39 protein-coding genes are annotated in these 54,390 nt (G+C 65.9%); 17 read left to right on the forward strand and 22 right to left on the reverse strand.

Features of this window, described 5'->3' with window-relative positions; genetic code table 11:
- Window positions 1-78 precede the first annotated feature (78 nt).
- Window positions 79-1,239 (reverse strand): glycolate oxidase subunit GlcE, encoded by a 1,161-nt coding sequence (gene glcE / locus Q7V20_RS08685; protein WP_304789316.1) that lies wholly within the window; start codon window positions 1,237-1,239, stop codon window positions 79-81.
- A gap of 56 nt (window positions 1,240-1,295) precedes the next feature.
- Here glcE and Q7V20_RS08690 point away from each other — a divergent pair, with 56 nt between their 5' ends.
- Window positions 1,296-2,141 (forward strand): carbon-nitrogen hydrolase family protein, encoded by an 846-nt coding sequence (locus tag Q7V20_RS08690; protein ID WP_304789319.1) that lies wholly within the window; start codon window positions 1,296-1,298, stop codon window positions 2,139-2,141.
- Window positions 2,142-2,151: 10 nt separating this feature from the next.
- On the opposite strand, the gene Q7V20_RS08695 is transcribed toward Q7V20_RS08690, so the two are convergent.
- Together Q7V20_RS08695 and Q7V20_RS08700 are read right to left on the reverse strand one after the other, a co-directional pair.
- On the reverse strand, window positions 2,152-4,272 hold the full coding sequence (locus tag Q7V20_RS08695) for a TonB-dependent receptor (protein ID WP_304789322.1): 2,121 nt from the start codon (window positions 4,270-4,272) through the stop codon (window positions 2,152-2,154).
- A gap of 47 nt (window positions 4,273-4,319) precedes the next feature.
- A complete protein-coding gene (locus Q7V20_RS08700; protein ID WP_304789325.1) occupies window positions 4,320-4,691 on the reverse strand; it encodes a hypothetical protein in 372 nt (123 codons plus the stop codon).
- A gap of 57 nt (window positions 4,692-4,748) precedes the next feature.
- Here Q7V20_RS08700 and Q7V20_RS08705 point away from each other — a divergent pair, with 57 nt between their 5' ends.
- The gene (locus Q7V20_RS08705) at window positions 4,749-5,240 is read left to right on the forward strand and encodes a hypothetical protein (protein WP_304789327.1); all 492 of its coding nucleotides are present in this window, start codon (window positions 4,749-4,751) and stop codon (window positions 5,238-5,240) included.
- A gap of 98 nt (window positions 5,241-5,338) precedes the next feature.
- Here Q7V20_RS08705 and Q7V20_RS08710 read toward each other — a convergent pair whose 3' ends face one another.
- From Q7V20_RS08710 to Q7V20_RS08730, 5 genes are all read right to left on the reverse strand, one after another.
- On the reverse strand, window positions 5,339-7,654 hold the full coding sequence (locus Q7V20_RS08710) for a hypothetical protein (RefSeq protein WP_304789330.1): 2,316 nt from the start codon (window positions 7,652-7,654) through the stop codon (window positions 5,339-5,341).
- Between the two features lie 98 nt (window positions 7,655-7,752).
- Window positions 7,753-8,508 (reverse strand): Crp/Fnr family transcriptional regulator, encoded by a 756-nt coding sequence (locus tag Q7V20_RS08715; RefSeq protein ID WP_304789333.1) that lies wholly within the window; start codon window positions 8,506-8,508, stop codon window positions 7,753-7,755.
- Entirely contained in the window at window positions 8,505-9,857 is a 1,353-nt protein-coding gene (gene ccsB / locus Q7V20_RS08720) for a c-type cytochrome biogenesis protein CcsB (protein WP_304789336.1), read from the reverse strand. The genes Q7V20_RS08715 and ccsB overlap by 4 nt, the downstream gene beginning before the upstream one ends.
- A 21-nt stretch (window positions 9,858-9,878) precedes the next feature.
- On the reverse strand, window positions 9,879-12,041 hold the full coding sequence (locus tag Q7V20_RS08725; RefSeq protein WP_304789339.1) for a cytochrome c biogenesis protein ResB: 2,163 nt from the start codon (window positions 12,039-12,041) through the stop codon (window positions 9,879-9,881).
- A gap of 112 nt (window positions 12,042-12,153) precedes the next feature.
- Window positions 12,154-12,783, reverse strand: a complete 630-nt coding sequence (locus Q7V20_RS08730) for a c-type cytochrome (protein WP_304789342.1) — start codon at window positions 12,781-12,783, stop codon at window positions 12,154-12,156.
- Between the two features lie 49 nt (window positions 12,784-12,832).
- Here Q7V20_RS08730 and yihA point away from each other — a divergent pair, with 49 nt between their 5' ends.
- Entirely contained in the window at window positions 12,833-13,591 is a 759-nt protein-coding gene (yihA, locus tag Q7V20_RS08735; RefSeq protein ID WP_304789345.1) for a ribosome biogenesis GTP-binding protein YihA/YsxC, read from the forward strand.
- Between the two features lie 670 nt (window positions 13,592-14,261).
- On the opposite strand, the gene Q7V20_RS08740 is transcribed toward yihA, so the two are convergent.
- The 4 genes from Q7V20_RS08740 to fba form a co-directional block, all read right to left on the reverse strand.
- Window positions 14,262-15,179, reverse strand: coding sequence for a phosphoribosylaminoimidazolesuccinocarboxamide synthase (locus Q7V20_RS08740; RefSeq protein WP_304789348.1), 918 nt, complete (start codon window positions 15,177-15,179; stop codon window positions 14,262-14,264).
- A 54-nt stretch (window positions 15,180-15,233) separates the two neighbouring features.
- Entirely contained in the window at window positions 15,234-16,028 is a 795-nt protein-coding gene (locus Q7V20_RS08745; RefSeq protein WP_304789351.1) for a YdiY family protein, read from the reverse strand.
- Between the two features lies 1 nt (window position 16,029).
- Window positions 16,030-16,704: a glutathione S-transferase family protein gene (locus tag Q7V20_RS08750; RefSeq protein WP_304789354.1), complete on the reverse strand. Its 675-nt coding sequence runs from the start codon at window positions 16,702-16,704 to the stop codon at window positions 16,030-16,032.
- A 100-nt stretch (window positions 16,705-16,804) separates the two neighbouring features.
- Window positions 16,805-17,869 carry a class II fructose-bisphosphate aldolase gene (gene fba, locus Q7V20_RS08755; RefSeq protein WP_304789357.1) on the reverse strand — a complete coding sequence of 355 codons (1,065 nt, stop codon included), beginning with the start codon at window positions 17,867-17,869 and terminating at the stop codon, window positions 16,805-16,807.
- A 318-nt stretch (window positions 17,870-18,187) separates the two neighbouring features.
- Between fba and Q7V20_RS08760 the strand changes: the two genes are divergently transcribed.
- Window positions 18,188-20,038 (forward strand): ATP-binding protein, encoded by a 1,851-nt coding sequence (locus tag Q7V20_RS08760; protein WP_304789360.1) that lies wholly within the window; start codon window positions 18,188-18,190, stop codon window positions 20,036-20,038.
- Here the strand turns inward: Q7V20_RS08760 and Q7V20_RS08765 are convergent.
- Window positions 19,990-20,763: a hypothetical protein gene (locus Q7V20_RS08765; protein WP_304789363.1), complete on the reverse strand. Its 774-nt coding sequence runs from the start codon at window positions 20,761-20,763 to the stop codon at window positions 19,990-19,992. The genes Q7V20_RS08760 and Q7V20_RS08765 overlap by 49 nt on opposite strands.
- Before the next feature lie 230 nt (window positions 20,764-20,993).
- Here Q7V20_RS08765 and Q7V20_RS08770 point away from each other — a divergent pair, with 230 nt between their 5' ends.
- From Q7V20_RS08770 to Q7V20_RS08800, 7 genes are read left to right on the forward strand one after another with little or no spacing between them, the layout of a single operon-like run.
- Window positions 20,994-22,391 (forward strand): efflux RND transporter periplasmic adaptor subunit, encoded by a 1,398-nt coding sequence (locus tag Q7V20_RS08770; RefSeq protein ID WP_304789366.1) that lies wholly within the window; start codon window positions 20,994-20,996, stop codon window positions 22,389-22,391.
- 8 nt (window positions 22,392-22,399) lie between these two features.
- Window positions 22,400-24,580, forward strand: a complete 2,181-nt coding sequence (locus tag Q7V20_RS08775) for a biotin/lipoyl-binding protein (RefSeq protein WP_304789369.1) — start codon at window positions 22,400-22,402, stop codon at window positions 24,578-24,580.
- A gap of 1 nt (window position 24,581) precedes the next feature.
- Window positions 24,582-26,561 carry a DEAD/DEAH box helicase gene (locus Q7V20_RS08780; protein ID WP_304789372.1) on the forward strand — a complete coding sequence of 660 codons (1,980 nt, stop codon included), beginning with the start codon at window positions 24,582-24,584 and terminating at the stop codon, window positions 26,559-26,561.
- Window positions 26,562-26,578: 17 nt separating this feature from the next.
- Window positions 26,579-27,616 (forward strand): efflux RND transporter periplasmic adaptor subunit, encoded by a 1,038-nt coding sequence (locus Q7V20_RS08785; protein ID WP_304789375.1) that lies wholly within the window; start codon window positions 26,579-26,581, stop codon window positions 27,614-27,616.
- Window positions 27,617-27,643: 27 nt separating this feature from the next.
- Window positions 27,644-34,372 carry an Ig-like domain-containing protein gene (locus Q7V20_RS08790; protein WP_304789376.1) on the forward strand — a complete coding sequence of 2,243 codons (6,729 nt, stop codon included), beginning with the start codon at window positions 27,644-27,646 and terminating at the stop codon, window positions 34,370-34,372.
- The gene (locus tag Q7V20_RS08795) at window positions 34,369-36,879 is read left to right on the forward strand and encodes an ATP-binding protein (RefSeq protein ID WP_304789379.1); all 2,511 of its coding nucleotides are present in this window, start codon (window positions 34,369-34,371) and stop codon (window positions 36,877-36,879) included. The genes Q7V20_RS08790 and Q7V20_RS08795 overlap by 4 nt, the downstream gene beginning before the upstream one ends.
- On the forward strand, window positions 36,876-38,660 hold the full coding sequence (locus tag Q7V20_RS08800) for an EAL domain-containing protein (protein WP_304789382.1): 1,785 nt from the start codon (window positions 36,876-36,878) through the stop codon (window positions 38,658-38,660). Before Q7V20_RS08795 ends, Q7V20_RS08800 begins: the two co-directional genes overlap by 4 nt.
- Before the next feature lie 2 nt (window positions 38,661-38,662).
- On the opposite strand, the gene Q7V20_RS08805 is transcribed toward Q7V20_RS08800, so the two are convergent.
- From Q7V20_RS08805 to Q7V20_RS08830, 6 genes are all read right to left on the reverse strand, one after another.
- Window positions 38,663-39,736 carry a 3-oxoacyl-[acyl-carrier-protein] synthase III C-terminal domain-containing protein gene (locus tag Q7V20_RS08805; RefSeq protein WP_304789385.1) on the reverse strand — a complete coding sequence of 358 codons (1,074 nt, stop codon included), beginning with the start codon at window positions 39,734-39,736 and terminating at the stop codon, window positions 38,663-38,665.
- Entirely contained in the window at window positions 39,733-41,301 is a 1,569-nt protein-coding gene (locus tag Q7V20_RS08810) for a long-chain-fatty-acid--CoA ligase (protein ID WP_304789388.1), read from the reverse strand. The genes Q7V20_RS08805 and Q7V20_RS08810 overlap by 4 nt, the downstream gene beginning before the upstream one ends.
- Complete coding sequence (locus Q7V20_RS08815) at window positions 41,298-42,071, reverse strand: SDR family NAD(P)-dependent oxidoreductase (protein ID WP_304789391.1); 774 nt, start codon at window positions 42,069-42,071, stop codon at window positions 41,298-41,300. Before Q7V20_RS08815 ends, Q7V20_RS08810 begins: the two co-directional genes overlap by 4 nt.
- Window positions 42,072-42,074: 3 nt before the next feature.
- Entirely contained in the window at window positions 42,075-43,061 is a 987-nt protein-coding gene (locus tag Q7V20_RS08820) for a 3-oxoacyl-ACP synthase III family protein (RefSeq protein ID WP_304789394.1), read from the reverse strand.
- Window positions 43,062-43,083: 22 nt separating this feature from the next.
- The gene (locus Q7V20_RS08825; RefSeq protein WP_304789397.1) at window positions 43,084-44,130 is read right to left on the reverse strand and encodes a zinc-binding dehydrogenase; all 1,047 of its coding nucleotides are present in this window, start codon (window positions 44,128-44,130) and stop codon (window positions 43,084-43,086) included.
- 135 nt (window positions 44,131-44,265) lie between these two features.
- Window positions 44,266-44,496 (reverse strand): acyl carrier protein, encoded by a 231-nt coding sequence (locus Q7V20_RS08830; RefSeq protein WP_230182796.1) that lies wholly within the window; start codon window positions 44,494-44,496, stop codon window positions 44,266-44,268.
- A gap of 81 nt (window positions 44,497-44,577) precedes the next feature.
- Here Q7V20_RS08830 and Q7V20_RS08835 point away from each other — a divergent pair, with 81 nt between their 5' ends.
- Window positions 44,578-45,867 (forward strand): acyltransferase, encoded by a 1,290-nt coding sequence (locus Q7V20_RS08835; RefSeq protein WP_304789402.1) that lies wholly within the window; start codon window positions 44,578-44,580, stop codon window positions 45,865-45,867.
- Window positions 45,868-45,874: 7 nt separating this feature from the next.
- Here the strand turns inward: Q7V20_RS08835 and pyk are convergent, their stop codons facing one another.
- Window positions 45,875-47,305, reverse strand: a complete 1,431-nt coding sequence (gene pyk, locus Q7V20_RS08840) for a pyruvate kinase (protein ID WP_304789404.1) — start codon at window positions 47,303-47,305, stop codon at window positions 45,875-45,877.
- 218 nt (window positions 47,306-47,523) lie between these two features.
- Between pyk and Q7V20_RS08845 the strand changes: the two genes are divergently transcribed.
- From Q7V20_RS08845 to Q7V20_RS08865, 5 genes are all read left to right on the forward strand, one after another.
- On the forward strand, window positions 47,524-48,357 hold the full coding sequence (locus tag Q7V20_RS08845) for an alpha/beta hydrolase (protein WP_304789407.1): 834 nt from the start codon (window positions 47,524-47,526) through the stop codon (window positions 48,355-48,357).
- Window positions 48,354-49,430, forward strand: a complete 1,077-nt coding sequence (locus Q7V20_RS08850; RefSeq protein ID WP_304789410.1) for an AraC family transcriptional regulator — start codon at window positions 48,354-48,356, stop codon at window positions 49,428-49,430. Before Q7V20_RS08845 ends, Q7V20_RS08850 begins: the two co-directional genes overlap by 4 nt.
- 152 nt (window positions 49,431-49,582) lie before the next feature.
- Complete coding sequence (locus tag Q7V20_RS08855; RefSeq protein ID WP_304789413.1) at window positions 49,583-50,464, forward strand: metal-dependent hydrolase; 882 nt, start codon at window positions 49,583-49,585, stop codon at window positions 50,462-50,464.
- Window positions 50,465-50,474: 10 nt separating this feature from the next.
- Window positions 50,475-51,344, forward strand: coding sequence for a metal-dependent hydrolase (locus Q7V20_RS08860; RefSeq protein ID WP_304789415.1), 870 nt, complete (start codon window positions 50,475-50,477; stop codon window positions 51,342-51,344).
- Between the two features lie 61 nt (window positions 51,345-51,405).
- Window positions 51,406-52,326, forward strand: coding sequence for a metal-dependent hydrolase (locus tag Q7V20_RS08865; protein WP_304789418.1), 921 nt, complete (start codon window positions 51,406-51,408; stop codon window positions 52,324-52,326).
- 8 nt (window positions 52,327-52,334) lie between these two features.
- Here Q7V20_RS08865 and Q7V20_RS08870 read toward each other — a convergent pair whose 3' ends face one another.
- Both Q7V20_RS08870 and Q7V20_RS08875 read right to left on the reverse strand, forming a co-directional pair.
- Window positions 52,335-53,147 (reverse strand): hypothetical protein, encoded by an 813-nt coding sequence (locus tag Q7V20_RS08870; protein WP_304789421.1) that lies wholly within the window; start codon window positions 53,145-53,147, stop codon window positions 52,335-52,337.
- Window positions 53,148-53,153: 6 nt separating this feature from the next.
- On the reverse strand, window positions 53,154-54,377 hold the full coding sequence (locus Q7V20_RS08875) for a phosphoglycerate kinase (protein WP_304789424.1): 1,224 nt from the start codon (window positions 54,375-54,377) through the stop codon (window positions 53,154-53,156).
- Window positions 54,378-54,390: the final 13 nt, after the last annotated feature.

The following is a 54,390-nucleotide window of genomic DNA, read 5'->3' on the forward strand; positions in this document are numbered from 1 at the left end:
GTGGCGTTGCAGAAACCACAGTGCACGCATTGGCGCAGCACCGCCTGGGCCTGCTGGCCTTCTGCGGTGGATTCGAACTCAGGAGACAGCTGGGTTTGCATGAAGGCGACCGGTGTTGAACACCCCGTGGGGATCGAATGACTGCTGCACGCGCTGGTGCAATTGGCGCAGCACGGGTGACAGGGCGGCCTCGTGAACCAAAGGCTGAACTTGTTGACTGACAAAAGGCTGGGCATGCCCACCGGCGCGCGCGGCGGCCTCGAACACCACCGTGGCCGGTGCCGACGTGCACACCCAGCGTTGGGCGCCGAACCATTCGGTCAGTTGCTCGCCAGGCAAACCCAAGGGCGCGGCGGTGGGCGGCACCGACACGCGCCACAAGGTCACGCCGTTCCGCCCAGATTGGATAACCGCCTCGCGGGCCCGCTGGAAGAACTCGTCGCTGTGGTCGCGCAGGCCTTGCCAGAAAGGCTCGGCCGAAGGCTGCGCGATCAACTCACCCTGGCGCTCCTGACACAGGCGCAGCACTGCGGATTCAACCGCCGCCCGGGCCCCGCGCAAGCGCAGCACCAGCAAGTCATCCCACCAGGCCGAGGCATCCAGTGGCAAAGGCTGCGCCGCCCACCGGTTGACCTGGGCCAGCGCTTCGGTCTCCGCCATGTCCATGCGGATCGTGGCGGTGGCCACCGGCTGGGGCATCACCTTCAAAGTCACGTCCAGGATCAAGCCCAGGGTGCCCATGGAGCCCGTCATCAATCGCGACAAATCAAAGCCGGCCACGTTCTTCATCACCGAGCCGCCAAAGCGCAGCACCTCGCCACGGCCATTGAGCACGCCAGCGCCCAAGACGTGGTCGCGCACCGCGCCCCGGCTGACCCGCCCCGGGCCGCTGAAGCCACTGGCCACGACGCCGCCAATGGTCGGGCCCATGCCTTGCGCACCGGGCTGGAAAGCCCAGCGCGGCGGCTCGAAGGCCAGGTGCTGGCCACGCTCCGCCAACACCGCCTCGATGTCGGACAGCGGCGTGCCCGCCCGCGCCTTGATCACCAGCTCGCTGGGTTCGTACTGCTCGATGCCTTGCCAGGCGCGCGTGTCCAGCACCTCGCCTCGGGAAGCATTGCCCAGGAAGTCTTTGCTGCCATGACCGCGCACGCGCAGCACCGCCCCTCGTTGGGCAGCGTCATTCACCTGGTCCACCAGGGTCGTCAGTTCAATTGGGGCATGGACAGCATCGAGCATGATGGCCACAAGGATAACCGTGACAATGGCCCTGCCCCGCCACTACCATCGTGATCATGAAAGTTGCAGCCCTTCAAATGGTGTCCACCCCGCGAGTGGACGAGAACCTGGCCCAGGCGCAAACCCTGATCGCGCAGGCCGCGCAGGTCGGCGCCGAACTGGTGGCCCTGCCCGAATACTTCTGCCTGATGGGCCAGCACGATGCCGACAAGCTGGCCATCGCCGAGCCCCTGGCCGATGCCTTGGCGCCCGATCGCACGCTCAGCCCCATGCAGGCCACGCTGGCGGCGGCGGCCAAGGCGAATGGGGTGTGGGTGATCGGCGGCACCCTGCCCTTGCAAAGCCACGATGCGCAACATGCATTCAACAGCGTGCTGGTGTTCAACCCGCAAGGCCAGCGCGTGGCCCGTTACGACAAGATCCACTTGTTCTGCTTTGACAATGGCCAGCGCCGCTATGACGAGTCGGCCACCTTGCTGCCAGGCACGGAACCCGTGGCTTTCGAGGTGACCGACCGGGCGGGCGGCACTTGGCGCATCGGCCTGTCGGTCTGCTACGACCTGCGTTTTCCCGAGCTGTTCCGCGCCCTGGGCCAAGACCAGCCCTGCGACTTGCTGGTGCTGCCCGCGGCCTTCACACACACCACGGGACTGGCCCATTGGGAGTTGCTGCTGCGCGCCCGCGCGGTCGAGAATCTGTGCCACGTGCTGGCCCCCGCGCAAGGTGGCGAGCACGAGAACGGCCGCCGCACCTTTGGGCACTCGATGCTGATCGGGCCCTGGGGAGAGGTGCTGGCCGTGCAGGCTGAAGGCGCAGGCGTGGTGCTGGGCACGCTGGACCGTGCCCACCAGGCCAAGGTGCGCCAGCAGTTGCCAGCGCTCACGCACCGGGTGCTGGGCTGATCTCGCTCGCTTAAAAAACTTTGCTGACCTGCACGCTCAACAAAGCGCTGCGGCCGGGAGATGGTTCGTGGTAACGGGCATTGCTTTCATTGACGATGACCGAGCCCACGTAGTGCTGATCGGTGAGGTTGTCGATGCGCGCCAGCGTGTTCAAGCGCCAACCGCCAAAGGCCTGAGTCCAACCGGCGCGCAAAGCCCACACGGTGTAGCCGTCGGCGGATTCGGTGTTGCTGTCATTGGCCCAGATGCGGCCGCTGTGGCGAACCTCCAGCGCCGTCTGCCATCCATCGGCAGGGCGCCATTGCAATTCGGCAAAGGCCGTTTGCTGCGGCACCCCTGGCAGGTCCCTGCCCGCCACGATGCTGCTTGAACTGTCGCGGTATTGCGCGCGCAGCCAGGCCAGAGACGAATACATTGACCAGCGCTGGGCAAGTTGCCATTGCAAGGCCGCCTCGGCGCCTTGGCGCTCGGTGCGCCCCACATTCTTGAACGTAGAACGACCGCCTGAATTGCTGTCAACCCCGATCTCATTGTTGGTGTCTGTCTTGAACACGGCGACGTTCAGTGAACCTTGCGCTGCCCATTGCTGCTTCAAACCCAGTTCAAAGTGTTGCGCCTGGCTGGCCTGCAAACCAGTGTTCCAGCCCGTCACCGGAGGCTTGCTGTAAGCGACTTCATTGAGCGTCGGGGTTTCGAAACTGCGCCCAGCCGACAAGTAGACATGCGTGCCCGACAACGGCTTCCACATCACCGATGCCACGGGATTGGTGGATTCGAAGCTCATCTCGCCGCTGTCATTGGGATTGCTGGGCAAGGCAATGTAGTGGTCTTGCGAACGGAACTTCACCTCGCTGTGGCGCACGCCAGCGCTGATCGACCAGGGCTCGGCCAGATCCCATTGCGCTTGCAAATATTGGTCGTGATTGCGGGCCAGGTTGTCTTCGTCGCGGCGCAGCGCGCCTTCACCCCCCTTGACCGAGGTCGGCCCCGGGGTACCTGTGAAGTTTTGGTAGCCCCGCCGGTGCTCATCCATCTGGTCAAACGCCAAGCCGCCCGTGATGGAAAGAGGACGCGCATTCAATTGTGTCCGCCATGTCAGCCGGGCATCCACACCGCTGAATGACCGATCCAAGTCGATGACGCCGCCCGGGCTGGCCGTCGCACCTGGATTGGTGGGGGAGCCCTGGGCCGTGTCCGGGATGGCCTGGAACTGCTTCACTTGCCGCTGGCCTGTGTAGCCCATCACCCGCACCTCGCCAAAGCTCAGCGCCTTGTCGTAGACCACGCCCAACTGGCTGTTGGCGATGTCCTTGCGGGTGTTGTAGGTCAAGGCGTTCGCGCCGGCTTGGGTGCGATTCTGGTCAAGTTGGGCCTTGGTCAAGCCCAAGGGATCCTGCACTTGCGGCATGTTCAGGTAACTGCCCACCACCGTCACCGTCGAGCGATCCTGCAGCGACCACTTCAGCTTGGCATGGACCTGGTCGCGCTGGGCTCCGCTGTGGTCGCGAAATCCATCGGTTTCGAAATGGCTGGCGTTGATCACGTAGTTGAGCTGCCCCGTCTCGCCGCCCAGCTTGACCGACTCGCGGTGGAAGCCATCGCGGCTGACGGCGTAGCCCACCGTCACCTCGGGCGTGGGCGGGCCGTCTTCGGTGAACACCTGGATCACACCGCCCGCGGCGTTGCCATAGAGCGCCGACATGGGGCCCCGCAAGACCTCGATGCGCTGAGCCGAGCCCAGGTCGATCGACGAAGCCTGGCCTTGCCCGTCGGGCATGGTCAGCGGGATGCCATCGGCATACAGGCGCACACCGCGCACGCCGAAGGTGGAGCGCGCACCAAAGCCTCGGCTGGAGATCTGCAAATCCTGTGCGTAGTTCTGGCGGTTCAGCACTGACAAGCCGGGCACGCGGTTCAAGGCCTCCGACAGGTTGACCAGCGGGCCGGCGCTGCGCAGCGTCTGGCCGGTGACGGCGTCCACCGAAGCGCCAATGTCAAAGGCGGGCTGGGCCGTGCGCGTGGCGGTGACCACCACGTCAGGCAAGGTTTGCGCAGCCGCATTTTGTGCCAGGGTCATCAGCGCCAACCCCAGGGCCAGGGTCATCAAGGTGGGGTAAAGCGTGGGTGTCATCGGGCCATTCTCCCGCGCTTGAGGGGAGCGTGACCTGTGATGGGGTTTTACAGGGTGTCGCCAAAGTCGGTGGGCACCACCTCATCGACCTTGGCGCCCAGGGGCTCGCTGCCAAACAGTTGCAGCGAATAGTTCTTCATCTGGTCGCGCACGTTCTTGCGGTTGAACAGCTTTTGCTGCGCCTCGACCGGCAGGTCGGTGACCATGAGGACGTTGCGCTGGATCAGCGCATCGATCAGGTCTTCCAGCACGCGCACCAGGTCGGCATCCAGGCTGGCAAACTGCCGAGCGGGCTCGTCGCCGCCGCCCAGGAAGGCGCGCACCCGGGGATCTTCAGGCGCCATGAAATCCGCCCCCGGTTGCGGGTCGCGGTGCAAGCTGCTGATCTGACCGTCGGGGGTGAGCAGGACGTAGGGCATGATGAAACCATTATCGGCAAAATGGCCCGCAACTGAAAGCTTGCCAGCCCTGAACCCATGTCCCGTCCTCCCATCCTCAAGGCCCTTGGCCTGGTCGTCATCCTGGGGGGCGCCCTGTATGGCGGCCAGGCCTGGCTGAATGCCGGGCAGGATGCGGCCGCGCCAGAGGCACCATCCACACCCAACGGCCCCTCGGGCGGTGACCCGGCCACGTCAGGGCCCACCACCACCTCCATGCCGGGACGCCAGAATGCCAAGGACGTGGCACAAGCCTATGCCGCCGACCGCCAGGCCGCCAACGCCCGCTTCAAAGGCCAGCGCATGCAGATCCAGGGCGTGGTCAATGGCATCGAGCCCGGTCAGGGCCAGATCCTGCTGATCACCCTGGGGGCCGACGATGGTCACGCCGGGCTGCGCACCGTGGTCGATGGTGGTGCCCAGCCCCTCGCTCGGCACGCCGCGGTCGGCCAGGCCCTGAGCGTGGACTGCCTGAACCAGGGGCTGCTCATGGCCGAGCCCGTGCTGAGCGACTGCCGCGTCCTGCCTTGACGTGATCTCCACCTGAATGAAAAAAGCCACCGGCTGTGACACCGGTGGCCAAAGATGCCCCAAAGACATCCCAGGAGGAACTCAGGAAATCAGGGCACTCACAGCGTGAGCAGGTACTGGACCAGGTTGCTCACCTCGCCGCCCGACTTGGCGCACCAGGGGTGGGGCGACGCAGGCAAGCCGATGGGACCGGGCGCGCCGATCTCGGGGCCGAACTCGCGGCGCAGCTTCTGGTAATCCCAGTAGTAGTGGCCTTCATCGCCCGGCATGGTCACGAAGTACTTGTGGCGCTCGACGAAGGTGTTGCGCGCATCGGCCGTGGTGTCGAAGATGTTCTTCTTCTTGGCCTTGTAGACGCGGAAGACATCGCCCTTGCGGTTCAGGTCAGGGAAAACCGCAGGCTGGTCCGCCGAGCCCAGGGCGGGCCGCGCCGGGGCATGCAGCGTGTAGTACTGCTTGTAGAGGGGCGAGCTCTCGTTGCAACGGTCGGGGCTGACCAGGTCTTCCAGGTTGCGCACGTGGCCATCGGTGAGCAGGCCGCGCGACTGCACCCAGTACAGGTTGCGCAAGAAGGTCACGCGGATGGACTGCTGCTTGTACTGGAAGTCCGATGGTGCGAAGAAGCGGCCCACCTCCTTGAGCGGAATCATCTTCTCATTGGTGTTGGCACCCAGCTTGTCCGAGTGGCACGACGCACAGGCCTGGTCGAACGCGGCCTTGCCTTGCGCCACATTGGCCGCCACACCCGGGTACTTCTGCCAGGTGTTCTGCACGAAGGCACCTTCGGTGGTGCTGCTGCTGCCCGTCTGCGCCAGCTTGCCGTTGGACTTGAGCCAGCGGAACAGGCCGATGTTGCGCAGGTCGTCGTCGTTCTCGTCCAGCACCGACATGTAGGCGGTCAGGGCCTTGAGCGATTTCTGGTCCATCGAACCCATCGCGCCTTCAGGCTCCTGGGCATGGATGTATGAGCCCTCGAAACCCACGTAGGACTCGGTGTGCGACAGCGAGCGGCGGATGGGCAGGTGGTTGGTCACGTTGGGGATGACCATGGGCGAGAACAGGTAGTCGTTGTCGTACTCCGTGCCTTCGCCCGCCTTGCGCGTCATCGTCGATTCGGTGGCGCCGCCGGGCATCAGGTACAGCATCGGCGTCTTGTCCACCTTCTTGGTGCCGGTGGACCACGAAGGACCGGGCTCGTTGTCCACGATGTAGGCGAAGGTGGCGGTGGTGTCCGTGGTCTTGTCGCCCAGCACAGTCCAGCGCTGCGTCCACAAGGGGTTGGGCAGGCCGGGGAAGACCTTGGTCAGGTTACTGCCGCCCTTGCTGTAGCTGATCTTGTAGCCGTGGCACGAAGCGCAGTTGAAACCGATCCATTTGCCCTTGCCCAGCAGCGGGTGCGAGGACTCCGCGTAGCGGTAGCCCACCCAGCCACTGTTGCTGGTCTTGCCTGCGGTGAGCTGCGGTTCCAACAGCAGGAAGCCGGGGATGGGGCTTTCTTGCGGATAGGGATTGAAGCTCACCTCGTCGATGGCCTCGGCGGGCACCTGGCCAGCCACTGTCTTGTGGGCGCCGAACAGCAGGGCCGGGTCGGCCACCTTGCGGGTGTAGGGGTCGATGGCCTTGCCGCCGAAGATCTTGTCCCAGTCCAGGCTCTTGAACTTGTGCGCCACGCCCAGGCCGTAGTCATACGACCAGTAGACCTGGCGGCCCAGCTTGACCATCTCCGCGAAGCTGGCGTTGCTCACGTTCACGTCGATGGGCGCGATGGCCTTGGTATCGTCGGTCAGGGTCGAGACGATGTCGCAGTTGGGGTTGGCCGGGGCCTCCAGACGCGTCAACTGCGCGTCGATCACGTTGTGGGGCTGGCCGGGCTTCTTGATCGACAGGTTGTAGCCCGTGCGCTTTTGCACCTGCAGCTTCAAAGGGCCCTTGCTGGCATGAGAAGGCACGCGGAACTCGACCCGGGCATCGGTCCAGCTCTGCATATCCTTGGGCCAGCTGCTGCGCACCTTGCCGGTCTCGTAGTTGGCGCTGGCCAGGATGTCGAGCTTCTGCTCGTACATCACCAGGTCGGTCTCCAGCACGCGGCTGTTGCCGATCATGATCTTGCTGAAGTCGATGTCGGTGCCCGCACCAAAGCCGCTGCCGATCAGCGTGACGGTGTCGCCGGGCTTGAGGGCCGGGGCGGCACTGCTGCCCGCCGTCCAGACCAGCGCGCCGTTGACCAGCATCTGCTGGACCACCGGCTGCGCGAAGTTCTGGGCCGAGGCAGCGCGCTGCTGCTCACGCGGGGCGTTGAAGCTGCACACCAGTTCCTGGTCCGGGAAATTGGGGGCGGCCTGGCTGAGAGGTGCGCACGCAGCCAGGGTCAACAGCCCCAGCCTGGGCATCACCTTGTGAAATGGTTTGACCATGAAATACCCCCGATCCAGCGTTCAACATTGAAGATGAGCGGATGGTCGGGGGTGGCGCCATTCGGTGTTGTCGCCTGAACGACAAACGAGGGATAGACCTAGTGAGGGTCTGCCCTGAGCGAGGGCCCGATCTGCCCCAGCAAGGCCTTGTCCGCACTGGACAGCCCCGCCACAGACACGAGTTGCGCCAGGTCCAGCACTTCGATTCGCCCATAGGCAATCTGCAACACGCCTTGGTCCTGCAAGCTTTGCAGGATCTGGTTGGTGGTCTGGCGCGACAGGCCCAGCATCATGCCCAATTGCGACTGGCTGATCGGCAGCACGCAGTTGCCCTCCTTGCCCGAGGCGTGGGCCAGCATCACCAGGCGGCGCGTCAGGCGCAGGTCGGCCGACAGCAGCGCCAGGTCTTCCATGCCGATGAAGGCAAAGCGCACCTTCAATGACATGAGCACGCCGAAGTCACGCCAATAAACCGGGCAGCGAGACAGCAACTCGTTGAGCGGGGCCATGGGCACGAACAGCAAACGGGTGGCGGCATCGGCCACAGCGTTGTGGGTGCGTGGCAAGTGATCGAACAGGGCGATCTCGCCCAGCCACATGGGGGGTTCGACCATCGACAGGATGGCCTCCTTGCCCGCCTCGGTCACGCCCGAGATGCGCAGGCTGCCTTCCAGCACGGCGTAGATGCCATCGGCCGCGTCACCCCGGAAGAACAGGTGCTCACCGGCCTTCAGACGCCGGGGCGTGGCCAACTCCAGCAGGTCGTTCTCAAGGCCGGATGACAGGCTGCCGAACCATGCGTCGGTGCGCAGTTGGGCCCGAAGCTCGGGCGTCACCCAGGAGGCGCCGCTCACAACTGGCCGTAGGAATGCAGGCCGGACAGGAACATGTTCACGCCCAGGAATGCGAACGAGGTGACCAGCAGGCCGCCCAAGGCCCACCAGGCCGCGAAGGTGCCGCGCAGGCCCTTCATCAGGCGCATGTGCAGCCAGGCCGCGTAGTTCAGCCACACGATCAGGGCCCAGGTCTCTTTAGGGTCCCAGCTCCAATAGCCGCCCCAGGCCTCGGCGGCCCAGAAGGCGCCCAGGATGGTGGCGATGGTGAAGAAGGCAAAGCCCACGGCGATGGCCTTGTACATGACGTCGTCGAGCACGGCGAAGTCAGGCAGTTGCGCGGCCAGCTTGCGCCGTGCGCCCAGGATGGCGGCCACGATCACGGCGGCGATGCCGAAGTACACGGCCCAGTAGCTGCTCATGGCCTGCTCGGCGCCGGGCTTGCTGCGGAACACCAGAGGCTCGAAGCACAGGGCCACGCCGATCAGCCACAAGGGTGCCAGCTTCCACCAGCGGGTCTCGGTGGCGTGGGTCTTGACCAGGTAGGCAAAGGCCACCATGGCCGACATGGCGAAGGTGCCATAGCCAATGAAGTTGGCCGGCACGTGCAGCTTCATCCACCAGCTTTGCAGGGCGGGCACCAGGGGTTGGATCTCGCTCGCGCCGCGCTCCAGGGCATACCAAAGCAAAAAGCCCACGGCCGCGCTGACCACCAGCATCACGAAGGCGCCCAAGGCCATCAAGGACTGCCCGGCCTTGGCGAAGCGGTCTTCGTAGTACAGCCAGAACAGCGTGGTCATCCACGAGAACAGCACGAACACTTCGTACAGATTGCTGACGGGGATGTGGCCGATGTCAGGGGCGATCTGGTGGCTCTCGAACCAGCGCACGAAGGTGCCGACCAGGGCCATGAAAACACCCGCCCACGCGATGCGCGAGCCCAGCCGTGCGCCGGTGACGCCTTTGCTGAACACGCCGATCCAGTAAAAGAGAGTGCTCATGAAGAACAGCACGCTCATCCACAAGATGGCGCTTTGGCTGGACAAAAAGTACTTGAGCCAGAACACCTTGTCGGCCTGCGCCAGGTCGGCGCCGTAATCGTCGGTGGCCCGCATGTACAAGGTCATGGCGCCCCAAGTGGCCAGGCCGGACAGCAGCAGCAACACGCGAATCGGCCCCCAGAACCAGGCCAGGGCAATGACGCTGGGCACCGCCCCCACCAGGATGGCGCGCTCGTAGATGTCCATCGCGTTGCCGTGGGTGTGGAAGGCCCAGCCGCCCAAGGCCACCACGATGACGGCGAAGGCCCAATCAAACAGTGAACGGCGCCAGCCGCCAGGGGCGGGCAAGGGGTGTGCAGAAGTCGTCATGATGGGCTCACTACTTTCAAATCAGGCGCGCGTATCAAGCGCCAGCACAGCGGTTTTGAGCCGCTCGAATTCGGCATCGGTGTCCAGGGTGTGTCGGGTGGCCGACAAAGCCATCCTGACCTGCGTGCCACCACCAGCATCGTCGCTGTGCAGCCAGACCCACAGGCGCCGCTCGCGAATGTAGAGCATGGCGAAAACGCCCACAATCAGCAAGATGCAGCCCAGATAGACCACGTTGCGCCCTGGGGTGCGCGTGACCTGGAAGACGCTGGCCTGGCGCTGCTCGAAACCGTCCAGCATCAACACCACGGGCACCGGGTACAAAAACGCGTCCGACATGGACAGCACCGACTGCGTCATGAAGGCGCGGGCCGAATCCTGATCCATCGACAAGGCGGGCAGGCTGGCTTTTTCGCGGCTCAGGTTCATCAGCTCGGCCAGGGCGCCGTTCAGGATGCGCACCAGGGTCTCCGAGGTGCGTTCGCGCTCGGCCTCGGGCACCACTTTTTCGATGAAATCCGACAGGGCCTGAAGGCCGCCGGGTGGTTGCGTGGGCTCAGGCTCACCTTCGGCGAGCGGCGCCACGATGGCCCCGGCGAACAAATCCAGAGCGCGCTGGGCCGACACCGCCAGTTGGGCGGCCAGCTCGGGGCGATCGGGCGGTGCGCCATTCATTGAAAAGCGGCGCACGGCCTCGCGGCGCATGGCCTCGTCGCCCAGCGCCTGGCGCAGGCGCAACCAGCCCTGCATGCTGTTGTTCTCGTCCGCGGGCACCCTCAAAAAACGGAAATTGTCGGAGGGCGTGTCACGCACCCCCAGCAGGAACATGGCCTGGCCATTGAGGTTCACCGGCACCATGTAATTTTGGTACTCGCGGGCCTGGCCTGCGGCATCGCGCAGTTTGTAGGTCACCGAGGGACCCACATTGACCAGCTTTTTGTCGCCGGGCGGCTTGGCGCCCGAGCCCAGGTGCTTGCTCAAATCCGCCAGGTTCACGCCCCGCACGTCGGTCTTGTCCTCGCCCGCGCCCTGGGAGTCGGACAGGTTCTCGACGTTGATCACGCGCAGGCCGGTGATCTCGACCTTGACTTGGCCTTGCGCATCGGAAGCCAGCGGCAAGGCATCGCCATTGACCACACCGTGGATCAGGGCGGGCTCGGCGCCCAGGCCCTCGCCATTCAGGAACACCGGCTTGAGGCTGACCTGCGAGCCGCCATCTTCAAAACTGGATTGGAAGATGGTGACGCCGTCGTAGACCACCGGGTGGTTGACCTCGACCGTGGCGGTTTTGGTGGCCTTGGTGCGCGGATCGTGGATGACGATGTCGCTGGCAAAACGCTTGGGCATGCCGGTGGCGTAGTAATCGACGTGGAACCTCTTCAGCTCGACCTCGAAGGGCAAGGGCTGGAGCAGCATGCCTTTGTCCAGGTTGAGCACCGCCGAGTTGGAGCGCTGGCCCTCGGCCACGAACAACTGCGCGCGGTAAGCCGGGTTGCTCACGCTGAGGCGGCTTTGCTCGCTCACCTGGCCGCCTTTGAAGGGCTGCAGATCCTGCGCCCAGGCCTGCACCTTGACGATCAGATCACCATCGAACAGCCCGCCCACGCACACCAGCACGATGGCCGAGTGCGCCGCGATGTAACCCAGCTTGTTGGTCGCGCCCAGCCGGGCCGCGATCATCACGCCCGCCGCTTTGCCGCCCCCACCCGTGCGCACCTGGCTCTTGATGGACCAGCCCGTGCTGGACAGCAATTGCTGCACGCGGGCCTGGGCCTCCGCCACAGGCTGGGCCAGCGAGCCTTCGGCCCGGTGGTGGAAGGCGTTCAGGGCCTGCTCGCGGATGCCTTCCTTGTGGTTGCGGAAATCAACCAGGATGCGGGGCGCATTGCGCGCGATGCACAAGCTGGTGGAGGTGACCAGAAAGGCCAGGATCAGCAAAAACCACGGCGAGCTGTAGATGCGGTACAGGCCCAGGGCCCCGAAGACTTCAGCCCAGAAAGGCCCGAACTGCTCCACGTAATTGGTGGCGGGCTCGCCCTGGCGCAACACGGTGCCAATGGCCGAGGCCACGCAAATCACCGTGAGCAGCGAGATCGCAAAACGCATGGACGACAGCAACTCCAGCAGATCGCCTCGCAAGGAGCGCGCTGGGGGAGCCATCGGGGTATCGGCAAGAGAACTCATGTGTCTGACATCTTCCCGGGCACAAAAAAGGCGGCGGCCTGGTGGCCCCGCCTGGATGGTTGCCTTTTCAGGGCCGTGCTGGCATCAGCATCGACCCGACCCGCGACGGGCTTCAGCGCAGGCCAGCGATGTAGTCTGACAGGGCGTCGACTTCCTTGTCGCTCAAATTGGCGGCAATCGACGCCATGGACGCGTTGTTGGTGCGATCACCCTGGCGGAAGGCCGTCAACTGCGCCTTGGTGTAGTCGGCGTGCTGACCGCCCAGGCGGGGGTATTGCGAAGGGATGCCCGAACCGGTGGGGCCATGGCAGGCCGCGCAGGCGGGCACGGCTTTCTTGGCGATGCCGCCACGGTAGATCTTTTCGCCCAGGGCCACGGTGTCCTTGTTCTTGGCGGAACCGTCCTTGGCCTTTTTGCTGGCGTAAAAGGCCGAGAGGTTGCGGATGTCTTCGGGGGTGAGCGCGGCGGCCATGCCAGCCATGACGGCGTTCTTGCGCACGCCTTCCTTGAACTCGGTCAATTGCTTGGCCAGGTACTGAGGGTGCTGGCCCTGCAGGATGGGGTAGGTGGCGGCACCGCGCGAGCCATCGACCGAGTGGCAGGCCACGCAGACGGCAGCGGCCTTGGCCTCACCAGCGGCCAAATCGGGCTTGGCGGCCTTTTTGGATTCAGAACCATGGGCCACACCCGACAGGGTCAAGACCATCGAGGCAAGGGCAATCAGACTGGAAAGACGCTTCATGACGGTGTGTGGGTTTGGACTGTGAAACTCATTGATTTTACAATGCCTGATGACCGAACCTACGATTTCCCCGAAAGACGCCCTCGCCTGGACCCACACGGCTCGGTTTTTAACCACAGCGGCCAAGCTGGAACAGCTTCCACCCTCGGAGTTACCCGAGGTCGCTTTCGTGGGCCGGTCCAACGCGGGCAAGTCCACCGCGATCAACACGCTGGCGCAGCAACGCCAGCTGGCGTTTGCCTCCAAAACGCCTGGGCGCACCCAGCACATCAACCTGTTCCAGGTGGGCCCCAAGGCCGCGCCCAACCTGCATTGGGCCGACTTGCCCGGCTACGGCTACGCCGCCGTGGACCGCACCGCCAAGCTGCGCTGGCAAGAGGTGATGGCCCAGTACCTGGCCGTTCGCCGCAATCTGACCGGCGTGGTGCACATGGTGGATTCGCGCCACGGTTTCACCGAACTGGACCGCAATCTGCTGGAATTCGTCGGCCCGCGCGTGAGCATGGGCGAGGTCAGGCTGCTGGTGCTGCTGACCAAGGCCGACAAGCTGAACCGCAAGGAGGCCGACGCCGCCCTGCGCGAGGCCAAGGAGGTGCTGAGCGCCTTGCAGACCGAGTCATCCGACATGCACATCAAGCTGTTCTCGTCGGTCAAGAAAACCGGCGTGGGTGAAGCGGCGGTGATGCTGCGCGGCTGGGCATCGACCGAAGAGGTGGCGCTGCGTGAGGCCGAATTGGCCGCCATCCGCGCGGCCGAGCTGGCGGCGCTGAATGGGGATGACGAGGATGGCAAGCGTCGGCGTCGTTGACTTTATCGAGGCAGCGCGGGGCGCGGGCTGGGGCGGTCTCCGGCAGGGCTTCAGCTTGGTGGTCCCGCTGTTAGCGGGACTGCCTTGCGATGCTCATGCCGAGGTGGGGCCGTGGAACTCGTTTCGCGGCCTTTGGCCGCTGCACTCAAACAACCACGGCCGGTCAGATGACGATGCACGCTGACGCGTGCCCACCTCGGCATTCCGCTTCTCAGCACCTAGCCAGGCGCCCCGCAGGAGACCGCCCCAGCCCTTTGTTCGCCCCGCTGGTGGCATGCCACGGCTGCAGTTGGTGGCGGGCCGTCAGCGGCTCAACTTGGCACCAACTACACGAACGCTGCAAACGCCACACCGTTGACATGCCACCAGCGGGGCGATCAGGGATGAGGCGGAGGCGGGCGGGGCGACTTCGGGGGCGTCGAGGAGCAGAGGCCGCGGCGGGTTGCCTCTCGCGCAGCGAGAGGTCGGCGAGGACTGTCTGAGCTGGCCGCAGGCCAGCGAGTTCCGCAGCCGCCCGCCGTGGCCGAGCACCGCAGAGCAGTCCGCCGCAAAGCGGTGGACCGCCCCCATAGGAGCCCCACCCGCCTCGGACTCATCCCCGCCCCGCGCTCTCACCACAAAGCACCCCAGCTTGCCCGCAGCATTGAATTGAAACGCCCGACTGCGCGGATCAGGCGCCCGGCCCCGTCAAACGGGTCAAGGCTTCGCGGTACTTGGCCGCCGTGTGCTCGATCACCTCGGCAGGCAGCGCGGGCGATGGCGCCGTCTTGTCCCACGGCTGACCATTGACCTGCGCCTGCTCCAGCCAGTCACGCAAAAACTGCTTGTCGTAGCTGGGCGGGTTAGCACCGGCCTGGAAGGCGGCCTCGTAGCCCTCGGAAGGCCAGAAGCGCGATGAATCGGGCGTGAGCACCTCGTCCATCAAGGTCAGAGTGCCCTGCTCATCCAGGCCGAACTCGAACTTGGTGTCGGCGATGATGATGCCCTTGGTCAGGGCGTAGTCGGCCGCGGCCTTGTACAGCTGGATCGACACGTCGCGCACGCGCACGGCCAGGTCCAGCCCGATGATGCCCACCATCTTGTCGAAGCTGATGTTCTCGTCGTGGTCGCCCATCTCGGCCTTGGTGGCGGGTGTGAAGATGGGCTCGGGCAGCTTGCTGGCGTTCTTCAGGTCGGCGGGCAGTTTCACACCGCAGACTTCGCCGTTGTGCTGGTATTCCTTCCAGCCGCTGCCGGCCAGGTAGCCGCGCACCACGGCCTCGACCGGCAAGGGCTTGAGCTTCTTGACCAGCATGGAGCGGCCTTCCACCTGGGCGCGCTCGGCAGCAGACACGGCGCTGACTGGCTCGTCGCCCGTCAGGTGGTTGGGCACGATGTCTTTCAGCAGCTCGAACCAGAACAGGGCCATCTGCGTGAGCAAGGCCCCTTTGCCGGGAATGGGCTCGCCCATGATGACGTCGAAGGCGCTGATGCGGTCAGAAGCCACCATCAGGATGCGATCGGTGCCCACCGAGTAGTTGTCGCGCACCTTGCCACGGGCGAGCAAAGGCAGGGATTGCAGGGCGGAGGTGTGCAGGGCGGAGGTCATGGCGGCGCAGCGGAAGGCGGTGAAACCGGTATTGTGCCGCTCAATCCAGCGTCTTCAATCCAGGGTCAGCTGCACGCCGGTCACCACCAAGGTATCGGTCTTTTTCAAGCCGGTGCCCGGATCGCTGTTGTAACGCATGCTGGCGTTGACGGACAGCTTCAGCTTGGCGGTCATGGCCACGGCCAGGCCTGCCTTCCATTCGGCCCGCAGGCCACTGCCGTCCAGCGCGGGCGACAGCGACAGTTGCTGCTTGAACGTGGTGTTGTCGGTCAGGCGGTGGCTGGAGTTTTCACCCAGCAACATTTCCACCCGTCCCATCGACGTGCGGATTTCGTCGTTCACCAGCGTGGGCTGGGTATAACGATCTTGCGCATAGCCCAGACCGGCGGTCAGGTCGAAAATGGTTTCGGGCGTTTCGATCACGTGGTAACCGGCGCCACCGCCTGCGGTGACGCGCAGGTCCAGGTTGGCGGGCCTGTCCCGCAGGCCGCCCACCTGGCCGAACAGGAAGATCAGCGGGGTCAGGTTGTGGTCGTAGCGGCTGTCGGCGGCCACCTGCTCGGCCGTGGTGCCATTGACATCCTTGGCGTACAGCAGGCGCCCGTTCAACGTCCACTTGCCATGGGCACTGAGCCGCGCGCCGTCGGCGTTGAAGGTGGCGCTGGACGATTCGGTGTTGCCCGAGGACACGCTGGCGCCCAGGCCCAACTCCCAGCGCCAGTGGTCCAGCTTCACCGTGGGCGGAGGTGGCGCGGCGGGCGCTGCAGGTGCCAGCACGGCCTGCGCCTGGGCCACGTGGCTGGCCAGGGCCAGGGCGCCCAAAATCATCGCTCCTTGCAACTTCAACATGTCAAACGTCCCCACCCCCAGCGGCCCCGGGCAACGCGACTTTCCTGCCCTGGTCTGCCTTGCGATCAGCGGCCACCTTCTGGGCGGCAGGGCGTTGCTCGATCAGCTTGACGTAGGTTTTCCAGTCGATGCCAGCGGCCACCACCAAGTCTTCGCCATAGACGATCTTGGTGGCCAAACCTGCCAACGGCAAGTGGACGTAGGCGGCGCAATCGGCGGCTGAGAAGGTGTCGCCCGCCACGTAAGGGCCAAACACGGCCAGTTGTTTGAAGGCGGCCAGGTGCTTGACCAGGTCACCCTTGACGCGTGCCAGGAACTTCTCAGGCAAGGTGCCGCCAAAAAAGGCCTGCGGGTAGATCTGGCGCACGCACAGCTCCACATGCAGCTCCAGGAAGGTGGTGATCTCGCGGTGCTTGGCGGCCAACCAGGGGTCGGTGGGCACCAGGGCGGGCGTGGGGTGGCACGCTTCGATGTAGTCCAGGATCACCTGGCTCTCGCAGAGGCTGCCCAGCTCGGTCTGCAAGTAAGGCACCTTGCCCAGCGGCGACATCTGCCGATCGACCGGGTGGCCCGCGACGGGCACGAGCACCTCCTCGAAGGGCACGCCCTTTTCAAGCAGGGCCAGCTTGACCTTGTTGTAATAGTTGGACAAGGAAAAGCCGTGTAGCTTGAGCATGGGTGGTCTCCAAAGAAAAAAGCCGACCCCAAGCTTAACGCTGGTGTCGGCTTCATGCGCCAGCCGCGCTGTAAAGCGCCGCGCCGGGGCGGGATATGGATCAGGCCACCACTTGGGCCAGCTTGCCGCTAGCGTACTGGGCGGCGATGTCCACCAGGCTGACGGCCTTGATCTTGCCGCCCTGACCTTCGCAGCCAAACTCCATGTAGCGCTGCTTGCAGATCTGCTTGGCGGCTTCACGGGCTGGCTTGAGCCACTCGCGTGCATCGAACTTGTCGGGGTTCTCGAACAGGAACTTGCGCACGGCGGCGGTCATGGCCAGGCGGATGTCGGTGTCGATGTTGATCTTGCGCACGCCGAACTTGATGGCCTCTTGAATTTCTTCCACCGGCACGCCGTAGGTTTCCTTCATCTTGCCGCCGTACTGGTTGATGATGGCCAGCAATTCGGAGGGCACCGACGAGGAGCCGTGCATCACCAGGTGGGTGTTGGGGATGCGCTTGTGGATCTCTTTGACGCGGCTGATGGCGAGGATGTCGCCCGTGGGCTTGCGCGAAAACTTGTAGGCGCCATGGCTGGTGCCAATGGCAATCGCCAGGGCATCAAGCTGAGTTTCGCGCACGAAGATGGCGGCCTCTTCCGGGTCGGTCAGCATCTGGCTGTGGTCCAGCTTGCCTTCGGCGCCAATGCCGTCTTCTTCGCCAGCTTCACCGGTTTCCAGGTTGCCCAGGCAGCCCAGCTCACCTTCCACCGTCACGCCCACCTTGTGGGCCAGTTGCACCACGCGGCGGGTCACGTCGACGTTGTAGGCAAAGTCAGCCGGGGTCTTGCCATCCTCGCGCAGCGAGCCGTCCATCATCACCGAGCCAAAGCCCAGGTCAATGGCGCCTTGGCAGATCGTGGGCGACTGGCCGTGATCCTGGTGCATCACCAGGGGCACATGGGGGTAGGTTTCAACGGCGGCCTGGATCAGGTGCTTGATGAAGGATTCACCGGCGTACTTGCGGGCGCCCGCGCTGGCTTGCAGGATGACCGGCGCACCAACCTCGTCGGCGGCGGACATCACGGCCTGCACTTGCTCCAGGTTGTTGACGTTGAAAGCCGGAATGCCATAGCCGTTTTCGGCGGCATGGTCCAGCAGTTGGCGCATGGAAACGAGTGGCATGTGAACCCCCAGAAAAGTCGGATGGATGATGGAAATGCAAAAAGCGCGGCAAGACCTGGGCCCGCCGCACGACTGGGGTGGATTCTACTGATGTGCCATGACAAACGCGCCCCCCAGGTGAAGGTGGCGGACAAAACCTGCACGCAAGGTGTTTGACGCGGGGCAAAACCCGGCTCAGAATACGACGGGGTATTTTTCACCCGTTGCAACAATTGTCACGAATACTTGTCAGAATGGATCTCTGAATGCGCTGCCGTGTGGTTGCGTTTCACATATTCATTGTTCGTGGTGAGCTGTAACGCTATGAACCGCAAGTCCATGCCCAAATCTTTCCTGGAATTGGATCCGGAACTCCGCTTGAAAATCAAGGCGGAACAGTTCCGAATGATGATGGCGATGGCGACGCCAGCCACGGTGGCGGCGACGCTTTTTGCCGTGCTGACCACGCTGTTTTTCCACCACCAGGTGGCCAATTCACTGGTGCATTGGTGGCTGGGCCTGAAAATAGGCATCGCGGTGCCCCGCATCATTCAGCAAGAGTGGCACAAGTACCGCGGCGCCCCTGCGTCACAGAATTGGCAGTGGGCTGCGCTGGGGTTGATGTTCATCGATGGCTGCGTCTGGGGTTTGGCCGGCATCTGGCTCACCCCCGCCAACGATTTGCTCACATCCACCCTGATTGGCGTGGGTTTGGCTGGCGTGGCCACCCTGGCCACTTTCACGCTGCATTCCAACTGGGTTAATAACGCCGCATATTGCGTGCCGATGGTGCTGCCAGCGGCCTTTGTGTTTTTGAACCGACACGATCCGCTGAGTTTGTACACCGGCACCGGCTTGCTGGTGTTTCTGAGTTGCCTGCTGTCGGTGGCCTGGCGGGGCCAGAAACACATCGTCGAATTGATTCGCTTGCGTTTCGTGACCGACCGAATCGCCCACGACCGCGAAACCGCGCTGCAATTGGCCGAGCGCCAAAATGCCATGAAAAGCCAGTTCGTGGCCACCATGAGCCATGAACTGCGCACCCCACTGCACGGCATCCTGGGCCTGACCCGGATGATCCAGTCGGCCGACCTGGACCTCGAAAACCGCAAGCGCCTGGGCCTGGTCGAGCGCTCGGGCGAGCACCTGCTGTCCATCATCAACGACATCCTGGATTTCTCGCGCATCGAGGCCGGGCACCTGTCGGTCGAGAACCAGCCTTTTGACCTGAGCGATGTGCTGGACGACCTGGTGGAGTTGACCTCGGTGACGGCTTCGGCCAAGGGCTTGAAGCTGCTGACGCAGGTGCAGTTGCCGCGCCCCTGCTATGTGGTCGGTGATGCGGCGCGCGTGCGCCAGATTTTGCTGAATCTGATCGGCAACGCGGTGAAGTTCACCGAGCGGGGCCAGATCCGCTTGAGCGCGCACCGGCTGGCGGGCCAGGATGGACAAGCCGGGCCCATCGTCATGCGCGTGTCCGACTCGGGCATCGGCATCGCGCCGCAAGACCTGTCCAGCATCTTCGATCCGTTTCACCAGGTCGACAACTCGCTGGGTCGGCGTTTTGGCGGCACCGGCCTGGGGTTGACCATCTCGCGCGAGATCTGCCGGGCGATGCAAGGTGAGATCACCTGCTCCAGCGTGCAAGGACAGGGATCGAGTTTCGAGGTCACCTTGCCCTTGCCCGCCTACACCGCCGAGCAGGCCCCTGCGCCAAAGCGCTATGACAACACCTCGCCCGGGCCCATGGACGCTGGCCGCACGCCCGTGGCTTTGCATGGGCACGTGCTGCTGGCCGAGGACAACGAGGTCAACGCCATGGTGGTGGAAGCGTTGCTGCGCCGCCATGGGCTGACGGTGGAGCATGTGCCCGATGGCCTGGAGGTGGTGCACCGCATGTGCGGCAACCACCCACGTCCCGATCTGGTGCTGATGGATTGCCAGATGCCCGCGATGGACGGTTTCGAGGCCACGCGCCAGATCCGGGCCGACGAGCAATCACGCGGCTTGGCGCGCACCCCCGTGGTGGCGTTGACGGCCAGCGCCCTGGCCGAGGACAGCGAACGCTGCCTGGGCGCGGGCATGGACGCCCACCTGCCCAAGCCCTTCCGGGAAGACCAGTTGCTGTCGGTGCTGCTGGCTCACCTGCCGATGGCCGCGCCTTCCATGTCCATGATCCCGGCCGCGTGATCGGCCCGGCGCGGCCTGGCCCAACCGGAGCTCACGGCCGAAAACACCTGGATGTCGGGGTGGTGGGTTTGAAACATGAAGCCATACAGCGGATGCTGCTTGGCATGCCAGTTTCTTTCCGCGCCATAGACGTCGAACTTCAACACCTTGTGTTCGATGCCTCCGGCGTGTTTCAAGGGGATTTTCCGGCCATCCCCAAAGATATCCACGTAACCCAGCGACTCATAAATTCTGTCAAGCGGCCGGCGGGCCCCGATCAGAATGTAGGGCAACTGCATGGCGCAGCAATACAGATAACATGCTTTGATTAACGCCTGACGGGTGGTGAACTGGTTATAACCAGGTCTGACCGAAAACCTGGTGATTTCTGTCAAGGCCTGTTTTTTCAATTCAGCAGGAATATCCACGCTCCCCTCTAGCAGCAAGGGCTGGTGCGTGTTGCTCTGCAGGCGGGCGGTGCCGATGGCCTCGCCGGTGATTTTGTCTTCCGCCAGGAAAATCACCGTGCCAGGCGATTTGTCCAGGGCGTCCGGAATCAACATGTTGTCGGCCATGTGGGGCAAATGATGCCCATAGGCGGCCGACCTCAATTCACATACTTTTTGCAGTTGCTCTTCAGTTCGAACGAGCTTCATCACAAATGGCAGGCTGTTGTTTGCCCCGCCTTGCTCGTCTAACTCATCATCCTTCGGAATCCGTGACGGTGACGCGATGGAATACTGCATGTGTGCCTCGTGCGATTTAATACATCTGGTCGGCCTTCAAGGATTTGGCACAAACCCTGAAACGATTGGAAAATTTTGTCACACCTTGTCTCAATTTGAAATACCAAACCACTTGATTGAGGGGATTCAAACGGGGGGTTAGGCCACACCGCCCCCGGCTTTTTCGGTGATCGCGCACGCGCCGAACGTTGAATGATTCGGCCTTGTTGTCACCCTCAAGGAAGCCGACGGTGTCCTCCCGCCCGCCTTTGGCGCCCGCCAACCCGGCCTTGCTGGCCGAGTTGGCCGCCTGCGGCAGCGCCCGAGAAGGGGCCTTGCTGCTGCTGTCCACCCTGGCCACGCAAGTGGGCGCCAGCCGCGCCTGCCTGGCCTGGTGGCACCGTGGGCACGCGGTGGCAGACGCCCAATGGGCCAGCCCCGAAGCCCCCGACACGGCCGCCCTGCTGCCCACGCAGTTGGGTGCAGCACTGGACGAGGCGATTGACCAGGGTGTCAGCTTGAGCTGGCCGCCGATCGGGGCCGACCACGACGCGTGGGTGACCCTGGCACACCGCACCCTGGCGCAGCGCCTGGACGGCGCGGTGCTGAGCGTGCCCTTGCCCGCAGGCCACACGCCCACCGGCGCGATTGGCCTTGAATGGGCACGAGGCAGCCCCCCCATCACACCCGCGGTGCAGCAGTTCATCGAAGCCACGGTGGCACAGTGCGCGCCTTTGCTGGCCTTGCAGCGCCAGGCACAGCGCCCCTGGCATTGGCATTTGCGGCAGGCGGCCAGGCGGCGCTGGCATGATTTGAAAAGCCATGAACACCCATGGCGGCGGCGCGGCTTGACGCTGGCCGCGCTGGTGCTGGCGGCGCTGGCCCTGGTCCCCCTGCCCGACCGCATCGGTGGCCGTGGCCGCATCGAAGGCGCCGAGCAGCGCGTGCTGGTGGCCCCCAGCGATGGTTTCATCAAGGCCACGCACGTGCACCCTGGCGACCGCGTCAAGGCTGGCCAAGTGCTGGCCGACCTGGCCGACCTGGCCGAGCAGGATCTGAAGCTGGAGCGCGACAAGTGGTCCAGCCAGATGGCCCAGCACGAGAACAGCTATGCAGGCGCCATGACCCGGGCCGACCGCGCCGACGCCGCCATGAGCCTGGCCAAGGTGCAGGAAGCCCAAGCCCAACTCGCTTTGGTCGATGAGCAGCTGCAGCGCTCGCAATTGAACGCACCGTTTGATGGCGTGGTGATCCAGGGCGACCTGAGCCAGTCGATCGGAGCACCAGTGCGGCAAGGCGATGCCTTGCTGACGGTGGCCAGCACGCGGCACTACCGGGTGATCATCGAGGTCGATGAAACCGACGTGGGCAAGGTGCACGTGGGCCAAACCGGGGCGCTGGCCTTGTCGGCCTTGCCGTGGGACACCTTGGACCTTCGCGTGGTGCGCATCACCCCGCTGGCCCAGGCCCGCGAGGGTCGCAATGTGTTCGAAGTGCAGGCCGAGTTCACCGGCCCGGTGCCCCCGGAAGTGCGCCCCGGCCTGATGGGCCAGGCCAAGGTGGTGGTGGGCCAGGGCCCCTGGTTGTGGACGCTGGTGCGCCCCCTGCTGGAGCGCGCTCGGCTGGGCCTGTGGTCCTGGTGGGGCTGACGACGCCCATGGTGCCGCACAGCCCCTTGTCCAGCCCCGACTGGCACCGCGTGGCGGCCTTGCGCCCACGGCTGCGCCCGCGTGTCAGCGTGGAAGGCCAGTGGGTGCGCGGCCAACGCTGGCAGGTGCTGCGCGACGACGACACCGGCCAGGCCTGCCGCCTCAACGCCTCGGCCTACCGCATCGCCGCCAGATTCGATGGGCAGCATGCCCTGCAAGACCTGTGGCCTTTGCTGGACAGCCACGCCGAGGCCCCCACGCAAGACGACATCGTGGCCGTGCTGCGGCAACTGCAAAAGCAGCACCTGGTGGAGTTCGACGGCACGCCGGACTTTGGCGCGGCATCATCATCCCCATTGGCGCAAGCACCGGACACCGATGAGCCGGTGTCCCACCACAAATCAACGCTGATGGCCTGGCGCATCCCGCTGGGCAACCCCAGCCGCTGGCTGGACCGGGCCGAGCCCTTGGCACGCGCGGTGTTCTCGGTGCCCGGCCTGCTGGTGTGGTGCCTGCTGATGCTGGGTTTGCTGACCGGCTTGTTCATGCAGGGCAGCGCGCTGCAGGCCCACGCCACCACCTGGATGCACACCCCCAGGCACCTGGCTTTGTCGCTGGTGCTGTACCCCGTCATCAAGGCCATCCACGAAGCCGCGCATGCGCTGGCCGTGCGGCGCTGGGGCGGGCAGGTGCGCGAGGCCGGCATCACGCTGTTGATGCTGATGCCCGTGCCCTACGTGGATGCCTCGGCGGCCAACGCCTTTCGCCATGCCTGGCAGCGCATGCTGGTCAGCGCCGCGGGCATCATGGCCGAGCTGGCCATGGCCGCGCTGGGTTTGTGGCTCTGGCTGGGCACCACCGACGGCCTGCTGCACGACGCCGGCTTCGTGGTGTGGTTCATCGCCTGCGTGTCCACGCTGCTGTTCAACGCCAACCCTTTGCAAAGGCTGGACGGCTACCACGTCATGACTGACGCGCTGCACCTGCCCAACCTGGGCTCGCGCAGCAAGCAGTGGTGGCAGACCCAGGGCCAACGCTGGCTCACGCAGCAAGACGATGCCGCCCAGCAGGACCACCAGCCGCAGCCCGCGCCTGGCGAACGGCCTTGGCTCATCGCCTATGCACCGCTGGCCTGGGTCTACCAGATGCTGCTGTGGGGCGCCCTGGTGGTCTGGGTGGGCAGTGTGTCCAGCGTGCTGGGCTGGCTGGGAGGGGCGCTGGCTTTGCTGCTGGGCGTGATCAAACCCGCGTGGTCCTGGGGGCGCATCGCCTGGCAAGCGGTGCTGTGGCGCCCACGCCAGGAGCGTGCCTCGGCCCTGCGGCGCGTGGCGCTGCTGCTGGTGCCGCTGCTGGCGCTGCTGCTGCCCTGGCCCGATCGCCTGGTGGTGCGCGGCGTGGTTTGGGCGCCCGACCAGGCCCTGGTGCGCACCGAGGTCGATGGGCTGATCCAGACCGTTCACCAGGCCGATGGCGACACCGTCAAACCCGGCGATCTGCTGGTCACCCTGGACAACGCCAAGCTGCTGGCCCAGCGCGAACGCCTGGCCGCACAAATCACGCAGGCCGAGCAGGACCAGTTCAACGGCATGGGCATCGGCCAGGACGCCGCCCAATCCGGCAAGGCGCAAGACGAGCTGCAACGCCTGCAGGCCGAGGTGGCCCGCCTGGACGATCAGATCGCGCACCTGCAAGTGCGGGCCCTGAGCGCGGGCCGCCTGGTGCTGCCCAACGCGCACGACCTGCCTGGCCGCTACCTGCACCGGGGCGACCTGCTGGGCCATGTGCTCACCCAGCATCCGCCCACCGTGCGCGTGGCCGTGCGCGAAGCCGACGCCGTGCCTTTGCGCCAGCACCTGGGCGAGGTGTCGGTGCACCTGAGCGGCCAGGGACAGCACGCCGAGCCGGGCACGCTGGTGCGCGATGCCGTGGGCGCGACCCGCCAGTTGCCCAGCGCCGCCCTGAGCGAACAGCAAGGCGGCGACATCCAGACCGACCCGCAAGATGAACACCACATGAACACCACGCGCCCCATCGTGCTGATGGACGTGCGCATGGACCACGCCGCCCCGGCCGAGCGCCTGGGCGAACGCGCCTGGGTGCGCTTCGACCAGGGTTGGTCGCCCCCGGTGGCCCAAGCTTGGCGTTGGGCCCGCCAGCGCGTGGACGTCACCTTCCACCCCGGGCATTGACGTGATCACCTTGCCCGCCTGGCCCATGGCGATCACGCCGCACCGCGAGCCCCTGGCCCGCCCCGGCCCGCGCTGGGGCGCCTACCCCGAGCGACCCGACGACGCTGAGCCACGCCTGCGCGGCACCCTGCCCCACGCTTGGCTGCCCACCTGGTTGCCCGCCCCCTGGCGCCTGGCTTGGTGCCACCCCTGGTTGCGCCAGGTTCGGCAACTGTCGGCCCACACACCGCTTGACCTGAACGCCTGCCGCCAGGCCCTGAGGCGCGAAGGCTTCACCCCCGACAACGTGGCCCTGGCCCTGGCCCACGTGCTGCGCGCCACCGAGCAGACACTGGGCCTGCGCCTGCACGACACCCAGTTGCTGGCCGCCACCTTGATGCTGGACCAGCAACTGGTGGAGATGGCCACCGGCGAGGGCAAGACCCTGGCCATGGCCACCGCCGCCGCCGTGGCCGCACTCGCGGGCATCCCCGTCCACCTGGTCACCGCCAACGACTACCTGGCCGAACGCGATGCGCAAACGCTGGCGCCGCTGTTCGGCGCGCTGGGCATCTCGGTGGCGCACATCGCGCCAGCCATGTCTTCCGACCAGCGCCGCCCGGTCTATGCGCAAGACGTGGTCTACGCCACCGCCAAGGAAGTCGCTTTCGACTACCTGCGCGATGGCCTGTCCACCCCACAAGGCGCCCCGCCATTGCTCCGCGGCCTGAGCCTGGCCCTGATCGACGAAGCCGACAGCATCCTGCTGGACGAGGCCAGCGTGCCGCTGATCATCTCGGTCACGCAGCAAGGCCAGGCCGCGCAGCAGGCACACCGGCGCGCCGTGTGGTGGCAGGCCCTGCACCTGGCCCGGCGCCTGCGCCACGATGGCGACTACACGGTCGACACCGGCCGCCACAGCGCCGCCCTGACGCCCGCAGGCGAGCAGCACATCGCCGGCCCGGCCGAAGCCCTGGGCGGGGTGTGGCGTCGCCCGCGTTTGCGCCGCGACCTGCTGGGCCTGGCCGTCACCGCCTTGCACGCGCTCCACCGCGACCAGCACTACCTGGTCCGCGAGGGCAAGGTGGAGCTGCTGGACACACTCACCGGCCGTGTCGCCGTGGGCCGCGTGTGGTCGCAAGGCCTGCACACGCTGATCGAGTTGAAGGAAGGGTGCACACCCAGCGCGCCCACCGAAACCCTGGCGCAGATCACCTTCCAGCGCTTCTTCAAACGCTACTGGCGATTGGGCGGCCTGAGCGGCACCCTGGTTGAAGCGCGCGCCGAGTTGCGCGGCCTGTACGACCTGGACGTGGTGCGGGTGCCCGAGCGCCTGCCCAGCCAGCGGCAGACCTGGCCCACCCTCGTCTTTGCCACGCCCGATCAGCGCTGGCGCGCCATCGCCGAGCGTGCCCAGGAGATGCAAGCCCATGGCCGCCCCCTGCTCATCGGCACCGACTCGGTGCACGACTCCGAGCAACTGTCACAGCACCTGCAGCAAGCTGGCATCGCGCACACCGTGCTCAATGCCCGGCAGGACCAGCACGAGGCCGACATCGTGGCGCAGGCCGGACAAGCCGGGCACGTGACGGTGGCCACGCGCATGGCCGGCCGGGGCACCGACATCAGCCTGAATGAACGGGCTTTGGCCGCGGGCGGCTTGCACGTCATCCACTGCCAACGCAACGAGTCAAAACGCATGGACCGGCAGCTGGTGGGCCGTTGCGCGCGCCAAGGGCAAGCAGGCAGCACAGAAGCGTGGATTTGTGCCGCCATTTCGAATGACCCCGCCACCCCTTCTGAACCTAAGCTAACACGATGTATTCAATCCGCCGTCGTGCACCGTTCAACCCCATCAGCGTGGTGCTGGTGGCACCTGCGCCTGCCCCAGTGGCTGGAAGAGCAGCGGCAGGCGGCATTGCGGCGACAACTGCTCGATCAAGACCGGCAATGGGCTCAACAACACCGTCTCGCCCGGCAAAGCCGTGGGCCTTCTGTCTAGGCGCCCTGCTCGGCTCCGTGGGGGCCGCCACGCACGCCGCGCCACCCAAGCCCGCGGGCTGCCTGATCGAGCCCGACCAGGTGGCCGACGTGGGCTCGGCCGTCACCGGCATCATTGAGAAACTGAACGTCGCCCTGGGCGAACGCGTGCAAGCCGGCCAGACGGTGGTGGTGCTGCGCGCCGACGTGGAACGCGCCAATGCCAACGCCGCCACCTTGCGCACGCAGATGGATGCCGAGGTCAAGGCCGCCGCGGCGAACCTGGAATTGGCCCGGCAGAAAGTGGTGCGCACGCAGCAACTGGTGGCCAAGGATTTCGTCTCGCAACAAGCGCTGGACCAGGCCCAGGCCGAGCAGGAAGTGGCCGTGCAAAAGCACACCCTGGCGCGCAGCCAGCAACGCATCTATGGCCAGGAACAGGCCATGGCGCAGGCGCAACTGGGCTTGCGCACCTTGCGCAGCCCCATCAACGGCATCGTCGTGGAGCGCTACAGCAACCTCGGCGAGCGCGTGGAAGACCGCCCCGTGCTGCGCGTGGCCAACATCGATCCGCTGCGCGTGTCGCTGATGGTGCCCATCGCCCAATACGGCCAGGTCCACGTGGGCGATCGCCTGTCGATCCACCCGGAACTGCCCGGCATCGGCGCGGTCAGCGCCCAAGTGGCCTACGTGGACAAAGTGGTGGACGCCGCCAGCAACACCTTCCGCGTGCGCCTGAGCCTGCCCAACCCCGACCACCGGCTGCCCGCCGGCCTGCGCTGCAAGGCCGACTGGCCCGTGGCGGCCAGTGGCGCGGCGCCCGCACGGCCCACGCCCAGCGTGGCACCAGCCCTGCCCGCGCACACCCCCATCCGGCCCAAGGCCGTGGCCCAGCCCACCCTGCCGCTGCACCTGCCCACGGCCACCACGCCCGCGTCGACCTGGCTGAGGATGTCCGTGGCCTTGGCGCGCGTGCCCACACACCCGGCGTCGCCGAAGACCGCATCGTTCGCAGTGAGCAAGGCCAGTCAGCCCATCAGCCTGAGATTCAGCATCGCGCTGGCCGACGCTCGCTGACGCGGCCGCTCATTGAACAGGCCCGGCATGCGTTCCCTGCCACCCCCACACGTTCAACGGCCCATTGCCGAGGCGATGGAGCCACGCCTGCTGTATGCCGCCGACTTCGCGCCAGCGGCCTTCATGGGCAGCGCGGTGGCCGACACCAGCCACCAGCGCCTGATCGACACCACCGCGACTCCGAACGCCCCAGCCACGTCGGGCACCGAGCTCGTCTTCATCGATGCCCGCGTGCCCGACCAGGCCAGCTTGCTGGCCGACCTGAACGCGCAGGCCCAGGCGGGTCGCGCCATCGAGATCGTGTTGATCGATGCGGACGAGGATGGCATCACCCGCATCACCCAGACGCTGGCCGACCGGCATGACGTGTCGGCCGTGCACCTGATCTCGCACGGCGACAGCGGCTCGGCCCAGTTGGGCAACACCGTGCTGGATGAAGCCACGCTGGCCACGCGCGCGCACGATGTGGCCTCCTGGGGCCAGGCCCTGACCCAGGACGCCGACCTGCTGATCTACGGCTGCGACGTGGGCGCTCAAACCAATGGCCAGGCCCTGGTGCAAGGCCTGGCCGCCCTCACTGGCGCCGACGTGGCCGCCAGCGATGACCTCACCGGCGCCGCCCTGCAAGGTGGCGACTGGGTGCTCGAAGTGCAAAGCGGCCGCATCGAGGCCTTGCTGGCCCCCAGTGCCCGGGCCCAGGGCCTGTTCGAAGGCGTGCTGGCCGCCGTGCCCCTGGGCAAAGCCGATGCCGTGTGGGCCACCTCCGGCGACGGCACAGCGCAATACACGTATTACGACGGCGTGACCTACACCAACGGCAGCGACACCGCCAACACGGGCCAGTGGACAGTGGTGAGCACGGCCTCCTCCCCCAAGCGCGACGAGGTCATCGCGGTCGGCGTCAACACCAGCGGCACCATCACGGGCGAAGTGATCAAGGGCGGCACCAGCACCCTGATCCCCCTCACCATGGGCACCGGCACACCCACCAACCGCCAGGGCTTCGGCGTGGCCTACGAGCAAACCAGTGGCGATGCCATGCTGGTCTGGAACGATGGCAGCAATCTGAGCTACAGCATCTACAACGGCAGCACCTGGACGACCGCGACCACCATCGCGGGCTACACCGGCGCGGCCCCCCAGCACATGCAGCTGGTGTCCCAGCCTGGCGGCGACGGCATGGCCCTGATCATCAGCGACGCCAATGCCGACGACCACGCCATGATCTGGAACGGCAGCAGCTGGGGCCAAGCCATCACGCTGGACACCTCGGGCACCTCGGCCGCCGATCAAACGTCTATCGCAGTGGCCTTCGAGGCCCAGAGCGGTCATGCCATGGTCGCCTACGCCAAGGCCTCGGACGCCAACGTCTATTTCCGCGTCTTCGATGGCAGCGTGTGGGGCATGGAGGCCGCTGCCGGCAACTACCTGGAAGCGGCCACCCCGCAATGGCTGACGCTGGCCAGCGACCCCACCAGCAACCGCATCGCCATGGGCCTGATCAGCAGCTCGGGCACGCAAACCTTCACCTCCTTCGCCGTGTGGAACCAGGGCGGCTCGCAGAGCTGGAGCAACCGCACGGTCACCTCCGCCCAGAACACCACCACCAACGCGCCCGCCGTGGCCGTGGCCTATGAAAGCAAGAGCGGTGACCTGCTCGCCGTGTATGGCAGCACCAGCGCCAACACCGTCAACTACAAGACCTTGGGCAGCTCGGGCGCGTGGTCGGCCACGCAGGCCGGGCCCAATGCCGGGGGCATCGTGGGCGCCTTGCGCTTGAACAGTGATCCCACCACCAACAACATCATGCTGGGCATGCAGACCACGGGCGGCCGCCTGTCGTTTTCAGACTGGAGTGGCAGCGCCTGGCAAAGCACGCCGGTGGTGGCCACCAGCAACACTGGCAGCTCGCTCACCCCGGCTTTCGCGTGGACCTTCAAGAACCACATCGCGGGCAACACCACCAACACCTTGTGGCTGGGCGCCAACCAGGCCGACTCGGACGGCTGGGATGGCGTCAACTCGACCACCAGCACCGAAGTGCTGGCGCTGGAGAACCCCGACCTGCACTACGGCACCGGCACCAACTCGGACGGCACCTTCTCTCATGTCCTGGACATGTCAGCGTTTGGCGCCAGTGGCCTGGACGACATCGCCTGGGTGTCCCGCGACGTGGTGTTGTCCGGCAGCCTGACCGTGCACCGAGGTGACCTGCTGTTCTCGGTGCCCAGCACCACCACCTTGACCAGCGCCAACAGTTTGCAGGCCAACCGCAATGAAGTCATCTTGTTCAGCCCCACCGTGGCAGGCGACTATTCGGCCGGCACCTTCACCAAGGTCTTCACGCTCAACAACGCCCTGTTGGGTCTGCTCGCCTTGTCGCCCACCGCCAGCATCCGAGGCCTGGCGCTGGTGGAGGAGACCGTCAACATTGGCACCACGCAGGTGCTGGCCGGCACCTTCCTGTTCAGCGCGGGCAACGGCAACACAGCCGCCAATGACATCCTCAGCTTCAGGGTCGGCGGCGCGTCCGTGACCACCCTCATTGAAGGCGACGACATCAACCTGGACAGCTCGATCACGGGCCTGGAAGTCGTCACCAGCAGCACCCCATCGGCCAACGCATCCTTGCCCGCCGGCACCTTGCTGGTGAGCCTGGCCACGGCCGACTCTCAGGTGGCCAACAACTACCTCAGCGTGGCACCCACCGATGTCGTGGCCCTGACCGTGTACCGCACCTCGGGCGCCAACAGCGCCATCGCCGTCGGCACCACGATTCTGCAAGGCAGCTCGGTCGGCATCACCGGCAGCATCGACAGCCTGGCCCTGACCTTGAGCATCGCCCCCGTCATCGACAGCAATGGCGGCGGCGCCACGGCCAGCACCAGTGTCAACGAGAACACCACGGCCGTCACCACCGTGGTGGCGCAAGACGCAGACCCCTACGCCGACCTGACGTACAGCATCACCGGTGGGGCCGACGCGTCTCGATTCACCATCGACAGCCGCACCGGCGTGCTGCGCTTCAACACCGCCCCCGACTACGAGAACCCACAGGACAGCGACAAGAATCGCAGCTACGTGGTCACGGTGTCGGCCAGTGATGGCACCTACCGCGACAACCAGACCATCACCGTCAACGTGCTCAACGTCAACGAGGCCCCGGTGATCGTGAGCGGCGGTGGCGGCAGCACGGCCAACCTGGTCGTGCTCGACAACAACCCCGTGGCCGCCGCGGTGAACGCCAGCGACCCGGACCAGCCCGACACCCTGAGCTACACCATCACGGGCGGCCTGGACAGCGCCATGTTCAGCCTCAATGGTGCCACCGGCGAGTTGATGTTCAACCCGGCCGTGAGCTACCAGAACCCGCAGGACTCGGATGGCGACAACGTCTACCAGGTGGTGGTTCGGGTGCAGGACTCGCAGGGTGCCTGGGACGAACAGACCCTGAACATCTCGGTGCAGGCCTCCAACTTCGCGCCGGTCATCAACAGCAACGGCGGCCCGGGAGACGCCACCCTGGTGGTCAACGAATTCCAGACCAACGTGACCACGGTGCAGGCCACCGACGACCAGACGGCCAGTTCGCAACTCAGCTACGGCATCGCGGGTGGGGCCGACCAGGCCCTGTTCCACATTGATGCGCAAACAGGCGAGTTGCATTTCACGGCACCGCCCGACGCCCAGGCCCCTGGCGACGTGGGCGGCATCAACCGCTACGAGGTGAAGGTGAGCGCCAGCGATGGCCAGTTGACCAGCTACCAGACCCTGACCATCGACATCCAGCCCTACACACGCCCGGTCAACAACCTGCCGGGCAGCCTGTCGGCCACCGAAGACACGGCCAGCGCCTTGGCTGGCCTGAGCGTCACCGACCCCGATGCGGGCAGCGCGCCCATCACCGTCACGCTCCAGGTGCAGCACGGCAGCCTGAGCGTGCGCGATGACGTGGCCTCTGGCCTGGACCCCAGCGGCATCCAATACGATGCCGAGCGCCGCACCGTGACCCTGACCGGAAGCGTCAGCGCCATCAACGCAACCCTGGCCGATGCCACGGGCGTGCGCTACCTGTCCGACCCGGACCACGTCGGCCAGGACACGCTGACCATGACCACCGTCGATGGCGTGAACACCGGCACCGCCCCGCCCTTGACCGTCAGCAACAGCACCACCATCACCGTGGACGCCGTCAACGATGCGCCCAAGGCCATCATTGGGCAAAGCGCCTACGCGGCCACCGAGCAAACCGACCTGGCGCTTCACAACACCGGCCTGCGGGTGGGCGATGTGGACGCGGCCACGGGCAACGTCCAGGTCAGGCTTGCGGCCGTGGACGGGCAGATCACCGTGGACCCGGGCTCCACCGGTGTGGCCGTGACCAACTCAGGCACGAACAGCGTCATCCTGGCCGGCACCATCGATCAGATCAACGCCTTGCTGGATGGTTTGAACGACGGCACCATCCTCTACCACGTGCCTGGCGACACCCCATCGGCCACCGACACGCTGACGCTGATCATCAACGACCTGGGCAACACCGGGACGGGCGGCAATCTGGCCGCCCAATCCTCGGTCACGGTCAACATCAGCGCGGTGAACGATGCCCCCGTGGCCGTGGCCGACAGTGCGACGGTCGATGAAGACGCCGTGCTCAACGGCAGCACCGTGCTGGCCAACGACAGCGATGCCGAGAGCGATGCCTTGAGCGCCACGCTGGTGCAGGACGTGGCCCACGGCACCCTCGTCTTCAACAGCGATGGCAGCTACACCTACACGCCCACCGCCAACTTCAACGGCACCGACTCGTTCACCTACCAGGCCAACGACGGCACGGCCGACTCCAATGTGGTCACTGTCACCATCACCGTCGATGCCGTCAACGACGCGCCTGTGGCGGTGGACGACAGCGCTTCGGTCAACGAGGATGCCGTGCTCAATGGCAGCACCGTGCTGACCAACGACACCGACATCGACATCGAGGCCCTGACCGCCACCCTGGTCACCGGCCCCAGCCATGGCACCTTGGTGTTCAACAGCGACGGCAGCTACACCTACACGCCCACCACCAACTTCAACGGCACCGACAGCTTCACCTACCAGGCCAACGACGGCACGGCCGACTCCAATGTGGCCACCGTCACCATCACCGTCAGTGCCGTCAACGACGCCCCCGTGGCTGTGGACGACAGCGCCTCGGTGAACGAGGACGCGGCGCTCAACGGCAGCACCGTGCTGGCCAACGACACCGACACCGACGTCGATGCCCTGACCGCCGCCCTGGTCACCGGACCCAGCCACGGCACCTTGGTGTTCAACAGCGACGGCAGCTACACCTACACGCCCACCGCCAACTTCAACGGCACCGACAGCTTCACCTACCAGGCCAACGACGGCACGGCCGACTCCAATGTGGCCACCGTCACCATCACTGTCAGTGCCATCAACGACGCCCCCCTGGCGGTGGACGACAGCGCTTCGATCAACGAAGACGCCGTGCTCAATGGCGGCACCGTGCTGGCCAACGACACCGACATCGACAGCAGTGCGCTGAGCGCCAGCCTGCTCACCGGCCCCAGCCACGGCACCCTGCTGTTCAACAGCGACGGCAGCTACACCTACACGCCCACCGCCAACTTCAACGGCACCGACAGCTTCACCTACCGGGCCAACGACGGCACGCTCAACGCCAACATGGCCACCGTGACGATCACCATCGCCCCGGTCAACGACGCCCCGGTCATCACCACCAACGCCCTGACGATCAACCAGGGCGGCACCGCCGAACCCCTGCTGCTGGTCACCGATGTGGACAACGCCAACGCCGACCTGCTGATCAGCGCCAGCGACATCGTCGGCGGGTACTTCGCCAACGCAGGCACGGGCAGCACACTCACCCAATTCACCATGGCCGAGGTGGCCGCGCACCAGGTAGTGTTCGTGCACGACGACAGCGGCCAGGCGCCCAGCTACGTGCTGTCCGCCACCGACGGCCTGCTCAGTGCCAGCGCGTCCACCGTGCAAGCCAGCTTCACGCTCACACCGCCGCCACCTCCACCGGTGATCTCTGCGCCGCCGACTGCGCCTCCCGCCCCGCCAGCGCCGCCCGACACCAGTGACAGTGAGAACGACGAAGCCGAAGAGCCCATCACCACGGGCATCGGCGCGGCCACCGGTGCTGCGACCCAGTCCGCCGCGCCCATCGCCCGGCTGTCCTTCTTCGTGGACCCGAACAACCTCGCGCCCACCAACGCCGGCATCGTGGTCGTGCCACCCGCCAACCAGTACGGCGTGGACCTCAACAACCGCATCATCACCGCCAGCACCGTGGCCGCCGCCGGTGAAGATGCCTTCCGCTATTCCTGGCTGAAGGCCTTGAACACCACCCTCAGCGACACCGAAAACCTGCGCAACAGCCTGACCGCCCTGCGCGAGCAGTTGCAGAACGACGGCCTGGAGCGGCGCCACCTGGTGGCCTCGTCCATCGCCGTGTCCACCGGCCTGTCGGTGGGTTATGTGATCTGGCTGGTGCGCGGCGGCGCGCTCATCGGCTCCATGCTGTCGGCCATGCCCGCCTGGCAGATGATCGACCCCTTGCCCGTGCTGGCCCGGGGCCGCGGTGGCCGCCAGGCCGATGCCGGTGAGGGCGACGACGCCTCCGTCGAGCACATCTTCGACGACGATGGCCCCGCCCCGCCACCACGGCCTGCGCCACCACCGCCCATCACCCCCACCATCGAGGAGGCCGCGCCATGAAACGCCTGGCCACCCGCTTCTACCTGGCCATGGGCCTGTCATCCCTGCTGGTGACGATTGCCCTGGCCGCCACCTACCTGGGCCTGATCCCCGACCGCGAAGCGCTGGTGCGCCAGCACCGCGCCGTGCTCTCCGAGACCCTGGCCACCAGCGTTTCGGTGCTGCTGAACGAGGACGACACCAGCACGCTCGAGCAAGCCCTGGAAATGGCCATCGAGCGCGAGCCATCACTCCTGTCCATCGGCATCCGCCGCACCGACCGCAGCACCCTGCTGGCCCTGGGACCGCACGATGCCTGGCAACCCACCTCCAGCGAACAGTCCACCGACGCGCAGGTGCAAGTGCCACTGTGGCACGAGGGCGCCGCTTGGGGGTTTCTGGAGCTGCGCTACTCGCCACTGCGGCACGAAGGCTGGCTGGGCTACCTGGACGACCCTTCCCTGCGCCTGAGCGCCTTCCTCTTCGTGTCCAGCTTCATCGCCTTCTCGCTCTACCTGGGCCGCATGCTGCGCCACCTCGACCCCTCGCAGGCCATCCCCTCGCGCGTGCGCTCTGCGCTGGACACGCTCACCGAAGGCCTGATGGTGCTGGACGCGCAAGGCCACACCGTGCTGGCCAACCAGTCGCTGGCCACCATCATGGGCGTCGAACCCGATGCCCTGCTGGGCCGCTCGGCCGCCAGCCTGCCCTGGACCGACCGCGAAGGCCAGCCCCTGGTCACGCCGCTGCTGCCCTGGCAACAGGCCATCGATGAGAAGCAGACCCGCCGCGACGTGCTCATGTACCTGAGCACCGCGCGCGGCCAGCGCTACACCTTCCGCGTCAACTGCTCGCCCATCCTGGCCGCCGAGAAGCCGCAAGGCGTGCTCATCAGCTTCCAGGACATCACCGAGCTCGAAGAAAAAGAAGTGGCCCTGCAAGCCGCCAAGGAAGAGGCCGACACCGCCAACCGCGCCAAGAGCGATTTCCTGGCCAACATGAGCCACGAGATCCGCACCCCGATGAACGCCATCCTGGGCTTCACCGAACTGCTGCGCCGCCGCGCGCCCACGGCCCACAACGCCGACGAACAGCGCCGCCACCTGGAAACCATCCACGCCAGCGGCCAGCAGTTGCTGGAACTCATCAACGACATCCTCGATCTGTCCAAGGTTGAATCGGGCCGGCTGGAGCTGGAGCGCGTGCGCTTCGCGCCCCACACCGTGGTCAGCGACGTCATCCGCGTGCTCGAGGTCAAGGCACTGGAGAAAAAACTGCTGCTGCGCATGGACCTGCCCCAGCCTCTGCCTGCCACCATCGAGGGCGACCCTTCCCGCCTGCGCCAGATCATCACCAACCTGATCGGCAACGCGCTCAAGTTCACACAGCAAGGCCAGGTCACCGTCAGCCTGCACCTGGAGACCCACGCCTACCCGGCCACCTACCGCATCGACATCGCCGACACCGGCGTGGGCATCGCGGCCGACAAGCTGGACTCCGTCTTCGAGCCCTTTGTGCAGGCCGAGACCTCGACCACACGCCACTTCGGCGGCACCGGCCTGGGCCTGACCATCAGCCGGCGCTTCGCCAAGGCCATGGGCGGCGACATCACTGTCACCAGCAAGTTGGGCCAGGGCAGCGTCTTCCACGTCACCTTCGACCCCGGCATGATCAAGGGCATCCCCATGCTCAGCCCGGACGAGATGATCCGCCAGGCCTCCGAGCTGGCCGTGCAGGCCACCATCCACTGGCGCTTCCCGCCCCGCCGCGTGCTGGTGGTGGACGACGGCGCCGAGAACCGCGAACTGGTGCGCCTGGTGCTGGAAGAAACCGGCCTGGTCGTGCAAGAGGCGACCAACGGCCAGGAAGCCCTGGACATGGTCGCCCAAAGCGCCTTCGACCTGGTGCTGATGGACATGCAGATGCCCGTGATGGACGGCGTGGTGGCCACCCGCCTGCTGCGCGAGCGCGGCGTCAAGACCCCCATCCTGGCCCTGACCGCCAACGCCATGAAGGGCTTCGAACAAGAGATCAACCAGGCCGGTTTCTCGGGCTTCCACACCAAGCCTTTGAACATCGGCACCCTGCTGACCGACCTGGCCCAGCGGCTGGGCGGTGAATGCCTCGCCCCCGAGGAAGTGCTCAAGCTCCAGAGCGCAACTGCCGACAACACAGGCAGTAGCAGCCCGGTCAACGGGCCCTTAGATACCAGCCCGATGGTCTCCCGCTTGTCACAACATCCCAAATTGCGAAAAGTGGTGACCCGGTTCATGGACGAATTCCCGGGCAAGTTGGCATTGATGAAGCAATCCTTGGATCAGAACGACTTGAAAGAACTCGCTCTGCACGCCCACTGGCTCAAAGGCGCTGGTGGCAGCGTGGGCTTCGACGCGTTTTTCGAACCCGCCCGCCACCTGGAAGCCGCCTGCCTGGTGGACGACGCGGTGCAGGCTGGCCACTGGTTGCAACACATCGAGGAGCTGGGCCAGCGCATGGTCCTGGACGCCCCGGAAGGGATCACGGCATGAGCCGAGACCTCGTGGCGATGACCACGCCCTGGGACGGTGCCCTCGTGATGATGGTGGACGACGAGTCGATGATGACCGACGTCATCCAGACCCACCTGGAAGACGCGGGCTACACCCGATTCGTGGCCTGCAACGACCCGCGCGAGGCCGTTCAACTGATCCGCCAACACCAGCCCGACGTGCTGCTGCTGGACCTGATGATGCCCGGCGTGTCCGGCTTCGACGTGCTGCAGGCCGTGCGTGCCGACGAGGCCCTGCAGTACACCCCCGTCATCGTGCTGACCGCCGCCAGCGATCCGGCCACCAAGTTGCGAGCACTCGAGTTGGGCGCCACCGAGTTTCTCTCTAAACCTGTCGACTCCAGCGAGTTGGTCCTGCGGGTGCGCAACACCCTGGCGTTCAAGCGCTACCAGGACCGCCTGGCCTACGTGGACATGGTCACTGGTCTGTCCAACCGCGAGCGTTTCACGCGCCGCCTGGACGAAGCCTTGCAACACGCCCTGCCCCAGCAAACCATGCTGGGCCTGCTGCACCTGGGCTGCGAGCAGTTCCGCCAGACCCGCGAAACCCTGGGCCCGCGTGCCGCCGACGCCTTGCTGCAGAAAGTGGCCGCGCGCCTGATCAACGTCGTCGTGCCCCCGCACGACCGCGACTCCGCTGCCCTGCATCCCGAATCCCTGGGACTGGCCCGCGTGGACAGCCAGGACTTCGCCCTGATCCTGCCCGAGATGGCCCAGGCCGAAGACGCCGCCACCCTGGCCAAGCAAGTGATCCAGGAGCTGACCGCGCCCTTTCAGATCGACGGCCACGACATCTTCCTGGTCCCGCACATCGGCATCGCCTTGGCGCCCAGCGACGGGCAGAGCGCCAACAGCCTGCTCAAAAGCGCCGACCTGGCCTGCTCCAAGGTCAAGGGCCATGGCAAGGCAGGCTACGAATTCTTCTCGGCCGAGCTGACAGCCCGCTCCATCGAGCGCCTGACCCTGACCAACCAGTTGCGCCTGGGCATCCACCGCGACGAGCTGCGCCTGCACTACCAGCCCAAGGTCTGCATGCGCACCGGCCGCATCCTGGGTGCCGAGGCCTTGATCCGCTGGCAGCACCCCGACCATGGCCTCCTGATGCCCGGCCGCTTCGTGCCCCTGGCCGAAGAGACCGGTTTGATCGTCGAGCTGGGCGATTGGGTCACGCAAGAGGCCTGCCGCCAGATGGCGCTTTGGAAGCAACAAGGCCTGCGCGATTTGAAGGTGTCGATCAACGTGGCCAAGCCGCAGTTCGACAACGGCCACTTTCTGCAGTACCTGCAGAAAGTGCTGGCCCGCACCCAACTGCCGCCCGAATGGCTGATGGTCGAAGTGACCGAAAGCATGCTGGTCAGCGACGTGGCCTGGGCGCTCAAGCAGATGAACGATTTGCAAGGGCTGGGCGTGCGCCTGTCCATCGACGACTTCGGCACCGGCTACTCATCCCTGAGCTACCTCAAGCGTTTCCCGGCCGATGAATTGAAGATCGACCGCTCCTTCATCATCGACCTGCCCGGCCAGACGAAAGACCAGGCCATCGTGCAAACGGTGGTGTCACTGGGGCACAGCCTGGGCATGCAGGTGGTCGCGGAAGGTGTGGAAGAAGAAGACCAGCTGCGCATCCTGCAGCGCATGGGCTGCGACGTGCTGCAAGGCTTCCTGTTCAGCAAGGCCGTGCCGCCGCAAGCGTTTGAGGCCTTGATCCTGGGCTCCTCGGCCCTGGACCTGATCAGGCCGCCGGTTCCGCTGGGCGCCTGAGCTCAATCCGGCAAGCGCCAGAAGAACCCAGCCCACAAGCCATTGCCCGCCGCGCTGGCCAGCGCAATCACCTCGCCAGGCTGGCCGCGCCCTGAACTCATGAAACCATGCAGCGCCGCCAGCGAACTGGCCGCTCCCAGGCAACCCTGCGTGTCCAGTTCATGGAAGATTTGAGCTTCAGGCTGGCCCAGGGCTTCATGCGCAATGCCCATCTGGCGCGGCGACACCGCATAAGGCAAGAAGTGCTTCACGCGGGCACAGGCGGGCGCAAAACGCTCGGCCAGTTCGCGGGGAAAACGCCCCCACAGGCGCGACAAGTCGGCCAGGTGCGCATGATCGGGTTTGTGGAAGCGGTAGTCCATGACCGCCTCGGTCGGCGGCAGCTGCCCGGGGATGGTGGTGGACACGCCCTGCAAGGCACTTTGACCGCTCATGCCGCCCAGAAAACTCTCGGTCTGGCTGCCATCGCTGGCCAGGATGCAGGCGCCCGCCCCATCGCCATACAACAGGGCCGAACCGATGTCGCCTGGCAACAAGAAAGGCGAGGCCGCCTCAACCCCGATGATCAGCACCGGCCCCGCGCCCTGGCTGATCAGGCCCTGCGCCGTGAACCAGGCCAGCAAGGCGCCCACGCCGCCCGCGCGCACATCAAAACACACGGGGTTGGACAGCCCATCGTCGCAGCCCAAGGCCTTGCCGATGCGGGCCGTCATCGAGGCGCTGATCACCGGCGGCGTCGAGGTGGCGCAAATCACGGCCGACAACTCCGATGCCCGCAGGCCTGCAGCCGCCAAGGCCCGCTGCCCCGCCAGCACGGCCAGGTCGATGGCGTCGGCACCCAACACCCACTGGCGTGTGCGCACCGTGGGTTCTGGCGCCGGGGCCGCCCCACGCTGGGCCGCGCGTTCGGCCTTGGCCTGCAGCTGCGCTCGCCAATCGGGGCCCAACACGCGCTCGTGCAGCGCGTCGTTGTCCAGCTCGATCCCGCGTTGTCCTTGGGGGGCCAGGTCCACGGGGCGCGCCACCGAGGTCGACACCAGGCGCAGGCCTGGGCAAGCTTGCATCAAGAGGTTCATACGCGCTTCTTCTGGCCAGCCCAGTAGGGCTCGCGCAGCTTGGCTTTTTCGATCTTGCCTGCGGCATTGCGGGGAATGGCGGTGAGCAACTCCACCTTGGTGGGGCACTTGTAGCGCGCCAGGCTCTGGCGGCAATGGGCGATCAGCACGCGGGGCTCGAAGGCCGCCCCCTCGGCCAGCGTGACGTAAGCCAGCACCTCTTCGCCCCACAACTCGTGCGGGATGCCGATGACGGCACAGTCGGTCACCGCCGGGTGCGAAGCCAGCGCCAGCTCGATCTCGCGCGGGTAGATGTTCTCGCCGCCCAGCACGATCATGTCCTTGACCCGGTCGACGATGGTCAGGTAGCGCTCGTCGTCCAGCGTGCCCAGATCGCCTGTCCAGAACCAGCCGTCGCGGTTGGCTTCAATACTGGCCTCGGGCAGGTTCCAGTAGCCCGGAGAGACGCAAGGCCCACGCGCCACCACCTCGCCCACCGCGCCCACGGGCACGTCCTGGCCTTCAGGGTCGACCACGCGGATGTGCGTGCCCAGCATCTCGCGGCCTGCCGAGGCCAAACGCGCCAGGGCGCGGGGCGAGCCATCGAGCACATGGTCTTCGGGCCGCAGGATGGTCAGCAGGCCCGCGGTTTCGCTCAGGCCATAACCCTGGAAGAAGCGACATTGCAGCCGGGCCATGGCCTGCTCCAGCAGGGCCACGGGCATGGGCGCCGCGCCGTAGGCCACAAAGCGCAGGTGGGCAAACTTCAGCTGGTCCACGCCTGGTTCGGCAAAGAGCCAACGCAGCATGGCGGGCACCATCAGGGTGTGGGTCACGGGCTCTTGCGCCAGGCAGCGCGCGGCGGGCATGGGCTCGAACTCGGTCAGCAGGCGCAAGGTGGTGCAGGTGGCCGCGCAGGTCATCACCATCAGGGCGCCGCCCACATGGAACAGGGGCGTGACCTGCAGAAAGCGATCCTCGCCAGGGCGCAAGTCGAAGTCGCTCAGCAAGGCGGCGATGGCGGCGGCCAGGTTGGCGTGCGTCAACACCGCGCCTTTGGGCCGGCCCGTGGTGCCGCTGGTGTAGATCTGCACCAAGGGGGCGTGCACGGCCTCGGGCGCGCGAGCTTTCGGCGCATCGTCCAGGGGCGTGCTGGCCGACATGAGCTGATCCAGTTGATCCCAGCCCGCAGGCGCCTGGTCCAGTGCCACCCAATGGCGCACGCCAGGGATCTCTTGGCGCACCGGATCCAGATTGCGCGCATACCCGGCCTCGGCCACCACCATGGTGGGCGCGGCATCCGTCAGTATCCAGCGCAGCTCGGGCACGCTCAGGCGCCAGTTGAGCGGCACCACCACGGCATCAACCCGCGCTGCGGCGTAGTAAAGCGCCGCGTATTCCCAGCGGTTTTTGGCCAGCACCGCCACGCGGTCGCCCGCTCGCAAGCCGGTGCTCTGCAGCACGGCGGCCAGGCGCCGCACCTCGTCGGCAAACTCGGCATAGCTCAGGCTGCGGCGGGCATCCACCACCGCCGGGAAGGTGGGGAACAGGCGCGCACTGCGCCACAGGTAAGTGTCAATGGTCATTTCAAACCCAGTTCGATCCCGCCACTGACGGGCAGGCACACGCCGGTGACATAGCTGGCCAGCGGCGAAGACAAAAAGGCGATCACGGCGGCCACTTCTTCAGGCGTGCCCGCGCGCCCCACCGCTGCGCGGGCGCCCAGCGCGGCGCGCACGGTGTCGGACACGGCGCCACGCGTGCGCTCGGTGTCGATGAAGCCGGGCTCCACCAGGTTGCACGTCACCCCAAAGCGCGACACCTCCAGGGCCAGGCTGCGCACCAGGCCTTGCAGGCCGGACTTGGCAGCGGCATAAGCCACCTGGCCATGTGCCCCAAGTTCGCTGGCGGTTGAGCCCACAAAGACGAGGCGGCCAAAGCCTGCTTGCTTCATGTGGGGCACACATAGCCGGGCCAGGCGCAGCCCCGCGAACAGCACGCTGTCCATCACGCCGTGCAGGTCCGCGATGGGCACGTTCTCGATCACGCCGAAGGGCGCGGGCTGGCTGGCGTTGTGCACCATCACATCCACCGATCGATCCAGCGCAGCCAGTGCTTGCCAGAAGCCCTCGTCGGCCAAGTCGCCCACCAAGGCCTGCGCCGATCCACCCAAGGCGCGGATCTCGCCCACGGCCTCGTGCAATCGCTGTTCATGCCGACCAGTCAGCACCACGTGCAGGCCTTGGACCGCCAGGGCCAGGGCCGTGGCCTTGCCGATGCCACGCCCGGCCCCAGTCACCAGCGCGGTGCGGCCTGGTGGGTGGGCAAGCCCAGGCTGGTCCATGTGTTCAGGCACGCGTCAGAACTGGTGAACAGCGGCCGCGAAGGTGCAGCCCGCCCCCACCGCCGCCAGCAACACCTTGCTGCCCGGCTTGATGCGGCCCGAGCGCAGCGTCTCGTCCAGCGCGATGGCCACCGAAGCCCCGGCCGTGTTGCCATGGTGGGCCACTTCATCCACCACGGCCTCGGGCGCAAAGCCCAGCTCCTTGGCCGCCATCTGAACCAGGTTGGCGTTGCCCTGGTGCGTGATGAAGATGTCGATGTCGGGCACCGTCAAACCGGCGCGGTCCAGCGCCTGGTGGCAGGACTCCAGCGTGAAGCGCAAAAAGAGCTCGAAGATGTCGTTCTTGGGTTCGATGTGCAGGTAGTGCTGGCCCGCGGCCACCGTTTCAAAACTGGCCGGAAGCTGCGCGCCACCAGCAGGGATGTAGGCGCCCATGCGCTCGATGCCCTCGGCCCCGCACACCATGCTCAGAAAACCGGGCTTGGTCGTGCTGGGCTCAACCAGCGCACAGCCTGCGCCATCGGCGAACAGCACCGTCGATCGGTGGTCCTTCGGGTTGACGTAGCGGCTGCGCGCATCGGCCCCGATCACCAGCACCCGGCGCGCGCCCATCTGGATCGACGCGGCGGCGAGGTCCAGGCCATACAAGAAACCTGAACACGCCGCCGAGATGTCAAACGCCATGCAGCGCGCGCCCAGCTTGCGGGCCACGATGGTGGCCGTGGAGGGGCTGGGCAGGTCGGGCGAGATGGTCGCCATGATGATGCGGTCCACCTGCGAGGCCGATATCCCGGCCTGGTCCAGGCAACGCTGCGCGGCGATCACGGCCATGTCCGAAGTCGTTTCGCCGGGCTGCAGCCAGTGGCGGCTGCGGATGCCGGTGCGGCTGACGATCCACGCGTCGTCCACGGTCAACCCGAAGCGGGCGACCAGTTGGTGGTTGTCCATGACCTGGGTCGGCGTGTAGCTGCCCGTGGCCGTGATCGAAACTGCTTGCTGCATCAAATGAATACTCCGTGCCGCTTCAGCGGCCCACCATGTCGACGGCGATTTTCCCGATGGTGCCACGAGCCGCCATGCGGGCTTGCGCATCGGGCAGGTCTTGCAAGCCGATGACCTCGGTCAGGGCCGGGCGCAGGGCCCGCTCCTCGACCAGGCGCATGGCCTGGACCCACTCCCTGTGGGTGCCCGCGTGCGAGCCCAGCAAGGAGAGCTGCTTGTTCCAGAGAAAACGCAGGTCCGTCTTGGCCTCGAAGCCTTCGGTGGCACCGCAGATCACCAGCCGCCCACCCCAGCGCAGTGCCTCGATGCCGATCTGCCAGGTCGTGGCGCCCACATGGTCAAACACCACGTCGACCCCCTTGCGGTGCGTGATGCGGCGCGCCTCCCGGGCCACATCGTGCAGGTCACTGCGGATGACGTGATCGGCCCCGAGCGACTCGCAGAACTCGGCTTTGCGCTGACTGGATGCCACGGCGATGGACACCGCACCGATCGCCTTGGTGAGCTGGATGGCGGCCGTGCCCGTACCGCCACTGGCGCCAAAAATCAGCACATGCTCGCCAGGCTTGGTCTGGGTGCGCGTGACCAGCATGCGCCACACCGTGAGCATGGCGCTGCTGGTCACGGCCGCCTCGCTCCAGCTCAGGTGGGCAGGCTTGGGCAGGCATTGCGCGGCCTGCACACGGGCGTATTGGGAAAACGCGCCGATCAGCGGCCCCGTCTGAAAGCCCCAAACTTCCATCGTGCGGCAGAACAGTTCTTCGCCCGCCAGACAGTGCTGGCACACCCGGCAAGACTGGATGGGGTAGACCACCACCTCGTCGCCCACGCGCGGGTAGACGACGCCCGGACCCACTTCAGTCACCACGCCCGCGGCGTCCGAGCCCGAGATGTGCGGCAGCGGCACGGCGATCTTGGGCAGCCCCTGGCGGGCCCAGATGTCGTTGTGGTTCAGGCCTGCGGCCTCCACCCGGATCACCACCTCGCCAGCGGCGGGGGAAGGGTCTGGTACATCGCCGTAGCGCAGCACATCCAGGCCACCATGTGCTTCGAAATAAACTGCTTTCACGACCACAAGCTCCCATGAATATGTGATGCCACAAGGAACTCTATCACCGGCCGTTTATCGAATAACCGCCAGAGGCACTGGCATCCCCGTCAACCGGGGGGAGGACATTCCCGCGAGTTCAAAGCCCAGCGCCTGTCAGGCCACGGCGCCCTTGCGCTCCAGCATGGCCTGCAGATCGCGCACCGTGGTGCACTCCTGCAAATCCTCGATCGCCAACTCCACGCCAGTGCGCTCGGCCACGATGCCGATGAACAAGGCCATGCCCAGGGAGTCCCACCCCTCGACGGTTTCCAACACCGCATCGGGCCCGAACAGGCCGGGCAGGCTTTGTGTGGCGTCCTCGATGTCGGTGATTAAACGATCCATGGTGCAAACTCCCAATGAAATGCGTGCCGTTTGTATCATGGCCACCGCCATCGCCACGCGAACACACACCACAGGATCACCATGTCCCTTCTCACCGAGCGCACCCTGATCAGGGCAGGGGCCACGCTGGATCGCCAGTACCTCACCGGCCTGGACGTGCTGGCCTCGCATGCCGCCACCGCGTGCATCCTGGTCTACCCCCAAGGCCTGGACGCCAAGGCATTGAAGCAATCGCTGGCCACCACCTTGAACGCCTACCCGGTGCTGTCCGGGCGGCTCAAGCGCGATGCGAAGGGCCACATCTTCATTGATGCGGCTGACCAGGGCGTGCCCTTCATCGTCAAGCAACACCCCGGGCCCCTGCCCCCCTATGGCGTGGCGCGGCCCATGAACCAGGGCATCCGCCAGTTCTTCAAGCGCATCTACCCATGGCAGGTGGTGGACCGTCCCCGCGCGCTCATGGTGATCGAGCTTCACCAGTTCAGCGATGGCGGCGCCGTGCTGTCGATCACCCCGGTGCACTCGGCCTGCGACGGCGGTGCGCTCTGGGTTTTTTTGATGGATTGGGTTCGGGCCCACCACGGCGGCGCCCTCACGCCACCCGTGCTGGACCGCAATGCCGTGATCCGCTTTGGCCAGGAGAACATGCACCGGCCTTGCGAACACCCCACCGTGCGCGTCACGCCCCTGCTGCAACGGGTGGTTTTGTACACGCGCTTTGCCTGGCAACACGTCACCCAGCTCGACCGGGTGATCTTGCGCATCACCCCGCAGCAAGTACAGCAGTGGAAAGACGAGGCCAAGGCCCAGTTGCCCGAAGGCACCAGCGTGGCCGCCCATGACCTGGCCATCGCCCACTGCCTGCGGGCCTGGTCAGCCCACCTGCGGGCCAGCAAACCCCGCGCCATCACTGTGATCACCGATCTGCGCTTTCGGCGCCAGTTGGGCCTGGCGCGCAAGTTCATCGGCAACGCGTTGGGGCGCGACCTCGTCACCCTGAGCGCCCAAGATTTGGCCGATGGCAGCCTGACCACGCTGGCGCAGCGCTGCCACATCCCGTTGGACCGGATCAGCCAGGACGAGTTGCTGGGCTACCTGGGCTACATCGAAGGCCATCGGCAGCGCCACACCGTGGGCCAGCTCCTGTCAGAGGGCGGCAAGCAGTTGGTCGAGGCGGGCATCATCGTCAACAACTGCGCGCACTTCCCGGTCTACAAGATGGACTTCGGCCAAGGCCCGCCCAGTTGGCACGAAACCGAGCGCCCGCCCTACCGCCACCTGCTGTTGACGCCCACTCCAGGCATGGACGGTGGCTTCGACGTGCGGCTGACCGCGCGCCGGGGCGAACTGGCCGCCCTGCGCCCTGCTTGAGACCGGCTCAGCCGACCTCGCACACCTTGAGCATGTTGGTGCCGCCCGGGTAGCCCATGGGCTCGCCGCAGGTGATGGCGTAGGTGTCGCCCGGCTTGAGCAAGCCACTTTCCACCAGCAGCGATTCGGCCTGCTTCAGCGCCTCGTCGCGGTCGGTGTGGCTGCGGATCAGCAGCGGCCGCACATTGCGGTACAGCGCCATCTTGCGTTGCGAGATCGGCTGCGCCGTCATGCCGAAGATCGGCACGTGGATGCGGTGGCGGCTCATCCACAGCGCGGTCGAGCCCGATTCGGTCAAGGCGATGATGGCCTTGCAACCCAGGTGGTAGGCCGTGAACAGCGCGCCCATGGCGATCGACTGGTCGATGCGGCCAAACTTCTTGTTGGTGAAGTCGGCGTCCAGCGACACGTCTTCGGCCGCCTCGGCCGCCATCGCGATCGCGGCCATCTGCTCCACGGTCTCGACCGGGTACTTGCCAGCGGCCGTCTCGGCGCTCAGCATCACGGCGTCGGTGCCGTCCAGCACCGCGTTGGCCACGTCGCTCACCTCGGCGCGCGTGGGCACCGGGTTCACGATCATCGACTCCATCATCTGCGTGGCCGTGATCACCACCTTGTCCATCTCGCGCGCCATCTTGATCATGCGTTTTTGCAGCGCGGGCACCGCCGCATTGCCCACCTCCACGGCCAGGTCACCCCGCGCCACCATGATCCCGTCAGACGCCTTCAGGATGCTTTCCAAGTTGGGGATGGCCTCGGTGCGCTCGATCTTGGCGATCAGGGCCGGGCGGTGCTTCCAGGGCTCGCCCGCCACATTGCACAGCTGGCGCGCCATCTCCATGTCGGTTGAATTCTTGGGGAAGGACACGGCGATGTAGTCGCACTGGAAACTCGCCGCCGTCCGGATGTCTTCCATGTCCTTGGCCGTCAGGGCCGGCGCGGTCAAGCCGCCACCCTGCTTGTTGATGCCCTTGTTGTTGGACAACTCGCCCCCCACCTTCACGATGGTGTTGACGGCCTCGCCCTTCACCGACTCCACGGTCAGCACCAGCAAGCCATCGTTCAGCAAAAGGATGTCGCCAGCGCGCACATCGCGCGGCAGCTCCTTGTAATCCAGGCCCACGCCATGGATGTCGCCGGGCTCGACGCGGCTGGCGTCCAGCACGAAAGGCTGGCCGTTTTCCAGCATCACGGCACCTTCGGCGAACTTGCCCACGCGGATCTTGGGGCCCTGCAGGTCGGCCATGATGGCCACGACCTTGCCCACCTTCTTGGCCACCTCGCGCACGAGCTGGGCGCGGTCGATGTGGTCCTGCGCCTTGCCGTGCGAAAAGTTCAGGCGCACCACGTCAACCCCCGCGCGCAACATGCGCTCCAACACATCCGGCGAAGACGAAGCAGGACCCAGGGTGGCGACGATCTTGGTGGCACGTTGCATGGCGTTTCGACTCTGTGTTCAGAGCGGCAGTTGTCTCGCAAACAGTGTCCCACCAAACCGCCTGTTGAAACGCCGGAATTGGGGCGGCAAGACCCTCGCTTGTCGCACCTTCCCCCGAAACATTACACTGAGCCACGCACCTTACCTGATCACGTAACGCTTCAGCAAAGTGTCCGGTATGCCGACATGCCAAGGGAGTCACTGCAGTTAACACCCCCATGAGCCAGCCCACCATCGTCTTCTCGCACGCCAACAGTTTCCCGGCCAGCACCTACCGCGAGTTGTTCGAGGCCTGGCGCGCGGCCGGCTACGCGGTCCATGCCCTCGAAAAATTCGGCCACGACCCGCGCTACCCCGTCACCGCCGACTGGCCGCACCTGGTGCGCCAGCTCAAGGACTTCATCGACCATGAGGTGGGCCACCCCGTCTACCTGGTCGGACACTCCCTGGGCGGCTACCTGAGCATGATGCTGGCCAGCCGCCACCCCGAGCTGGCCCGGGGCGTGGTCGTGCTCGACTCGCCCTTGCTGCACGGCTGGCGCGCCTGGGGCCTCAAGCTGGTCAAGCAACTCGGCGTGGTCGATCGCGTCATGCCCTCTGGCGTGGCCGCTCAGCGCTGCCACGAGTGGCCCACATTGGAGGCCGTGCGCGAGCACTTCATCGCCAAGCCCAAGTTCGCCGCCTTCCACCCCGGCGTGTTCGACGCCTACGTGCAGCACGGCACCGAGCACCACCCCAGCGTCAGCCGCCGCCTCAGCTTCAAGCGTGAGATCGAATCGCGCATCTACAAAAGCATGCCGGTGAACCTGGTGCAGGAGTTCCGGCGCAGTCCCCCGGCCTGCCCCATGGCCTTCATCGGCGGCACGCGCTCCAAAGAGCTCAAGGCTGTCCAGCTCAGTGGGATTCGCCGCGTGGTCGGCTCGGCCAACATGTCGTGGATCGCGGGCACACACCTGTATCCTTTCGAGCAGCCGCAGGCCACCGTGGCCGAAGTGCTGCGCTGGCTGACCCACTTCCAGACCCCGTCCGCCCCCGACATCCCGACGCGATGACCGCACCTGCCCCCGTCGAGCCGCCCATCCCCTTTGTCACCGTGACCAACTGGGTGCGCGCGGCCAACCTGTGCGGCATCGACATCGGCCGCATCTTCGAGGAAGAAGGCGTCGACACCAGCAACCTGCACCCCGAGACCGCCGTCATCCAACGCGAGACCATGCAACGCGTCATGCAGCGCTGTGTCGACGAGACGCGCGCCATGGGCCGGGGCCAGCACTTTCCACTCGTGCTCGGCGAGACCTTCGCCTTCGAGTACATGTCGGACATCGAGACCTTCATCACCACCAGCCCGACCCTGCGCGAAGCTGCGCGCTCGCTGGAGTGGATCCCGCCGCTGCTCAACCCCTACATGCAGATCTCGCTGGCCGAGCATGGCAGCGAAGCGCGCATGTCGGTGGCCTTCAACCACCCCGTGGCCTCGCCCGACACCACTTGGCATTTCACCGAAGGCGTGTTCGCCAGCCTGCTCAAGTTCACCCGCATGCTGCTGGGCGGACAACAGCTGTTTGGCCGCATCACCCTGCAGCACGCGCCCCACCAGGACCGCGCCGCCTGCGAAGCCTTCTTCCATGTGCCCATCTCGTATTCAGAGCCGGTCAGCGCCATGTGGTTCGACCGGGCTCTGCTGGACCTGCCCTTGCGCGGCGGCTTTCCCCAGTTGCACGAACAGGCCGCGCAGCGCGTGGTCCAGCAGGTGGCCCAACGCGCCGAGCAGCAACAGCAAGATGTCGGCGCCCTCGACCAGGCGGGCAACCTGGTCCACCAGATCGAACGTGCGCTGGCGCAAAAGCCCCGCCTGCTGGGCCTGGGCCTGGAGGCGCTGGCCGAAGAACTCCACCTTCACGCCCGCACCCTGCAACGCCGCCTGCGCGACATCGGTGACAGCCACTCCGGCATCCAGGCCCGGGTGCGCTACGGACTGGCGCGCCAATGGCTGCAAGACCCCGCCTTGCCCATCGAAGACATCAGCGACCGCCTGGGTTTTTCTGATCGACGCAGCTTCACGCAAGCCTTCACGCGCTGGTCGGGCGTCACCCCCAGCCAGTACCGCCGCAGCCCCGGCCCATGACGGCAAACCCGGGTGTTTTCCCTAGGCTCAAGCTGTCGCGAAAATTACCCTGCTGTCGTTGCACGCCATAGCCCCGCTGGCGCCAACTGCCTAAAGTTCATTCATCGGAAAGCCTGTGCCCAGTGCGCAACCCCCTGCCGAGGAGACCCCACATGAACCCCACAAAAATGACCCCGCCACCCATCATCCCGCGTGAAAAGCTGGATTTCGGGCTGGACGGCGACATCCCCAAGTACTGGCTGAACGGCGACCCGTTCAAGACCCGTTTCTTCGACGCCCTGTCCACCCTCTTCCCGGTGGGCGAGCGTTTCTTCATCACCTGCGTGCGCGATTTCAAAGACCGCACCACCGACCCCAAGGTGTTGCAGGACATCAAGGACTTCACGCGCCAGGAAGGCCAGCACGGCATCGTCCACACGCGCTACAACGACCGCCTGAAAGCCCAGGGCATCGGCGTCGATGCAATCCTGGCGGGCCAGGAAAAGCGCTTGTTCGGCATCATCCGCAAGCACACCTCGCGTGAGTTCACGTTGGGCATCACGGCCGCGGCCGAGCACATCACCGCCATCATGGCCGACTGCTTTGTGGAGCGCCCCCAGATCTTCGAAGGGGCCGACGACCGCATCCGCGCGCTCTACGTTTGGCACGCCATGGAAGAGATGGAGCACAAGGCCGTGGCCTTCGACGTGCTGCAGAACATCGCCAAAAGCAGCTACCGCAACCGCGTTGGCTCCATGCTGCTGGTGACCCTGCTCTTCCCCTTCCATGTCTTCCGCATCATGAAGCACATGCTCGAGGTCGATGGTTTCAGCCGCTGGCAGCGCACCAAGATCTGGGCCCAAGGCCTGTGGTGGCTGTACAAACCGGGCGGCCTGTTCTCGCCCATGGTCGGCAAGTACTTCAGCTACCTCAAGCCCAGCTTCCACCCGTGGCAAGACCCCGTCGTGCCCAGCTACGACAACTGGCTGCGCATCCTGAAGGAAACCGGCGACCCCATCCTGGCGGGCAACCGCCTGCACGGCACCCACGCCTGAGGACACCTCCATGCACCCGCACAACCCCATCGTTCCGCGCGAGAAACTCGACTTCGGCCTGGAAGGCGACATCCCCAAGTACTGGTTCGGCGGCCACCCCTTCAAGACGCGCTTCTTCGACGCCATGTCGACCATCTTCCCCGAGGGCGAGCGCTTCTTCATCTCCTGCGTGCGTGATTTCCGCGACCAGGTCAGCGACCCGATGCTGCGCGAAGAGATCAAGCACTTCATCCGCCAGGAAGGCCAGCACGGCATCGTGCACAGCCAGTACAACGAACGCCTCAAGACGCAGGGCATCGACGTGGACAAGCTCGAAGGCATCCAGCGCGGCTTGATCGAGTGGATGCGCAAGTACCTGCCCAAGAAGCACACCCTGGCCAGCACCGCCGCCGCAGAGCACATGACCTCGATCATGGCGCACAGCTTCTTCGCGCGCAAAGACGTCATGGCCGCCGCCGACCCGCGCATGCGCGCCATGTACGCCTGGCACGCCATGGAAGAGATCGAGCACAAGGCCGTGGCTTTCGATGTGATGCAGAAGATCGCCAAGGTCTGGTACCCGCGCCGCGTGGTGACCATGGTCGAAGTCACCCTGGGCTTCACCATCAACGCCATGCTCAGCACACGTTACATGCTCAAGGTCGATGGGTTCAGCCGTTGGCAGCGCACCAAGCTGTGGGCGCAGGGCCTGTGGTGGTTGTACAAGCCGGGCACCGGCCTGTTCATGGCCATGCTCGGTCAATACCTCCACTACTACAAGCCCGGCTTCCACCCCTGGCAGCAAGGTGAAATGAGCAGCTACAAGCTCTGGCTCGACACCTTCAACCAGACCGGCGACCCGATCCTGGCCGGCGAGGTGTTGCACGCCGCAGCCGCCTGATCACACTGGAGGCCTCCCACGGCGGGCCTCAAGTTTCTCAGCCAGCGGCCGATATGGCCGTATGACCGTCCTGCGCACCACCGACGCTCCCGCCCACCCGGCCAGCCCCACAGCGGCCGTGCCGATCGTGCCGCGCGAGCACCTCGATTTCGGCCTGGACGGTGACATCCCCCGCCACTGGTTCGGCGGCGACCCGTTCAAGACGCGCTTTTTCGACGCCATGTCCACCCTCTTCCCCGAGGGCGAGCGCTTCTTCATCACCTGCGTGCGCGATTTCCGCGACCAGGTCACCAACCCCGAACACCTGCAGGCCATCAAGGATTTCACCCGGCAGGAGGCCCAGCACAGCATGGTGCATTCGGCCTTCAACCGGCGCCTGGCCGATCAAGGCATCAAGGTCGACCGCATCCTCGCCAACCAGCGCCACTTCCTGTTCGACGTCACCCGCCAACGCCTGTCACGCCAGCAAACCCTGGCCATCACCGCGGCCTCCGAGCACCTCACGGCCATCATGGCCCAAGGCTGGTTCGAGCGCCACGACCTCTTCCTGGACGCCGATCCCCGCGTGCGCGCCATGTACGCCTGGCACGCCGTCGAAGAAGTCGAGCACAAAGGCGTCGCCTACGACGTCATGCAACAAGTCGCCCAGGTGGGTTACCTGCGGCGCGTGCTCGCACTCCTGCAGGTCAGCATCAACTTCCCGATGTTCGTGTTCCAGATCATGGGCCACATGCTCAAGGTCGATGGCTTCAGCCGCACGCAACGCCTCAAGCTGTGGGCCAAAGGCCTGTGGTGGTTGTACGGCCCCGGCGGCATGATGGCCGACATCATCCGCCCCTACCTGGCCTGGTACAAACCGGGCTTCCATCCCTGGGATTCGGGCATGCTGCCCAGCTACACCCTGTGGGCCGACACACTCAAACGCACCGGCGACGTGATCGCTGCCGGCGATGCCCTGACAACAGCACCACCTCGACGTTGACCGCCCCGTCAGGGCAACTGCAGATCCCGCTCAAGCCGGGCCGCTTCTGGCCCACTGAAATTTTGCTGCAAGTACTGGCGGATGCGGATCAAGCGCTGGCCTTCATCCAGTGAAGCGTCCTGCGTCAGGTGGGTCCACTCCAGCCGAGCCTTGTCCGCGCGTGCGCGCCAATCGTCACGAGGCGCTGATGCCGCCGAGGCCACCAAGCCCGCCGATGCAGGCGCCCGGGACAGCACATCGTCCAGACTGGACGCCGCCGGTTGACGGGGGCTGGCCACCAGGCTGGCAATGCGCCGTTGCAAGGCGGCCTCGTCTTCGCCAAAAAACGCCTCGGCCCAATCAGCGCCTAAAAATTGCCGACGCACCTTGTGCTGCTCGTTCAAGGTGGCCTGCCAGCCTTTCGGCTCCGAGCCGTTGAACGGACGCTGCCAATCGTGGTTCTGCAGACGCGCATAGCGGTCCCAGATGGCCAGCACCTGAACGCTGTTGGCCTGCCCCAGGTCCGCCAAGGCGTCTTGCTCCAAGGTCGCGCGCACCTCCACCATGGTCACCCCCTTGCCCAGGGGCAGGTAGCTGTCAAACCGTTCGCGCAAGGCACGCCCCGGCACCAGCTTGCCACCCAGCACCGACCACGCCTTGGGCGACCAGCCGCCAGCCGGCCGCACGACAGTCCCTCTGGCCGCCGGTGGCTGCGGCTCCAAGCCCGCAGCAACTTGAGGCACCGCAGACTTGCCCGCCGCCACGTCGGGACCTTGCCCCTGCTCGTACCACCAGACCAGCACCCCGGCGATGGCCAGGACCAGCAGCGCACGCTTGACCATGGCCGGTCAGCCTGCCGCGCGCTTTTGCAGGATCTCGAACGCCGGCAAGGTCTTGCCTTCCAGCACCTCCAGGAAAGCGCCGCCACCGGTCGAGATGTAGCCCACGTCTTTCTCGATGCCGTACTTGGCAATCGCCGCCAAGGTGTCGCCACCACCGGCAATGCTGAAGGCGCTGGACTCGGCAATCGCCTTGGCGATCGTCCTGGTGCCATTTTCAAAAGCGGCGACCTCAAACACACCCACCGGGCCATTCCACACCACCGTGCCTGCGGACTTCAACTGGGCCGCCAGCTTGTCGGCCGTCTTCGGCCCGATGTCGAGAATCATGTCGTCATCGGCCACATCGGTGGCGGCCTTCACCACAGGCTTGGCCGCAGCCAGGAACGCGCCAAAATCGAACTTGCCGCTGGGCACGCCCTCGGCCACCACCACGTCCTCAGGAATCGGCACCTCGGCACCCCGCACTTTCATCGCCGCAATCACCGCCGCGGCCGCGGGCACCAGGTCGCGCTCCACCAGCGATTTTCCCACGTTCAAACCAGCGGCCAGCATGAACGTGTTGGCAATGCCGCCCCCCACGATCAGTCCGTCCACATTCTTGGACAGCGCCTCCAGAATCGTCAGCTTGCTCGACACCTTCGAGCCCGCCACGATGGCCACCAGCGGCCGCTTGGGCGCTGCCAGAGCTTTGTTCAGCGCGTCAATCTCGGCGGATAACAGCGGGCCAGCGCACGCCACCTTGGCGTACTGAGCGATGCCATAAGTGGTGCCCTCGGCGCGGTGCGCCGTGCCAAAAGCATCGTTCACGAAGATGTCGCACAGCGCGGCCAGCTTGCGCGCCAACTCTTCGCTGTTCTTCTTCTCGCCCTTGTTCAGGCGGCAGTTCTCCAGCAGCACCACATCGCCATGCGCCACGGTGACACCATCCACCCAGTTGGACACCAGCTTGACTTCACGGCCCAGCAACTCGCCCAGGCGCTTGGCCACGGGTGCCAGCGAATCGGCCAGCTTGAACTCGCCCTCCGTCGGGCGCCCCAGGTGCGACGTCACCATCACGGCCGCGCCCGCCTTCAACGCCAGCTCGATCGCCGGCACCGAGGCACGCACGCGCGTGTCTTCGGTGATGTTGCCGGCATCGTCTTGCGGCACGTTCAGATCGGCGCGGATGAACACGCGCTGGCCAGCCACCTTGCCTTGGGCCACGAGGTCTTCAAATCGGAGGATGTTCATGATGGTGAAATGG

Source organism: Aquabacterium sp. (genome assembly GCF_030652515.1).
In the GTDB taxonomy this organism is placed as follows: domain Bacteria; phylum Pseudomonadota; class Gammaproteobacteria; order Burkholderiales; family Burkholderiaceae_C; genus Aquabacterium.

Coding starts and splice junctions, on each gene's coding strand:
- Q7V20_RS08725 (WP_304789339.1), bottom strand. CDS start 12,041: ATGAGTTCTCTTGCCGATACCCCGATGGCTCCCCCAGCGCGCTCCTTG.
- Q7V20_RS08775 (WP_304789369.1), top strand. CDS start 22,400: ATGGTGCCGCACAGCCCCTTGTCCAGCCCCGACTGGCACCGCGTGGCG.
- Q7V20_RS08850 (WP_304789410.1), top strand. CDS start 48,354: ATGACCGCACCTGCCCCCGTCGAGCCGCCCATCCCCTTTGTCACCGTG.
- Q7V20_RS08845 (WP_304789407.1), top strand. CDS start 47,524: ATGAGCCAGCCCACCATCGTCTTCTCGCACGCCAACAGTTTCCCGGCC.
- Q7V20_RS08690 (WP_304789319.1), top strand. CDS start 1,296: ATGAAAGTTGCAGCCCTTCAAATGGTGTCCACCCCGCGAGTGGACGAG.
- Q7V20_RS08740 (WP_304789348.1), bottom strand. CDS start 15,179: ATGACCTCCGCCCTGCACACCTCCGCCCTGCAATCCCTGCCTTTGCTC.
- Q7V20_RS08865 (WP_304789418.1), top strand. CDS start 51,406: ATGACCGTCCTGCGCACCACCGACGCTCCCGCCCACCCGGCCAGCCCC.
- yihA (WP_304789345.1), top strand. CDS start 12,833: ATGACCGAACCTACGATTTCCCCGAAAGACGCCCTCGCCTGGACCCAC.
- Q7V20_RS08710 (WP_304789330.1), bottom strand. CDS start 7,654: ATGGTCAAACCATTTCACAAGGTGATGCCCAGGCTGGGGCTGTTGACC.
- Q7V20_RS08835 (WP_304789402.1), top strand. CDS start 44,578: ATGTCCCTTCTCACCGAGCGCACCCTGATCAGGGCAGGGGCCACGCTG.
- Q7V20_RS08760 (WP_304789360.1), top strand. CDS start 18,188: ATGCCCAAATCTTTCCTGGAATTGGATCCGGAACTCCGCTTGAAAATC.
- Q7V20_RS08765 (WP_304789363.1), bottom strand. CDS start 20,763: ATGCAGTATTCCATCGCGTCACCGTCACGGATTCCGAAGGATGATGAG.
- Q7V20_RS08870 (WP_304789421.1), bottom strand. CDS start 53,147: ATGGTCAAGCGTGCGCTGCTGGTCCTGGCCATCGCCGGGGTGCTGGTC.
- Q7V20_RS08795 (WP_304789379.1), top strand. CDS start 34,369: ATGAAACGCCTGGCCACCCGCTTCTACCTGGCCATGGGCCTGTCATCC.
- Q7V20_RS08745 (WP_304789351.1), bottom strand. CDS start 16,028: ATGTTGAAGTTGCAAGGAGCGATGATTTTGGGCGCCCTGGCCCTGGCC.
- Q7V20_RS08810 (WP_304789388.1), bottom strand. CDS start 41,301: ATGACCATTGACACTTACCTGTGGCGCAGTGCGCGCCTGTTCCCCACC.
- Q7V20_RS08805 (WP_304789385.1), bottom strand. CDS start 39,736: ATGAACCTCTTGATGCAAGCTTGCCCAGGCCTGCGCCTGGTGTCGACC.
- glcE (WP_304789316.1), bottom strand. CDS start 1,239: ATGCTCGATGCTGTCCATGCCCCAATTGAACTGACGACCCTGGTGGAC.
- fba (WP_304789357.1), bottom strand. CDS start 17,869: ATGCCACTCGTTTCCATGCGCCAACTGCTGGACCATGCCGCCGAAAAC.
- pyk (WP_304789404.1), bottom strand. CDS start 47,305: ATGCAACGTGCCACCAAGATCGTCGCCACCCTGGGTCCTGCTTCGTCT.
- Q7V20_RS08830 (WP_230182796.1), bottom strand. CDS start 44,496: ATGGATCGTTTAATCACCGACATCGAGGACGCCACACAAAGCCTGCCC.
- Q7V20_RS08820 (WP_304789394.1), bottom strand. CDS start 43,061: ATGCAGCAAGCAGTTTCGATCACGGCCACGGGCAGCTACACGCCGACC.
- Q7V20_RS08855 (WP_304789413.1), top strand. CDS start 49,583: ATGAACCCCACAAAAATGACCCCGCCACCCATCATCCCGCGTGAAAAG.
- Q7V20_RS08800 (WP_304789382.1), top strand. CDS start 36,876: ATGAGCCGAGACCTCGTGGCGATGACCACGCCCTGGGACGGTGCCCTC.
- Q7V20_RS08730 (WP_304789342.1), bottom strand. CDS start 12,783: ATGAAGCGTCTTTCCAGTCTGATTGCCCTTGCCTCGATGGTCTTGACC.
- Q7V20_RS08860 (WP_304789415.1), top strand. CDS start 50,475: ATGCACCCGCACAACCCCATCGTTCCGCGCGAGAAACTCGACTTCGGC.
- Q7V20_RS08705 (WP_304789327.1), top strand. CDS start 4,749: ATGTCCCGTCCTCCCATCCTCAAGGCCCTTGGCCTGGTCGTCATCCTG.
- Q7V20_RS08875 (WP_304789424.1), bottom strand. CDS start 54,377: ATGAACATCCTCCGATTTGAAGACCTCGTGGCCCAAGGCAAGGTGGCT.
- Q7V20_RS08700 (WP_304789325.1), bottom strand. CDS start 4,691: ATGCCCTACGTCCTGCTCACCCCCGACGGTCAGATCAGCAGCTTGCAC.
- ccsB (WP_304789336.1), bottom strand. CDS start 9,857: ATGACGACTTCTGCACACCCCTTGCCCGCCCCTGGCGGCTGGCGCCGT.
- Q7V20_RS08790 (WP_304789376.1), top strand. CDS start 27,644: ATGCGTTCCCTGCCACCCCCACACGTTCAACGGCCCATTGCCGAGGCG.
- Q7V20_RS08695 (WP_304789322.1), bottom strand. CDS start 4,272: ATGACACCCACGCTTTACCCCACCTTGATGACCCTGGCCCTGGGGTTG.
- Q7V20_RS08750 (WP_304789354.1), bottom strand. CDS start 16,704: ATGCTCAAGCTACACGGCTTTTCCTTGTCCAACTATTACAACAAGGTC.